General features: G+C 71.1%; 70 protein-coding genes (1 of these 70 cut by a window edge). 61 read left to right on the top strand and 9 right to left on the bottom strand.

Annotated elements, in window-relative coordinates:
- Positions 1 to 1,040, top strand: the 3' portion of a protein-coding gene (locus AB0F17_RS59770; RefSeq protein ID WP_358044321.1) for a ParB/RepB/Spo0J family partition protein. It extends 28 nt beyond the left edge of the window; the window shows 1,040 of its 1,068 coding nt (coding positions 29-1,068); the start codon falls outside the window, past its left edge; its stop codon occupies positions 1,038 to 1,040.
- 196 nt (positions 1,041 to 1,236) lie between these two features.
- On the opposite strand, the gene AB0F17_RS59765 is transcribed toward AB0F17_RS59770, so the two are convergent.
- Entirely contained in the window at positions 1,237 to 1,575 is a 339-nt protein-coding gene (locus AB0F17_RS59765; protein ID WP_358044318.1) for a hypothetical protein, read from the bottom strand.
- A 342-nt stretch (positions 1,576 to 1,917) separates the two neighbouring features.
- Here AB0F17_RS59765 and AB0F17_RS59760 point away from each other — a divergent pair, with 342 nt between their 5' ends.
- Together AB0F17_RS59760 and AB0F17_RS59755 are read left to right on the top strand one after the other, a co-directional pair.
- On the top strand, positions 1,918 to 2,751 hold the full coding sequence (locus AB0F17_RS59760; protein WP_358044316.1) for a hypothetical protein: 834 nt from the start codon (positions 1,918 to 1,920) through the stop codon (positions 2,749 to 2,751).
- Complete coding sequence (locus tag AB0F17_RS59755) at positions 2,748 to 3,185, top strand: NUDIX domain-containing protein (protein ID WP_358044313.1); 438 nt, start codon at positions 2,748 to 2,750, stop codon at positions 3,183 to 3,185. Before AB0F17_RS59760 ends, AB0F17_RS59755 begins: the two co-directional genes overlap by 4 nt.
- Positions 3,186 to 3,227: 42 nt before the next feature.
- On the opposite strand, the gene AB0F17_RS59750 is transcribed toward AB0F17_RS59755, so the two are convergent.
- Positions 3,228 to 3,989, bottom strand: a complete 762-nt coding sequence (locus AB0F17_RS59750) for a GntR family transcriptional regulator (RefSeq protein WP_358044311.1) — start codon at positions 3,987 to 3,989, stop codon at positions 3,228 to 3,230.
- 172 nt (positions 3,990 to 4,161) lie between these two features.
- Entirely contained in the window at positions 4,162 to 4,947 is a 786-nt protein-coding gene (locus AB0F17_RS59745; protein WP_358044308.1) for a GntR family transcriptional regulator, read from the bottom strand.
- A gap of 195 nt (positions 4,948 to 5,142) precedes the next feature.
- On the opposite strand from AB0F17_RS59745, the gene AB0F17_RS59740 reads away from it, so the two are divergent.
- The 38 genes from AB0F17_RS59740 (at position 5,143) to AB0F17_RS59555 (ending at position 33,981) form a co-directional block, all read left to right on the top strand.
- On the top strand, positions 5,143 to 5,361 hold the full coding sequence (locus tag AB0F17_RS59740) for a helix-turn-helix domain-containing protein (protein ID WP_358044306.1): 219 nt from the start codon (positions 5,143 to 5,145) through the stop codon (positions 5,359 to 5,361).
- Positions 5,361 to 5,903: a hypothetical protein gene (locus tag AB0F17_RS59735; RefSeq protein WP_358044304.1), complete on the top strand. Its 543-nt coding sequence runs from the start codon at positions 5,361 to 5,363 to the stop codon at positions 5,901 to 5,903. The genes AB0F17_RS59740 and AB0F17_RS59735 overlap by 1 nt, the downstream gene beginning before the upstream one ends.
- Positions 5,900 to 6,343, top strand: coding sequence for an SsgA family sporulation/cell division regulator (locus AB0F17_RS59730; RefSeq protein ID WP_358044302.1), 444 nt, complete (start codon positions 5,900 to 5,902; stop codon positions 6,341 to 6,343). The genes AB0F17_RS59735 and AB0F17_RS59730 overlap by 4 nt, the downstream gene beginning before the upstream one ends.
- Entirely contained in the window at positions 6,340 to 6,756 is a 417-nt protein-coding gene (locus tag AB0F17_RS59725) for an SsgA family sporulation/cell division regulator (RefSeq protein WP_358044300.1), read from the top strand. The genes AB0F17_RS59730 and AB0F17_RS59725 overlap by 4 nt, the downstream gene beginning before the upstream one ends.
- A complete protein-coding gene (locus tag AB0F17_RS59720) occupies positions 6,753 to 6,968 on the top strand; it encodes a hypothetical protein (RefSeq protein WP_358044298.1) in 216 nt (71 codons plus the stop codon). Before AB0F17_RS59725 ends, AB0F17_RS59720 begins: the two co-directional genes overlap by 4 nt.
- Positions 6,965 to 7,135 (top strand): hypothetical protein, encoded by a 171-nt coding sequence (locus tag AB0F17_RS59715; RefSeq protein WP_358044296.1) that lies wholly within the window; start codon positions 6,965 to 6,967, stop codon positions 7,133 to 7,135. Before AB0F17_RS59720 ends, AB0F17_RS59715 begins: the two co-directional genes overlap by 4 nt.
- Positions 7,136 to 7,570: an ATP-binding protein gene (locus AB0F17_RS59710; RefSeq protein ID WP_358044294.1), complete on the top strand. Its 435-nt coding sequence runs from the start codon at positions 7,136 to 7,138 to the stop codon at positions 7,568 to 7,570.
- Entirely contained in the window at positions 7,567 to 7,707 is a 141-nt protein-coding gene (locus AB0F17_RS59705) for a hypothetical protein (protein WP_358044292.1), read from the top strand. Before AB0F17_RS59710 ends, AB0F17_RS59705 begins: the two co-directional genes overlap by 4 nt.
- Positions 7,700 to 7,930 carry a hypothetical protein gene (locus tag AB0F17_RS59700; protein ID WP_358044289.1) on the top strand — a complete coding sequence of 77 codons (231 nt, stop codon included), beginning with the start codon at positions 7,700 to 7,702 and terminating at the stop codon, positions 7,928 to 7,930. Before AB0F17_RS59705 ends, AB0F17_RS59700 begins: the two co-directional genes overlap by 8 nt.
- The gene (locus AB0F17_RS59695) at positions 7,927 to 8,496 is read left to right on the top strand and encodes a hypothetical protein (protein ID WP_358044286.1); all 570 of its coding nucleotides are present in this window, start codon (positions 7,927 to 7,929) and stop codon (positions 8,494 to 8,496) included. The genes AB0F17_RS59700 and AB0F17_RS59695 overlap by 4 nt, the downstream gene beginning before the upstream one ends.
- 48 nt (positions 8,497 to 8,544) lie before the next feature.
- Positions 8,545 to 8,982 (top strand): hypothetical protein, encoded by a 438-nt coding sequence (locus AB0F17_RS59690; protein WP_358044283.1) that lies wholly within the window; start codon positions 8,545 to 8,547, stop codon positions 8,980 to 8,982.
- 9 nt (positions 8,983 to 8,991) lie between these two features.
- The gene (locus AB0F17_RS59685) at positions 8,992 to 10,428 is read left to right on the top strand and encodes a hypothetical protein (RefSeq protein ID WP_358044280.1); all 1,437 of its coding nucleotides are present in this window, start codon (positions 8,992 to 8,994) and stop codon (positions 10,426 to 10,428) included.
- A 42-nt stretch (positions 10,429 to 10,470) separates the two neighbouring features.
- Complete coding sequence (locus AB0F17_RS59680; RefSeq protein WP_358044277.1) at positions 10,471 to 12,498, top strand: hypothetical protein; 2,028 nt, start codon at positions 10,471 to 10,473, stop codon at positions 12,496 to 12,498.
- Positions 12,499 to 12,685: 187 nt separating this feature from the next.
- Positions 12,686 to 13,849, top strand: a complete 1,164-nt coding sequence (locus AB0F17_RS59675; RefSeq protein WP_358044274.1) for a hypothetical protein — start codon at positions 12,686 to 12,688, stop codon at positions 13,847 to 13,849.
- A 520-nt stretch (positions 13,850 to 14,369) separates the two neighbouring features.
- The gene (locus AB0F17_RS59670; RefSeq protein ID WP_358044271.1) at positions 14,370 to 16,832 is read left to right on the top strand and encodes a DNA translocase FtsK; all 2,463 of its coding nucleotides are present in this window, start codon (positions 14,370 to 14,372) and stop codon (positions 16,830 to 16,832) included.
- A 43-nt stretch (positions 16,833 to 16,875) separates the two neighbouring features.
- The gene (locus AB0F17_RS59665) at positions 16,876 to 17,139 is read left to right on the top strand and encodes a hypothetical protein (RefSeq protein ID WP_358044268.1); all 264 of its coding nucleotides are present in this window, start codon (positions 16,876 to 16,878) and stop codon (positions 17,137 to 17,139) included.
- Between the two features lie 37 nt (positions 17,140 to 17,176).
- The gene (locus AB0F17_RS59660) at positions 17,177 to 17,974 is read left to right on the top strand and encodes an RNase adapter RapZ (protein WP_358044265.1); all 798 of its coding nucleotides are present in this window, start codon (positions 17,177 to 17,179) and stop codon (positions 17,972 to 17,974) included.
- Positions 17,975 to 18,084: 110 nt separating this feature from the next.
- Positions 18,085 to 18,222 carry a hypothetical protein gene (locus AB0F17_RS59655; protein WP_358044262.1) on the top strand — a complete coding sequence of 46 codons (138 nt, stop codon included), beginning with the start codon at positions 18,085 to 18,087 and terminating at the stop codon, positions 18,220 to 18,222.
- 73 nt (positions 18,223 to 18,295) lie between these two features.
- On the top strand, positions 18,296 to 18,781 hold the full coding sequence (locus AB0F17_RS59650) for a hypothetical protein (RefSeq protein WP_358044260.1): 486 nt from the start codon (positions 18,296 to 18,298) through the stop codon (positions 18,779 to 18,781).
- Between the two features lie 7 nt (positions 18,782 to 18,788).
- Positions 18,789 to 19,271 (top strand): hypothetical protein, encoded by a 483-nt coding sequence (locus AB0F17_RS59645; RefSeq protein WP_358044257.1) that lies wholly within the window; start codon positions 18,789 to 18,791, stop codon positions 19,269 to 19,271.
- Entirely contained in the window at positions 19,268 to 19,567 is a 300-nt protein-coding gene (locus AB0F17_RS59640) for a hypothetical protein (protein WP_358044254.1), read from the top strand. Before AB0F17_RS59645 ends, AB0F17_RS59640 begins: the two co-directional genes overlap by 4 nt.
- Before the next feature lie 55 nt (positions 19,568 to 19,622).
- The gene (locus AB0F17_RS59635; RefSeq protein ID WP_358044251.1) at positions 19,623 to 19,814 is read left to right on the top strand and encodes a hypothetical protein; all 192 of its coding nucleotides are present in this window, start codon (positions 19,623 to 19,625) and stop codon (positions 19,812 to 19,814) included.
- Between the two features lie 138 nt (positions 19,815 to 19,952).
- The gene (locus AB0F17_RS59630) at positions 19,953 to 20,522 is read left to right on the top strand and encodes an NUDIX hydrolase (protein ID WP_358044248.1); all 570 of its coding nucleotides are present in this window, start codon (positions 19,953 to 19,955) and stop codon (positions 20,520 to 20,522) included.
- A complete protein-coding gene (locus AB0F17_RS59625) occupies positions 20,519 to 21,049 on the top strand; it encodes a hypothetical protein (RefSeq protein WP_358044245.1) in 531 nt (176 codons plus the stop codon). Before AB0F17_RS59630 ends, AB0F17_RS59625 begins: the two co-directional genes overlap by 4 nt.
- Positions 21,046 to 21,750 (top strand): hypothetical protein, encoded by a 705-nt coding sequence (locus AB0F17_RS59620; protein ID WP_358044241.1) that lies wholly within the window; start codon positions 21,046 to 21,048, stop codon positions 21,748 to 21,750. Before AB0F17_RS59625 ends, AB0F17_RS59620 begins: the two co-directional genes overlap by 4 nt.
- Positions 21,747 to 22,418, top strand: coding sequence for an NUDIX domain-containing protein (locus AB0F17_RS59615; protein ID WP_358044239.1), 672 nt, complete (start codon positions 21,747 to 21,749; stop codon positions 22,416 to 22,418). Before AB0F17_RS59620 ends, AB0F17_RS59615 begins: the two co-directional genes overlap by 4 nt.
- Positions 22,415 to 22,816, top strand: coding sequence for an RRQRL motif-containing zinc-binding protein (locus AB0F17_RS59610; protein ID WP_358044237.1), 402 nt, complete (start codon positions 22,415 to 22,417; stop codon positions 22,814 to 22,816). Before AB0F17_RS59615 ends, AB0F17_RS59610 begins: the two co-directional genes overlap by 4 nt.
- Complete coding sequence (locus AB0F17_RS59605; RefSeq protein ID WP_358044234.1) at positions 22,816 to 23,172, top strand: hypothetical protein; 357 nt, start codon at positions 22,816 to 22,818, stop codon at positions 23,170 to 23,172. The genes AB0F17_RS59610 and AB0F17_RS59605 overlap by 1 nt, the downstream gene beginning before the upstream one ends.
- A complete protein-coding gene (locus tag AB0F17_RS59600; RefSeq protein WP_358044231.1) occupies positions 23,173 to 23,811 on the top strand; it encodes a hypothetical protein in 639 nt (212 codons plus the stop codon).
- Positions 23,808 to 24,455 (top strand): DUF1643 domain-containing protein, encoded by a 648-nt coding sequence (locus AB0F17_RS59595; protein WP_358044229.1) that lies wholly within the window; start codon positions 23,808 to 23,810, stop codon positions 24,453 to 24,455. Before AB0F17_RS59600 ends, AB0F17_RS59595 begins: the two co-directional genes overlap by 4 nt.
- Before the next feature lie 3 nt (positions 24,456 to 24,458).
- The gene (locus AB0F17_RS59590) at positions 24,459 to 26,297 is read left to right on the top strand and encodes a hypothetical protein (RefSeq protein ID WP_358044226.1); all 1,839 of its coding nucleotides are present in this window, start codon (positions 24,459 to 24,461) and stop codon (positions 26,295 to 26,297) included.
- A gap of 71 nt (positions 26,298 to 26,368) precedes the next feature.
- Positions 26,369 to 26,893 carry a hypothetical protein gene (locus AB0F17_RS59585; RefSeq protein ID WP_358044224.1) on the top strand — a complete coding sequence of 175 codons (525 nt, stop codon included), beginning with the start codon at positions 26,369 to 26,371 and terminating at the stop codon, positions 26,891 to 26,893.
- Positions 26,894 to 27,146: 253 nt separating this feature from the next.
- A complete protein-coding gene (locus AB0F17_RS59580) occupies positions 27,147 to 27,500 on the top strand; it encodes a hypothetical protein (RefSeq protein ID WP_358044221.1) in 354 nt (117 codons plus the stop codon).
- Positions 27,497 to 27,991, top strand: a complete 495-nt coding sequence (locus AB0F17_RS59575; RefSeq protein WP_358044218.1) for a hypothetical protein — start codon at positions 27,497 to 27,499, stop codon at positions 27,989 to 27,991. The genes AB0F17_RS59580 and AB0F17_RS59575 overlap by 4 nt, the downstream gene beginning before the upstream one ends.
- Positions 27,992 to 28,028: 37 nt before the next feature.
- On the top strand, positions 28,029 to 28,535 hold the full coding sequence (locus AB0F17_RS59570) for a hypothetical protein (RefSeq protein WP_358044216.1): 507 nt from the start codon (positions 28,029 to 28,031) through the stop codon (positions 28,533 to 28,535).
- Between the two features lie 964 nt (positions 28,536 to 29,499).
- A complete protein-coding gene (locus AB0F17_RS59565) occupies positions 29,500 to 31,404 on the top strand; it encodes a hypothetical protein (RefSeq protein WP_358044214.1) in 1,905 nt (634 codons plus the stop codon).
- A gap of 227 nt (positions 31,405 to 31,631) precedes the next feature.
- Complete coding sequence (locus AB0F17_RS59560; RefSeq protein WP_358044211.1) at positions 31,632 to 33,167, top strand: type II toxin-antitoxin system Phd/YefM family antitoxin; 1,536 nt, start codon at positions 31,632 to 31,634, stop codon at positions 33,165 to 33,167.
- Between the two features lie 193 nt (positions 33,168 to 33,360).
- On the top strand, positions 33,361 to 33,981 hold the full coding sequence (locus AB0F17_RS59555) for a hypothetical protein (protein ID WP_358044208.1): 621 nt from the start codon (positions 33,361 to 33,363) through the stop codon (positions 33,979 to 33,981).
- Between the two features lie 219 nt (positions 33,982 to 34,200).
- Here AB0F17_RS59555 and AB0F17_RS59550 read toward each other — a convergent pair whose 3' ends face one another.
- Positions 34,201 to 35,580, bottom strand: a complete 1,380-nt coding sequence (locus AB0F17_RS59550) for a hypothetical protein (RefSeq protein WP_358044205.1) — start codon at positions 35,578 to 35,580, stop codon at positions 34,201 to 34,203.
- Positions 35,581 to 35,775: 195 nt separating this feature from the next.
- Here AB0F17_RS59550 and AB0F17_RS59545 point away from each other — a divergent pair, with 195 nt between their 5' ends.
- From AB0F17_RS59545 to AB0F17_RS59530, 4 genes are read left to right on the top strand one after another with little or no spacing between them, the layout of a single operon-like run.
- Complete coding sequence (locus tag AB0F17_RS59545; RefSeq protein ID WP_358044202.1) at positions 35,776 to 36,930, top strand: glycosyltransferase family 1 protein; 1,155 nt, start codon at positions 35,776 to 35,778, stop codon at positions 36,928 to 36,930.
- The gene (locus AB0F17_RS59540; protein ID WP_358044199.1) at positions 36,927 to 37,610 is read left to right on the top strand and encodes a hypothetical protein; all 684 of its coding nucleotides are present in this window, start codon (positions 36,927 to 36,929) and stop codon (positions 37,608 to 37,610) included. The genes AB0F17_RS59545 and AB0F17_RS59540 overlap by 4 nt, the downstream gene beginning before the upstream one ends.
- A complete protein-coding gene (locus AB0F17_RS59535) occupies positions 37,607 to 38,890 on the top strand; it encodes a glycosyltransferase family 1 protein (RefSeq protein ID WP_358044196.1) in 1,284 nt (427 codons plus the stop codon). The genes AB0F17_RS59540 and AB0F17_RS59535 overlap by 4 nt, the downstream gene beginning before the upstream one ends.
- Entirely contained in the window at positions 38,887 to 39,747 is an 861-nt protein-coding gene (locus AB0F17_RS59530) for a hypothetical protein (RefSeq protein WP_358044194.1), read from the top strand. The genes AB0F17_RS59535 and AB0F17_RS59530 overlap by 4 nt, the downstream gene beginning before the upstream one ends.
- 23 nt (positions 39,748 to 39,770) lie before the next feature.
- On the opposite strand, the gene AB0F17_RS59525 is transcribed toward AB0F17_RS59530, so the two are convergent.
- Complete coding sequence (locus AB0F17_RS59525; RefSeq protein WP_358044191.1) at positions 39,771 to 40,307, bottom strand: ATP-binding protein; 537 nt, start codon at positions 40,305 to 40,307, stop codon at positions 39,771 to 39,773.
- A 107-nt stretch (positions 40,308 to 40,414) separates the two neighbouring features.
- Here AB0F17_RS59525 and AB0F17_RS59520 point away from each other — a divergent pair, with 107 nt between their 5' ends.
- Both AB0F17_RS59520 and AB0F17_RS59515 read left to right on the top strand, forming a co-directional pair.
- Positions 40,415 to 41,323: an FkbM family methyltransferase gene (locus AB0F17_RS59520; protein WP_358044188.1), complete on the top strand. Its 909-nt coding sequence runs from the start codon at positions 40,415 to 40,417 to the stop codon at positions 41,321 to 41,323.
- A gap of 324 nt (positions 41,324 to 41,647) precedes the next feature.
- Positions 41,648 to 42,565: a hypothetical protein gene (locus AB0F17_RS59515; protein WP_358044185.1), complete on the top strand. Its 918-nt coding sequence runs from the start codon at positions 41,648 to 41,650 to the stop codon at positions 42,563 to 42,565.
- Here the strand turns inward: AB0F17_RS59515 and AB0F17_RS59510 are convergent.
- The gene (locus AB0F17_RS59510; protein WP_358044182.1) at positions 42,553 to 42,936 is read right to left on the bottom strand and encodes a hypothetical protein; all 384 of its coding nucleotides are present in this window, start codon (positions 42,934 to 42,936) and stop codon (positions 42,553 to 42,555) included. The two genes, AB0F17_RS59515 and AB0F17_RS59510, sit on opposite strands and share 13 nt — an antisense overlap.
- A gap of 67 nt (positions 42,937 to 43,003) precedes the next feature.
- Between AB0F17_RS59510 and AB0F17_RS59505 the strand changes: the two genes are divergently transcribed.
- The 5 genes from AB0F17_RS59505 to AB0F17_RS59485 all read left to right on the top strand — a co-directional run bounded on the left by AB0F17_RS59505 (position 43,004) and on the right by AB0F17_RS59485 (position 46,488).
- Positions 43,004 to 43,201, top strand: coding sequence for a hypothetical protein (locus AB0F17_RS59505; protein ID WP_358044179.1), 198 nt, complete (start codon positions 43,004 to 43,006; stop codon positions 43,199 to 43,201).
- 134 nt (positions 43,202 to 43,335) lie between these two features.
- On the top strand, positions 43,336 to 44,241 hold the full coding sequence (locus AB0F17_RS59500) for a hypothetical protein (protein ID WP_358044176.1): 906 nt from the start codon (positions 43,336 to 43,338) through the stop codon (positions 44,239 to 44,241).
- A 286-nt stretch (positions 44,242 to 44,527) separates the two neighbouring features.
- On the top strand, positions 44,528 to 44,689 hold the full coding sequence (locus tag AB0F17_RS59495) for a hypothetical protein (RefSeq protein ID WP_358044174.1): 162 nt from the start codon (positions 44,528 to 44,530) through the stop codon (positions 44,687 to 44,689).
- 256 nt (positions 44,690 to 44,945) lie between these two features.
- Entirely contained in the window at positions 44,946 to 46,124 is a 1,179-nt protein-coding gene (locus AB0F17_RS59490) for a hypothetical protein (RefSeq protein WP_358044171.1), read from the top strand.
- A 67-nt stretch (positions 46,125 to 46,191) separates the two neighbouring features.
- Positions 46,192 to 46,488 (top strand): hypothetical protein, encoded by a 297-nt coding sequence (locus AB0F17_RS59485; protein ID WP_358044168.1) that lies wholly within the window; start codon positions 46,192 to 46,194, stop codon positions 46,486 to 46,488.
- A gap of 83 nt (positions 46,489 to 46,571) precedes the next feature.
- On the opposite strand, the gene AB0F17_RS59480 is transcribed toward AB0F17_RS59485, so the two are convergent.
- A complete protein-coding gene (locus AB0F17_RS59480) occupies positions 46,572 to 46,847 on the bottom strand; it encodes a hypothetical protein (RefSeq protein WP_358044165.1) in 276 nt (91 codons plus the stop codon).
- Positions 46,847 to 46,987: a hypothetical protein gene (locus AB0F17_RS59475; RefSeq protein WP_358044162.1), complete on the bottom strand. Its 141-nt coding sequence runs from the start codon at positions 46,985 to 46,987 to the stop codon at positions 46,847 to 46,849. The genes AB0F17_RS59480 and AB0F17_RS59475 overlap by 1 nt, the downstream gene beginning before the upstream one ends.
- Positions 46,988 to 47,008: 21 nt before the next feature.
- Here AB0F17_RS59475 and AB0F17_RS59470 point away from each other — a divergent pair, with 21 nt between their 5' ends.
- From AB0F17_RS59470 to AB0F17_RS59450, 5 genes are all read left to right on the top strand, one after another.
- Positions 47,009 to 47,287 (top strand): hypothetical protein, encoded by a 279-nt coding sequence (locus AB0F17_RS59470; RefSeq protein ID WP_358044159.1) that lies wholly within the window; start codon positions 47,009 to 47,011, stop codon positions 47,285 to 47,287.
- Between the two features lie 292 nt (positions 47,288 to 47,579).
- Positions 47,580 to 48,332 (top strand): hypothetical protein, encoded by a 753-nt coding sequence (locus AB0F17_RS59465; protein ID WP_358044157.1) that lies wholly within the window; start codon positions 47,580 to 47,582, stop codon positions 48,330 to 48,332.
- A 114-nt stretch (positions 48,333 to 48,446) separates the two neighbouring features.
- The gene (locus AB0F17_RS59460; RefSeq protein WP_358044154.1) at positions 48,447 to 48,995 is read left to right on the top strand and encodes a hypothetical protein; all 549 of its coding nucleotides are present in this window, start codon (positions 48,447 to 48,449) and stop codon (positions 48,993 to 48,995) included.
- 76 nt (positions 48,996 to 49,071) lie between these two features.
- A complete protein-coding gene (locus AB0F17_RS59455; protein WP_358044151.1) occupies positions 49,072 to 49,308 on the top strand; it encodes a hypothetical protein in 237 nt (78 codons plus the stop codon).
- Positions 49,298 to 49,831, top strand: coding sequence for a hypothetical protein (locus AB0F17_RS59450; protein WP_358044149.1), 534 nt, complete (start codon positions 49,298 to 49,300; stop codon positions 49,829 to 49,831). Before AB0F17_RS59455 ends, AB0F17_RS59450 begins: the two co-directional genes overlap by 11 nt.
- Positions 49,832 to 50,111: 280 nt before the next feature.
- Here the strand turns inward: AB0F17_RS59450 and AB0F17_RS59445 are convergent, their stop codons facing one another.
- Positions 50,112 to 50,537: a hypothetical protein gene (locus tag AB0F17_RS59445; protein WP_358044146.1), complete on the bottom strand. Its 426-nt coding sequence runs from the start codon at positions 50,535 to 50,537 to the stop codon at positions 50,112 to 50,114.
- A 271-nt stretch (positions 50,538 to 50,808) separates the two neighbouring features.
- Here AB0F17_RS59445 and AB0F17_RS59440 point away from each other — a divergent pair, with 271 nt between their 5' ends.
- From AB0F17_RS59440 to AB0F17_RS59425, 4 genes are read left to right on the top strand one after another with little or no spacing between them, the layout of a single operon-like run.
- On the top strand, positions 50,809 to 51,486 hold the full coding sequence (locus AB0F17_RS59440) for a hypothetical protein (protein ID WP_358044143.1): 678 nt from the start codon (positions 50,809 to 50,811) through the stop codon (positions 51,484 to 51,486).
- The gene (locus tag AB0F17_RS59435) at positions 51,483 to 51,761 is read left to right on the top strand and encodes a hypothetical protein (protein ID WP_358044140.1); all 279 of its coding nucleotides are present in this window, start codon (positions 51,483 to 51,485) and stop codon (positions 51,759 to 51,761) included. The genes AB0F17_RS59440 and AB0F17_RS59435 overlap by 4 nt, the downstream gene beginning before the upstream one ends.
- Entirely contained in the window at positions 51,761 to 51,973 is a 213-nt protein-coding gene (locus AB0F17_RS59430) for a hypothetical protein (RefSeq protein ID WP_358044137.1), read from the top strand. The genes AB0F17_RS59435 and AB0F17_RS59430 overlap by 1 nt, the downstream gene beginning before the upstream one ends.
- Positions 51,970 to 52,974, top strand: coding sequence for a site-specific integrase (locus AB0F17_RS59425; protein ID WP_358044134.1), 1,005 nt, complete (start codon positions 51,970 to 51,972; stop codon positions 52,972 to 52,974). Before AB0F17_RS59430 ends, AB0F17_RS59425 begins: the two co-directional genes overlap by 4 nt.
- The last annotated feature ends 208 nt before the right edge of the window (positions 52,975 to 53,182 follow it).

Below are 53,182 nucleotides of genomic sequence, written 5' to 3'. Positions count from 1 at the left end.
GCAAGAGCCTCAAAGACTTGAAGGTCGGCAGGAACGCCCAGCCGCAGTGGCCGGACAAGGTCAAGTTCGCCGACATGGCTGACAACCCCGACAACCCCCGAGACGCGCTCCGTGATCTCGAAGGGCTGGCCGCCACCATCAAGGAGAGCGGCATCCTCCAAGACCTGGTCCTTGTTCCGCGCGAAAGCTGGCTCACGGCTCACCCCGGACACGACAAGCCCATCGAGGACGGCGGGATCGGCGACAAGCCGTTCGTCATCCTCATTGGGCACCGGCGCCGCCATGCTGGCGAACTGGCTGGCCTGGACGAAGCGCCCGTCAAAGTACGGGAGGACATGGCTGGCGCGTCGCGGCGGAACGCACTGATCGAGAACGTTCAGCGCGACGATCTGTCGCCGTTGGAGGAGGCGCATGCGATCCGCGACCTCATGGCAGAGGAGAATCTGTCTCAAGGGAAAGCAGCAGCTCTCCTGGGCAAGTCAGGGGCTTGGGTGTCGTTTCGGTTGGCACTGCTTGGCCTGCGGCCGGAGCTTCAGCAGGCGCTGATCAAGGGTGATCTCAAGCTGGAGGATGCGCGCAGGATCGGCAGGCTGCCGCACGGCCAGCAGATCTGGCCAGAGCCAGATCCAGAACCGGACCTAGGCTTGCCGCCCCCGGCTACAGCTCCCAAAACTGAGCCGCTGTCTCAGCCCGAGTCTGAACCGGCACCGGCTCCAGGCTCGCCGACCGCGTACCCCAAGCCCGAGCGGCCGGCTCCCGCATCGTCTGGTGGCGAGGGAGCGACTCCCCCATCGCCCGGGCCGCAGCCCGTGCCCCCAGAGAACGCGGGGTCGCTGACCGCCCTCGGCCGCGGCGAGCCTCCCCAGGAGGAGATCAGCCTGAACGAGGCACTGCGGTTGGAAGGGGCCGCCAACATGGTCAGCGATCAGCGAGCGCTCCGTCAGGTGGCTCACCGTCATCCCAAGAAAGCTCACGCGATCCTGAAGATCCTGGAAGACGCGGTCGCCACCTTGCGGAAGGGCCTGACGGACGATATGTAGGCTGTCTACACGTCTTAACGCCGTTAACGGGCAGCCATCGAAACCCCCGCAGCAATATGTAGACCGTCTACAGGTATTAACGCCGTTAACGAAGGGCGCCCGTTCGGCACGGGCGCCCTTCGTCATCGGTGAGGCAGGGCATCGCACCCCCTTGGGTCTCCCGAGCTCAGGTCCACTCCTTGCGAGTGGGAGCGGTTTAGCGGCCGTAGTCGTCCGTGACGTATTCGAGGAGCTTCTCGGCCGACTCCACCAGTTCCTTGGCGAGAGAGCGGCCGTACCCGCGCTTCCTCGCCTGTTCCAGCCGGGCTGCGTGCTCGTCAGGCTGGCAGTTCAGTGGATGCAAGCCGTAGTTCATGATCTGCAGTTCCAGGCAGCTGACTACGAAAGCGAAGTCTTCTCGCGTGCCGTCCTTGTACCAGCTGAGGAACTCGTAGATCCGCCCTACAGACTCCGAGACTTCTCTTGGGTCCCAGCGGTGTTCGGTCAGGCAGGAGGCCCATCGGTAAGCCTCCAGCATCCGCTCGCGCTCTGTCACCTCGCCTGAACCGTAAGCCCAGGCACTCGCTCCGTATCCCGGCATGCCCATCGTGGCCCCCTGCTCAGGCAGTTCCACGTACTCGCCGTTGAGGTCTTACCCCCATCCGGCCGGATTGTCGCCTCCTTCGCACCGAAGTCTGGGGGCGCCCGCGATTGTTCTCTGCACCAGCGGGGCGGGCGAACGTACTGATCGGGGATGGGGTGCGAGAGGGTGGACCCTTCGTGGATGCCGGGCGGATCGCCCGGCATCGGCCTCCGAGCCCGGCATTTAGCCGCTGAGCTGGTATACAGGTACACCACTGCTCAGATATTGGTACACGTGCCTCACAGCTAAGTCCACATGCCGCATACACATATTGAAGCGATCGTCGCGACCGCAGAGCGGGCCGGTGACGGCGAGTCCGAGGACCGGATATTTCTGCTGCCCCAGGCGGTGATCGTCCTGGACGGCGCCACAAGCGTGGAGCTTGGGCCAGGGAGTGGCGGCTGGTACGCCGACATGCTTGGGCGGCGGTTGGCTCGCCAACTCGCCTCATCTGACGGTCTTGACCTACGCGACGTGCTTGCCGAAGCGATCGCAAGCCTGGCGGTAGCTCACAACCTCCGGCCGGGTCGCGCCCCATCCGCCGCGGTGACAATCCTGCGCTGGACGGCGCAGGTGGTTGAGGGTTTGGTGCTCTGCGACACCAGTCTCGCCCTCCTGAGCCCTGGTAAACAGACCAACGTCCTGCATGATGATCGGCTCCACAAGCTCGACCACCCCCACCGGGCTGCCTATCTTGAAGCCATCAGGACCGGCAGCGCCTTCGACCGCGAGCGGCTCCGGCACATGCAGGCGTTCACCCGCGAGTACCGCAACCGGCCTGGCGGCTACTGGGTGGCCGAAGCTGTACCAGAGGCCGCGAATGAGGCTGTACGAGGTATCTGGCCGCGCGAAGAAGTAGCCGCTGCGCTGCTGGCCACTGACGGTGCCGCCGCCGGTGTCGACACCTATCGAGTACTCGACGACTGGGCCGCTGGATTCGCCATGGCGAAGGACCGTGGAGTGGAAGCGATGCTCGATCTCGTCCATCAGACCGAGCTCGGCGACCCACAAGCACGGCGCTGGCCACGCTTTAAGACCCACGATGACAAGGCGCTCGCCTTCGTTCAGTTCCTGCGGGAGGCGTGGTGACCACGGACGAGCGGCCTCTGCACTCCGTCAGCGTTGGAGCGGCTGTGGTCGGCGAGGGCAGTCGGCTGCTGGCCATCCGCCGGCGTGACACCGGCGCCTGGCAGCTGCCGGGCGGCATTCTGGAGCGGGATGAGGGCCCACTCCAGGCTGTGCGGCGCGAAGTGCTGGAGGAGACTGGAGTGTTGGTCGAGCCCGGGCCGTTGACCGGCGTGTACAAGAACATGAGCCTGGGTGTCGTCTCGCTCGTCTTCCGCTGCCACGTAATCGGGGGCGAGCCACGCCCCACCGAGGAGGCCACCCAGGTGGCTTGGCTCACGCTTGAGGAGATCGCGCACCGGATGGTCGAGGCGTTCGCCATCCGCCTGCAGGACGCTGTGACAGCGGAGCCGACGCCACAGGTACGGCTCCATGACGGCACCAACTTGATCGTCTGAGGCTCAGGGCAGCACCGGCCGGCGCCTCGGCGCCAGCTCCTTCTAGATGGTTTTCCACCCGTAGTCGAGTGTCCAAGCGTGGGTGGGCATCACATGGATGCAGACCTCCACGGCCCGGTCTTCCGCGGTCCAGCCTGTGTGAACGATCTCGAAGACACGCTGATCCTCCGTCATCGCCAAGTAGGAGGCCTCCTCAGCTGTAGGCGGGCGTGCAGTGATGCGCTCGGTGATCCTCACCTGCTTGTACCCGAGTTCGGTGAAGCGCGAGATGATCCCGCCAGGGCCGGTGTCCTCCTGTTCGATCGCCGTACCGGCAGCGATGTCCACCGGGATGTAGGACGTGGCGATCTGCAGCGGAATGTCATCGGCACCCATGTGACGAATCCGTGCAACAGCGCTCGGCTCACCAGCGGGGACATTGAGGATCTCGGCGACTCTGGTCGGCGGGACAACCCGTTCGATGCGGACGTTGACCCGGGGTTCGCGGCCAAGGGCCCTCACCTCGACATCAAAAGCGCCGCGGCCACGCTCGCGCGCATCGGTGCTGTAGCGGGCTTCGGCGTTGCGGACGATCGGTGGAAGCTCACTCACGAACATCCCCTTTCCGCGATGTATGCGCACCAGGCCCTCAGCAACGAGCACCCGGATTGCGTCATTGACGGTGGCCCGGGAGACGCCCAGTTCATCGGCCAGCAGATCCTCCCTTGGCAAAGCGCCACCCCGGGGATAGTCGCCATCGGCGATGGCCTGCCGGATCACGTCCGCCACATGCCGGTACACGCTTCGCTTCGGGATGCCACTCATAAGCCGCAACTCTACCCGGTACGCGGTACCTACTCACAGGAGGTACGTACCGCCTACTTGACAGCTGGTGAGTACCGGGGTCTACTCATGGCCAAGTAGGCGGTACGTACCGCGTATCCCTAGCGCGATTCGTGTCCGATTCGCTGGAGGCTCGATGGCTCCAAACGGTGGATTAATCGGGGATGTCGAAGGTGTACGACCAGGCGAAACGGCTTGCCGCGTGGATGCCGCGCGCGTATTCGACTGGCCGGCCATCGCTTGTCCGCGTGATCCTGTGCAGCTCCACTACCGGCTCGCCAACAGGAAGATCCAGGAGCAAGGCTTCGTCGGCCGTCGGCATTCGTGCCGACAGGTCCTCGGTGATCTTCTGCGGAGGCAAGCCCTGGTCGGTCAGGACTTGGAAGCCGCCCGACCTGCCCGCTATGCCCGGTCTCGAATCGACCAGGGGTGTGCCTTCAACGTCGGCCTGGCGGTAGTACGACGTCATCGTGTGCGTGGGGGAGCCGTCGCGGGTCATCACCCGGGCCCGCTCGTACACCAGATCGCCAGCAGCGATCTCCAGCGCCGCTGCCGTTCGCTCGTCGGCCTCTACCAAGGCCACGTCCTGTGCCTGGCCGCCCTGTTGGACTACGGCAGGGCTGTCGGGTCGATCGTTGGCGTGGGCTTCGACGGTCGTCATCTCCCACCTGTGGCGCGCGTACCTGTCAGGCCCCAGTCGACGCACAGGGTGTGCCTGGCGAACATAGACGCCCGAGCCGTGAATGGAGTCGACCAGGCCTTCGGCCTTCAGCGTGGCGAGGGCCTTGAGCACGGGGTTCTGGGTCACGTCGTACCGCTCGGCGAGGACTCGCACTGCGGGCAACTTGAATCCAGGCGGAAGTTGGCCGGACTTGATCTGCGACCTCAGGTCGTCTGCGATCCGGCGCGATGGCGGCATCTGGTCTTTGGGGTGCTTCATGACTCCACCCTACGTGAATTGCTATACAGCACTTCCTTGACCGCGTCGTGCGCCCCGTCTAACGTAAATGCTGTACAGCACTTGCTGTCCATCACTTCACTCTACGTCGGTAATGCCCGAATCACAAAGATGCGGCCCCGGTGGTGGTGCACCGAGGCCGCGACGAGTCGCGACACCTGAAGGGAACCCCGACTCATGCTCATCATCTCTGATCTGTCCGCGACCGGCGACAGGATGCTGACCTCCAAGGAGGTGGCAGTCCTTTTTCGAGTCGACCCCAAGACGGCCGCAAGGTGGGGCACCACCGGTCGGCTCGCGGCGATCCGCACGCCCGGTGGTCGCACGCTGCGCTTCCCCGAGGCTGAAGTCCACGCTGCCCTGCAGATCTTCTCGGACCTTGAGGGGGTGGCTTGATGACGACTACTCCCCTCGTACAGATCCCCTTCCCCACGTTGGCTGAGCTGGCCGCTGACCGGCCGCTGGCAGACGTGGAGATCGTCGTCACCACGACTAACCCGAGTTACCACGGCCAGACGGAGTTCCGGATCCGGCCGGGCGTGGTCGACGCCGACACGGTCGAGCTGTTCGGGTTCTCCCAGTGCACCGTGCTGGCGCGGGCGATGAACGAGCGCACCGGCTGGGCGTTCGCGCTGGTCGAGCAGTTCATCGACGGCGCCTGGACGTGGGCGCACGTCGGCGTGCTCACCCCGGCTGGTCGGATGCTCGACATCCACGGAGTCCGCGAACTCGGCGAGGTCGAGAGCCAGATGCTCGCCGAGTACGGCCACCCGGCGCGGGTGCGCGTGCTGCCCACCCTGGCCGCGCTGGCCGACGCCATCACCCCCGGCTCTTCGGTCCAGCACTGGACCTCCGACATCACCAACACGATGGGCGTCGAGATCGTCGCCGTACTGGCGGAGCTGCTGACCGTCCAGGCCAGCGAGGGGGGCGCATGAGCACCTCCAAGATCCGGACCACGCTGACGGTGGCGTTCGCCCACCGAGGCAACCAGTCCGTGCGAATCAAGGCCATCTACGAGCCGAACGACCCGTACGCGGTGCACCTGGTCTTCCCGTCCCCGACCGGGCGTCGCGAGCTGATCTGGACATTCGCCCGGTCCCTGCTGGTACACGGCATGCGGCAGCAGCAGACGGAGGCGCCGGTCGGCGAGGGCGACATCACGGTCGGCCCGGCTGAGGCCCGCAACTACGTCGAGATCGTGCTGCACCCGTTCGGCCGGGCGACGACCCGGCTCTACGCGCGCCGGGATGAACTGACCTCGTTCGTGGCGCAGGCGTACGAGAAGGTGCCCGACGAGCAAGAGGACGCCTGGATCGACTGGCGTGAGGCCTGGTCGTGGCTGCACCGCTGCGTGCTGCAGGGAGGTGCCGCATGAGCACCGTCCCCGAGATGGTGGAGGACCTGACGTTGTGGCCCGCCACCGAGCTGGACAGACCGCTGGTGGCGATGCTGTCCTACCGTGCCGACAACCCCCACGTGGTCCGCATGGCGTTCGTGGACGCGTGCGAGCACGAGACGCCGTTCATCTACACCTTCGCCCCCGGGCTGCTGGCCCGGGCGCTCGGCGAGGACCTCACTCAGGACCTCGCCGAGCCCGCAGGCGATGGCGAGGTGCACATCGGCCCGACGGAGGTGTCCGGGCGTCTGGTGCTGTCGCTGATCGCGCCGGACCTCCTGCGTGATTCCGGCGGTCGGTTCGAGCTGCTGGTCGAGCGGGCGCGGCTGCAGGCGGTCGCCGAGCAGATCGCGGCCGTGCGTGACCTGGCCGGACTGGGGGTGGGGTCATGACGCGCGACGACACGCCGGCGATGACCGCCGCCTACGACGAACTGCTGGCGGTGGCGCGGGCCACGGTGGCGGCCGCCGCGCTGGGCGAGCCGGAGCCGCTGGCGATCCTGGCCGGCTACCTGGCCGAACACGCTCAGCTGCCGCCCGTCGGCGCGCGGCCCGCGCAGCTGCTGGCACTGGCCAGCAGCGGGTGGGGCGGTGGCGGCCGGTGAAGCGGAGGAATCCCGTCGTGGCGGTGGCCGGCACTGCCGCCATGACCGTGATCAAGTGCGTGGCGGCCGGGCTGATCCTGGCGTCCGCGACCCCGAACGAGATCTTCCTGCACCTGGAGACCTGCTCTCACTGCGCGACCAGCTCGACCGGCAGGGGGGTGGGTTAGATGGCGATCACCCTGCCCGTGCCCGTCACCGCATGGCAGGCCTTCCCCGGCGAGCCGGGCAAGGTCGCCACGGCCCGTGCGTGGGCGCTGGCGACGGTGCCGCTGCCGCTCGACCACCCGCGGGCGGCCGACCTGGCCACGGTGGTGTCCGAGTTGGCCACCAACGCGCTGCGGCACTCGATGTCGGGCGCGCCCGGCGGCCGCTACTGCCTGCAGGTCGAGCTTGACCCCGACTCCACCGCCGAATCCGGCTCGCTCGCGTTGACCTGCATCGACATGGGACCCGGCGCCGGACTGCCCGACGACCGGGAGGCGGTTGAGAGCGGCCGCGGCTTGGTCGTGATCCGCCGCCTGGTCGACGACTACAGCGCCACCCAGACGCCCACCAGCCGCGAGGTGCGGTGCCGCCTGAGCTGGACCGGAGGCGTGGCGTGAGCACCGAGGACAGCCGGGCCCGCCTCGCCGCTGAGGTGGCCCACCTCAACCGCTGGCAGCTGGCCTTCGCGGAGGCGATGGCCAGCACCACCGACGACGACAGCACCGACCCGGAGGAAGAGGAAGGCCGTGGCTGACGCCCGTACCCGTACCGCCGAGCGGCGCGCCCGCCGGCGCGGTTTCCACCTGAACCGCATCGAGGCCGCACCCAGCCTGACGGAGAAGTTGGAGGCCGCGTTCGGCCTGCTGAGGGCGGATCTGAAGAACACCAGCGATCCCGCCAAAGCAGAGGCGATCGGCCTGCAGGTCCTCCAGCTCTTGATCGATTCCAGCGACCGCATTCCCCGGAGGAACGCGTGAACGACACCCACACGACCCCGAGCATGCCGATCGGCCGCCACGAGGCGCGCACCACGCCGCAGGCACCGATCGGCCACCACCCCTACCCGTCGGCGCCGCAGACCGGTGACTCGTACCCCCCGGTCCCGCCGCACGAGCAGCCCCAGGTGCAGCCCGCCGCGCCGGCGGATCCGCCCGAGCGCGAGCCGGGCCCGCTGGGCCAGGTGTGGCAGGCCTCGCGCACCGATCGCGCCCTGCGCAAGGAGCGCGGCGCCGGCCGGTGGTGGGCGATGCGGTGGATGCACGAGCAGCCCACCAGCGTGGCCGACCACCTGGACTACTACCTCGCCCAGCGGCAGGAACGGCCGGACGGCCGCCGCGGCTGGGGCCTGACGACCGCGATTCCGCTGATCAACGGCCTGCACGCCACCTTCTACATCGTCTTCGGCCTGCTCGTGGGCCTGCCCGTGACGCTGGCCTGCTACGCGCTGGCGTGGCTGTGCCAGCGCCCCGGCCGGGCGTTCCTGCTGGCCATCGCCAGCGTCGTGGTCCTCACCAACCTGGCGACCTGGCTCGCCGGGCCCTAACCCGAACCCACCTCAAAAGAACGATCTATCGCAAAGGAGAGCAGAGTCGTGGGACAGATCTTCGCCGGCCTCGGCTTCACGGCCGTATGTCTGGCCATCGGCGTCCGCCTGATGAAGCACGCCAAGGTCATCGCAGATGCGAAGCGCAAGCCGAAGTGGTACCGGGCGGCCGCCGTCGTCATGGCTCTGGCCGGATGCGGCCTGGTCGGCTCCTGGTTCCAGGGGTTCGCCACCACCATCGCCGCGATCGTGCCGGGCCCGATCGTCGGCTTCGCCGCGGTGTTCTGCGGCCTCGGCGTCTTCCTGGACTGCTGGGGCAAGGACAACCACGCCGGACGCGGCACCGCCATCATCGCGTTCATCGCACCGCTGCTGATCGTCCTGGCGCCGGTCAGCCTGCTCGGCATCAACCCCGACGACCTGGTCAAGGGCGTCAAGGACGTCACGCAGCAGGCGCAGCTGGTCGGCCCCGGCGACCGGGGCTAGGCGGCCGCCATGGAACCCATCAGCATCATCATCTGGCTGTGGCTCAGCTGGGGCGTCACCAGCATGCTGCTGACCAAGGACAGCACCGATGACGCGCCGGCGAGCAAGGCCGCCGAGTCCGACGCAGCCGGCGAGTCCGGCGCGGACAGTTCGGAGGAGTCGGTCCGCCGCAGTCTGCGGGAGCGACTGGACGCCAACGCGGCGGCCGCCCGCAAGACCGACTGGGGCAACCCCGGATGGTGGCTGCGGGCGCTGGCCGGTGCGGCCTGGTCACCGGTGAAGGACCTGACCCGGGCCGGCCGATGGGCCCGCGGGGCTGGTGGGCGGCACGACGACCAGCACGACGACCAGGACGTTCCTGACGTCGACGCGCCGGAGAGCGGCGGCGGCGAGGACCGGCACGACGACCGCGACGAGCGTCATGACGACCGGCGCGAGGACGACCGACGCGAGGACGACCGGCGCGGTGATGAGCGGCGCGATGAGGACGAAAGCGCCGATGAGGAGGCTGACCCCGATCCCGGCGGCAGCGATCCCGACGCTGATGAGCCGGGCGGCGGTGAGGATGAGCGGCCCGACTCCGAGCGCGGCGAACGCCGCGACAGCGACGACGACGACGACGAGGACACGTCGTACTGGCGTCGCTGGCGTCGCGGGCGTCGGCACCACCGCACAGATGACGACGACCCGAACCCGCGACAGGGCGAGGAAGAAGAGGACTACGAGGTCGAGGTCGTCGGCACGCGCCCGACCCACGAACCCGCCGCGCTCAGGCCGCCGATCCCGGCGCTGACCGCACCCGCCGCCACGGAGCCGTCAGCGCCTGCCGAGCCCACCCCCCGGCCTGAGGTGCCCGGTCCACGGACGGAGAACAGCCCCGTCGCGCCGTGGCGGGAGCCGCTCCGCCCGGCAGCGCCACAGGCAGAGCTTCCGCCGCACCCGGCCGGGTCGGCGCTCGACATAGCCAGCCCCGACGCAACCCGCGCCGGCGAACCCCAGATGGAAGGGACCGAAGACGTGGCCAAGTACGTCGCCATCCCGGGGGCCAATGCGCCCAAGACCAGCATGGACGTGGGCGGCAACACCCACGACGACGCCGTCGACCTGAGCAAGAAGATCGTCAAGGCGGTCGACATGACCGCCGACCCGGCCGAACAGGCCGAACTGATGATCAGGGCCTCGCTGAAGGCGTCCTGGAACGCCCTGGACGCGCTGGCGGCCGCCGGGATCGGCGGCCGCGTGCTGAACAACTGGGCGGACGCGATCATCGCGCTGGAGACCGCCTCCCAGACCGCCGCGCAACTGCGCCGCGACGTCGAGGCGGCCAACAACGCGGCCGCGACCGCGATGAACGTCCAGCGCAAGACCGGCGACAACGTCCAGGCCGCCGTCCAGGCCGCGGGCAAGTCCGCCGCCGAGTCGACCCGCTACTACGGCAAGCGCTGACCGCCCGCCCCTGACCCCATTTCCACGAAGGAGGGACACGACATGACCACCCACATCGACCGGCAGGCCCCTTCTTCGCCCCTGCCGCAGGACGACCAGGCGGACCGGCCTGCCCTGCCCGGTCCGGCTGCGCCGGTCACGGTGCCGGTCGGGGAAGAGCTCGGCAGGGCCGCCAAGAGCCTGCTGTGGGCCGCCCGCAAGGGCCTGTACCCGGTCGGCGCGATGAGCGCCGTCTACACCGCCGGGGTGGTGTTGCACGAGGTCGGCGACGTGCACCCGCTGTGGGTGCTGGCCGGCGCCACCACCACCGCGGTGGCCGGGCTGTGCGTGCGCGGCGTGCGCACCTTCCTGGCCAAGGCGCCCTGGCGGCCCCGCTGGGCGGCCGGCTGCCTGGCGGCGGCCACGGCCTGGACCGCGGCCGCGGCCGCCGGCGGGGCCGGTCTGGACACGCTCATGCCCACCACGCTGGTGGTCGGCGGCAGCCTGCTGGCCGCCCCCTGGTGGTGGACCTACCGGCTGCGTGTACGGGAAGACCGCCGGCCCGCCGCCGCGCCGGCGAGCCCGCCGGCGTTGACGGCGGCCGCGCCGCTGCCGGCGATCGAGGCCGCCCACCCGCACCAGGTCGCCTGGGGCGAGCACGCCGGTGCTCCGCGTGGCGCGCTGGAGTTCAGCAGCCTGATCGACCCGGAGCCGATCGCCGATCACCTGGGCGAGCCGAACGGCACGGCCTGGGTCATCGACGGCGGGCCCGCCCGGCACACCTACGGCGACATGCGCAACGCCATGGAGGAGATCAAGGCCACGTTGGACCGGCCGCACGTCGACTCCCTCATCTACCTGGACCAGGACCCGCAGCAGTACAAGACGCGCGGCCGCCTGGTGGTGCTGGAGCGCAACCCGCTGATCCAGGAGATCATGTGGCCCGGCCCCAGCCTCGACCCCGACAGCGGGCTGGTGCCGATCTCGGTCTACCCGGACGGGTCCGGCTGGGCCTTCTACCCGCTGTACGTGCCGGGCTGGGGCGTGCCGCACGACCTGTTCGCCGGCGCGCCCGGCACCGGCAAGTCCAGCCTGATCCACCTGGTGGCCGGCGAGTCGCTGAACGTCGGCAGCGCGGTGCTGCTGTACGACCCGCACGGCGGCGGCAGCTTCGAGCACCTGGTGCCGCGCACTACCCGCTCGTTCCTGGACGCGGGTGAGATCTACGCCGGGATGCGCGGCCTGGAGGCCGCCCACGCCGAACGCGTGACGATCTTGCACGAGGTCGGCGAGAAGCGCATGGGCCCCGAACACGGTCACCCGCTGATCCACGCCATCATCGATGAGGCCTCCCACAAGGCGGTGCTCGGCAACCCGCTGATCAGCGAGATCCTCACCCCGATCGGCCGGGAGGGCCGCAAGCTGTGGCTCAAGCTGACCGTGGCGCTGCAGAACCCCGGCGTGGAGGAGGGCTTCCACGACAACGGCGAACTGCTGGACCTGCTGCTGGCCGGCAACGTGGTGCTGTTCCGGGTCGCCTCCAACCGCATCACCCGCAACATCAAGGTCGGCGACGTCGAGGTCGCCCCGCATCTGCTGCCCCCCTACTTCGACCGTGAGCAGAAGCTGCTGACCACCGGCCTGGGCTACGTGATCACCGGCACGCCTCGCGAGTTGCCCTCGCGCACCGCCAAGGTGCTCGCCCGGACGTTCACCAGCACGGTGCCGATGGGCTCGCCGTTCGACGACCGCACCGGCGAGGCGTTCGAGCGCGGTTACGCGCGCGGCATCGTCGAGCTGGAGCGGCTGGCTGAGCAGTCCGGACGATCAAGCAGCCGGGCCGACGGTGAAGACGGCGGCGGCCGCGCCGCCCTGCACGCGGTCCCCAACTCCACGGCCGACCCCGGCGCCAAGGACCGGCTGGTCGAGCTGTTCCAGCAGCGCGAGCACGTGACCATCGCCGACATCCGCCAGGCCGAGATCTGCTCTCCCTCGCGCGCCTACGACCTGCTGAACGAGCTGATGAACAAGGAGCTCATCGAGCGCGTCGAGGGCGTGCGCGGCCACTACCGGTGGAAGGCGGCCTCATGACCCTCCCCGTGGCTCTCGCTGTGACGGTCCGTACTCCTCCTCCACTCCTCCTCCTGCCCTGCACCCCCAGGAGGGGGCCTGGGTCGGGGAGCGACACCCGCCCGTGCGCATGCGCGCGCGAGAGTACGGCCCTCTCCTCCTCCTGGCAACTACTAACCGTGATTTTTTCTGTGAAGGGACGACGGTCATGACCCGCCCGACGAGTCAGCATCGGCAGGCCACCGCACCGCCGCAGGCGCCGCCCAGCCATGGGCTGGGCCTGTGGTGGACCATCTTGATCACGGGATGCGCCATCTCGGTCTTCCTGAACATGTGGCACGCCCTGACCTTGGACAAGCCGGGCACCGAGATCGCGCTGGGCATCATCTTCGCCCTGGTCCCGGTGCTGTTCGCGGCCATGCTGTCGCATGGCCTGGTCAGCCCCATCATCATGTCGTGGTCCAAGAAGGCGATCTTGTGGACCCGGATGGCGATCTTGAGCCTGTTCGCGGTCGCCATGCTGACCTCGATCGCCTCGCAGGCGGCGGTGATGAAGCCCTACGGCGGCGGCTACGGCGCCGAGTGGTCCATCCCGCTGGTCCTGGACGCTTCGGCGCTGCTGGCCCTGAACTTCATCATCAAGGGCGCGGCCACCGCCCGCGAGGCCGTCCGGCAGGCGGATGTCGAGGCGGAACTGGCCACCCTGCGGGCGGAACTGAGGCCCGGCGTCGCGGCGGAAGTCCGCGCGGAACTGGAGGCCGAACACGCCGCCGCCCAGGCGGAACTGGAGGCGGAACGCGTCGCCGCCCAGGCGGAACTGACGACGGAACTCGCAGGCGCGCGGACGGCACTGAAGACGGAAGCCGACCGGACCCGGGAGGCGGAACTGAAGGCCGCCCGCGACCAGACCCGAGCACAGGAGGAGGAGAAGTTCAGGGCCGTCCGCGCCCGGCTGGAAGAGGAGTACGCGGCTCGGCTGAAGCGCGCCGCGGACCAGATCGCGCAGCGTGCCGAGACCGAGACCGAGACCCGTGTCGAGCAGGCTCGGACCGAGACCGAGGCCCGCGTCCGGCTGGAGATGGCCGGCGAGAACCGGCCCAAGACCCGACCCAAAACCGCTGCCGCGCCTGCCTCGAACACCGCCGCTGACGGTCTGAGCAGGCAAGAGGCGCTGGAGATGCGGCTGAAGCAGGCGCGTGCCCTGCTCGCCGAAAAGCCCGACATCAACGGCGCCGAGCTGGGCCGCGCCCTGGACGTGTCCGACCGGTACGGCCGCAAGCTGCTCGAACAACTGGCCGAAGAAGACGGCGACGGCCAGGAGGAGGAACCCCTCTCGGCGGCCGGTGACGTCCGCTTGCACGCGGTCCCCTAACGCCCCCACCTGCGGCGACACCGGCACATGACCGGATCGCCGCAGTCACCCCCCTGTCGATCCCGCAAGGAACGGAGGACATCCCGTGCGCCCCACAGCCTTCAACCTGATCACGCTCGCGCTGGTGTTCGTCCTGGCCGACGCCGGCCTGATCGCCATCGGGGCAGGCACCACTCAAGCAGTCCAGCCCTGCGCACCATCCCGCCCGGCAACCCGCGAGACCGCGCGCTCCGCACGGTCCGCATGCTCCCGCCGCCGGACGGGATGCGGGCCGGTTCCGTCGCTTGGTTCCGCCCGCAGAGGGTCTTCGGTTCCGGCCTCGGTTCCGCCCGCGGCAACCCTTCGGTTCCGCCTGCGCCGGTCGTCAGTTCCGCCCCTCAGTTCCGCTCTCGGTTCCGCTGGCGGCCGCCGCCAGTTCCGCCCCGTAGTTCCGCTCTCTCGCCCCCCAGTTCCGGCCCGTTAGTTCCGCCTCGTTAGTTCCGCTTCCGGCCACACCAACCGATCACCTAAGGAGCTCGCCATGACCGCCAACCCGTCCCGCCGGATCAAGACCCGCCGCCGCGCCGGCCCGGCCGCGCCGGCACCGGCGCCGGACCTCGGCCCGTCCCGGACCTCGAAGGCGGCGCGCCTGGCGGCCGCCGGCTGGCAAGGCGCCGCGATCCGCGTCGGCCGCACTGTCCGGGCGGCCGGCACCGGCGCCGCCACCTCGCCCGCCTACCCGTGTGACGGCATCGGCCTGGGCCTGGCGCTCAGCGCCCTGCTGCTGGCGGCCGCCGCCTGGAGCACCTTCACCAACCCGGTCACCGACCTCACCCGCGTGGTGGCGCGCCTGCTGATCGGGGATCTGCTCGCGGTGGCGCCGGTGATGGCCATGGTGGCGGCCTGGCAGCTGCTGCGCGGCCTGGCCGGCAAGCGCGAGCTGGTACGGCTGAGCATCGGATGGGGCGTCGTGACGGCCGCCGGCGCCGCCCTGGCGCACCTGACCAGCGGCGCCCCCGGCATGCAGGACATCATGACCGCGGGCGGCCTGATCGGCGCCCTGGTCGGTAGCCCGGCCGCGGCGCTGCCGTACGGATGGGCGATCACCATCCTGATCGTCGCGCTGATCGGCGGGCTGCTCACCGCGATCCGCACCCCGCAGCGGCTCCTCCAGCACCGCCTGGCGCAGCTGCGCGCCCCCCAGGCCGCCGCGCCTGCGGCTCCGGCCTTCCACCCGGGCGCCGCCCACCACCAGGACCAGGAGCACATGCAGGCGGACAGCCAGCCGACCCGCCCGGTCGTGGTGCCGATCCGGCGGCCGGTCAACCCCGACCTGCTCACCGACAACACCCCCTACGACAGCCCCGTCGTGGGCGAACAGGGTCCTGCCACCGTCGGACACCCGAATACCTCGACCGTGCCGGACCGCCACCCGTTCGGCCAGCCCGCCGATCCCGGCACGAGCCCCGACGAAACCGCCACCATCGCCGCCACCATCGCGCCCGCCGGACCTGCCCCGGCCGGTCGGCCGGCGGTCGTGCCGAGCCTGGCGCTGCTGCGCCCCGGCCCGATGCCGCGCACCTCCACCGAGACCAACCAGCGAATGGTCGAAGCCATCGACGGCGTGCTCGCCGAGTTCGCCGTGGCCGCGCAGGTCAAGCGCTACACCCGCGGCCCGACCATCACCCGCTACGAGATCGAGATCGAGCCCGGCGTCAAGGTCGAGAAGGTCACCGCCCTGACCAAGAACATCACCTACGCCGTCGGCTCGGCGGACGTGCGCATCCAGGCGCCGGTGCCGGGCAAGTCGGCGATCGGCGTGGAGATCCCCAACACCGACAAAGACCTGGTCGCGCTCGGCGACATCCTGCGCTCGGCGGTCGCGCAGAACGACCGCCACCCGCTCATCGTCGGCCTGGGCAAGGACGTCGAGGGCCGCACCATCCTGGCCAACCTGGCCAAGATGCCGCACCTGCTCATCGCCGGCGCGACCGGCGCCGGCAAGAGCGTGTCCCTCAACGACCTGATCACCAGCATCCTCATGCGGGCCACCCCGGACGAAGTACAGATGATCCTCATCGACCCCAAGCGGGTCGAACTCGCCGCCTACCAGGGCATCCCCCACCTGATCACGCCGATCATCACCAACGCCAAGAAGGCCGCCGAAGCCCTCGCCTGGGTCGTCGGCGAGATGGACCGCCGCTACGACGACCTGGAGCGGCACGGGTTCAAGCACATCGACGACTTCAACAAAGCCGCCCGCGCGGGCCAGCTGACCAAGGACGACGGCACACCGGTCAAGCCGTATGCGTACCTGCTGACGATCATCGACGAGCTGGCCGACCTGATGATGGTCGCCCCGCGCGATGTCGAGGACTCCATCGTCCGCATCACCCAGCTCGCCCGCGCCGCCGGCATCCACCTGGTGATCGCCACCCAGCGCCCCAGCGTGGACGTGGTCACCGGCCTGATCAAGGCCAACGTGCCCTCCCGCCTGGCCTTCGCCGTGTCGTCCCTCACCGACTCCCGCGTCATCCTCGACCAGCCTGGCGCCGAGAAGCTCATCGGCCAGGGCGACGCGCTGTTCTCCCCGATGGGCGCCAGCACCCCGGTGCGGCTGCAGGCCGCCTTCGTCTCGGAGAAGGAGATCGCGGCCGTGGTCGGCCACTGGCTGGAGCAGTCCGCCGCGGCCTACAGCAGCGACGTCTTCGCCGACACCACCCAGCCCGCCACGGCCGCCGTCGACGGCGACGACATCGGCGACGACCTGGAGCTGCTGATCCAGGCCGCCGAGCTGGTCGTCACCACCCAGTTCGGCTCCACCTCGATGCTGCAGCGCAAGCTCCGTGTCGGCTTCGCCAAGGCCGGCCGCCTCATGGACCTGCTCGAGCAGCGCGGCGTGGTCGGCCCCAGCGAGGGCTCCAAGGCCCGCGAGCTGCTGATCAAGCCCGACCAGCTGCCCCACCTGCTGGAGGACCTGCGGTCCGCCGCAGCTCCCGCCTGACAGCCCAAACCGGCCATCCCTTCTCAAGAAAGGACCACGCGCGATGCGTGCCAAAGAGATCCCCGCCGTCTTGGAGGCGGCCGTGCGCGAGCACTTCCCCGAGGACGTCGCGCAGGCCATCACCGGCGACGCCGACGCCCTGGGTGCCGCCGTCTACCACGCGAGCTACGCCGCCGACACCCCCGACGACCTGGAGGCCCTCATCAAGGCCATCGCCGCCGAGGTCGACGACCACCTGGCGGACTGGCTGGTCAGCGCCGCCGCCGCGCCGGCCGCGTGGCTGGCCAGCCAGATCCGCGACCACTGAACCTCTGTCTCGACCGGTCCAAAGGGAGCACGCGCACATGACGATCACAGCCACCAACGCGAACAGGACGGACACGGCCCGCGCCCTGCTCGCCGCCAACCCTGAGCTCACCGGCGCCGAGCTCGGGCGCGCCCTCAATGTGAGCGACCGATGCGGCCGCCAGCTGCTGCACGAGCTGAACGGCACCGGCGAGGGTAAGCCCGCCCGCACGCTCATGCTGATCTCGTTCGGTTACCTGCACCAGCCCGGCGAGGTGCCGCCGGCGGCCGACCGGGTCGAGGACGTGCGGGAGCGGCTGCGCGACCCGGCGGCCGCCCGCGACATCCTCGACCTGGACGGCCTCCACCCGCACGTGCAGCAGGTCGTGCTCGCCACTCCCGGCGCCGCCGAGCTGATCGACAACCTGATCGAATACGCCGAGCTGCCCGCAGGGCCGCGCAGCATCGCGGTGGGTTGCTCCGGGGGCAAGCACCGAGCCTGCGCCCTCATCCAACTGCTCGGTGAGCGGCTGCGCGGGCGCGGCCACCGCGTCACGATCGAGCACCGCCACGCCCACCTGCCCCGCGTGCTCACGCCCACCGCCGGTGGCAGCGGCACCGCGCCGACGCTCGACGTCGCCCGCGAGCCGGACAGAGACGGCAGTAAGGCCCGCAGGACACCGGCCAGGGCCGTGAGCGGGTTCGGTCTCTTCGGCGTCGTCCTGGTCCTGCTGCTGATCGCCGCCCTCAGCTCCGCTCCCGCGCCGATCACCGTCCCGCTCGCGGTACTGGCCATGGTGGCGCTGATCGCATGGGTTCTCCGGCTGGCCCCGCCCCGGTCCCGGACCGACCGCTGACCCCAATAGCCGCGCCACGGCTGGTACTGGCCGATCGGCTGGCCCGACCAACCCAAGCCCCGACGGGGGCTACGACCACGCAATCCCCGCCACCCAAAAGGGAGATCGACATGTCCGAGACCGTCACCGTGTACTGCGGCACCTGCGGCCAGGCGCTGCGGGTGTCGGCCGCCGCGCTGAACCAGTGCGAGGAGCTGGTCTTCATGGACTGCTCCGGATGCGGCACCAACGTCCAGATCAACGGCTGAACTCACGCCGGACGGGCGCACCCGCACCCCCAACCCATCCCCGACAGCAACCGCTTCAAAGGAGGAAAGCCCGGTGACCAGAAGACGCCAGAACCCCCACGTGTTCGAGGTCCTGCCCTACCGCCACAGCCAGGGCGGGCGCGAGTACCTCGTGCACCAGGACGGCAGCGTGATCAGGGGCCGCTACGCCGGCGGCAACATCGCGGAGGAGAGCGCCCAGGCGCTGGCTGAGGCGTCCGGCTACCGGGTGTGGTTCCGCCGCCTGCACTTCCTCGGCATCGCCGACCGGGCGGCCGACCCGCTGCTCTACCCGTACACGATCGACCTCACGGCCACCCCCGTGCACGACGTCCCGGGACCCGCCATGGTGTGGGCCGACGAGGTCGCGATGTCCGCGATCGGCGATCCGCGCAACCACCCGCGCACCATCGCGCTCTACGACCGGGTGATTGCCCACCTACAGGAATCCCTGACCAGGGGCGCCGACACCATCGTCCCGGCCCCGTTCCCGCTCACCCCCACGGTCGAGCATGCCCGTAACCGATCCCATCAGGAGTAGAACCGCCATGACCCAGACCCTCACCGAGGCGCGGCCCACCGCCGCCAGCGAGGCCCGCCACTTCCTGGATGCGGCCACCCGGCAGGCGGCGCAGCACGGCAGCGCGCTGCTGACCCATGCGGTGGACCGCGCCGTCGTGCACGCGCTACTCGGCGCTGGCACCGTCCTGCTGGGTGACCCGCGCGGCCGCCAGCACCTGGCCACGGCCAGCGACCTGCTGCGTCGGCACAGCCGCAGCGAGCAGGCCGACGGCCGGGAGAGCGCCATCGCCCACACCCTGCTGGCCATCCTGTACGGGCTGGTGCCGGGCCTGCCCGGCCAGAACCAGTACGCCCTCTACCACCTGGAGCAGGCCGGCGAGCTGGCCGAAGCCCACGACGGCGGTGAGGCGCCGACGGCCGGCGACGTGCTGGTCCAGTCCGCGCTGACCGGGCTGGCCTACGCCCAGCTCACCGCCTACGCCCAGCTCGCCGGCCGGGAGGCGCGGTGAGCAGCACCCGACCGGACTCCATCGACCCGATCGAGCGCGCCGACGCCCATGCTGACGCGCTGGGCTGGGCCAGCCGGCTGACCAGCGAGCGGCACAACCCGCTGCTCGTCATCATCAACGCCGAGCCGATCTTCCAGTGGTTGGCGGCCGCCCTGGATGAGCAGGACCTGGCGCTGCGCCTGCGCGCGGGCGACCTGCAGAGCGCCAACGACGACGAATGCGGCCCAGACGACGACGGCGCGGCGTTCGTGCTGCGTGCCGCCCTTCTGTACGACGCCATGACCGGCGCCGCCTGACCCGACCAGCAGCCACCCGACCAACCAGCCCAGCCAACGGAAACCGGAGAGACACATGGCAAGCCAGAACCCTCGCGAACGCGACCAGGTCGACGGCATCTACCAGGGCGATCAGGTGCGCAACACCAGCACCGGTCAGCGCGGCGAGGTCACCTTCGCCGACCCCGCCGAGCACGAGTCCCACGTCCGGCTGGACGACGGCGAGGTGGAGATCTGGCCGCACGCCGATGTCGAGCGCATCACCTGACGGCGCCTCGACGCCCAGACGCTCACCACGAGCAGCAAGACGGGCGCGCATCACCGCGGCAATCCGCCAAGACAGCCCGCGGCAAGCGCGCCCGCACACCCCACTCGATCCAGACAGATCAGAAAGGGCATCTCCATCATGACGCAGACCACCAACGGCGTCGTCGCGGCTACCAAGCGCTGCGACAACACCAGCGTTGGCATCCTCATCCACGACGACCAGGGCCGGCTGCTGGTCTTCAACCGGGCCACCCTGCCGTGGGGCGCGGCGCCGCCCGCCGGCCACATCGACGACCACGGCAGTCCCGAGCAGGCCGCCACGGCCGAAGTGAGCGAAGAGGTCGGCCTGACCGTCGACAGCCTGGAGCTGATCGCCCGCCGCTGGCGCGACAACCGGTGCCGCCGCGCCGACGGCCCGCAGGGCGTCGGCCACGAGTGGTTCATCTACCGGGCCGAGGTGCACGGCGAGCTGGCCCCAAGCCCGCGCGAGACCCGCAACGCCCGCTGGCTGACGGCCGGCGAGCTGCAGGTCCTCAGCCTGCGCACCGCCCTGTACGCCTACGGCGACATCACCGAGGCCGAATGGCAGCACGAGCCCGGCATCGAACCGGTGTGGGTGCTGTTCCTCAGCATGGCCGGGTTGATCACCGCGCACCGCGAGGACCTGGCCGCCATCGAGGACACCGCCGCAGGGCAGGTGCGGGCATGACGACCACGCTCAAGTCCTTCCCCGGCGCTCCCGCGCACTTGCAGCGCGAACTGGACGGGGTGCGCGCCGAGCTTGTCCGCCTGGACGCCAAGTCCACCGGGCTGATCGGCCTGACCGGCACCATGATCGCGATCCTGGTGGCGGGCGCCGGGATCGCCCGGCTGCCGCTGCTCGCCCTGGGGGCGATTATCGCCGCCGCGGTGCTGCTGGCCGCCGCGCTGGCGGTGCTGTTGGCCGGGGTGATCATGCCCGCCCTGGCGCCCCACCGCGACCGCGGCCGCACCGACGTCGAGGCCGGTTACGGGTTCGTTGCCTACGCCGCCGCCGGCAGCGTCGAGGCGCTGATCGACGCCCTGGCCGTCAACCAGAACGGCCTCACCCTCCGGCTGGGCAACGAGCTGTTGCAGCGCTCCCGGCTGACCGACCGCAAGAACCGGCGCCTGCAGCTGGCCGTGCTCCTGCTGCTGGGCGCACTGGTGGCCATGGTGGCCGCGCTGGTGCTGATGCTCGTGGGGAGGGTCGCGTGATGCCCCCGACCGTGGGCGGGGCCGTCACAGCCGACGTCGTGCTCACCCTGACCCCGTACACCTTCTACCACCACACCCGCAGGCGGTACGTCACCACCACCGCCTACACCACCAACGTTCCCGGCCTGCTGATCTGCCGCCCCGCCACCGCCGGCGACGGCCTCGGCGCCGATGAGAGGCCATGGCTGATCGCGCACTGGCAGGGCCAGGCCATCCAGGGCGAACGCGACTACCCCTCACCCTGGCAGGCCCTGGTGGCGGCCGACCAGCTCGGCGCGCTCGACGACGTCGACTGGAGGCGCACCCGCGAGGCACTCAAGGCCGACGGCGTGCCGATCGGGCTGTGGGACGCGCTGCGGCCCGACGCCCTGGCCGACCGCGCCGGCGACCTGCTGATGGCCGTCACCTGCGACGACGATCACGACCGCTGGGACAGCCAGGAGGTTCTGATGGACCTGCTGGCCGTCGGCTGGACGGAGCAGCCGCTCGCCGACGCGCTGGCCGGTCCGTTCAGCGCGGTGCCGCTGGCTGAGCGGGTGCGGCCGCTGATCGCCGCGCTGGCGCCGCTGGACGGGCGGCCGCCGTGGTGCGGCCAGTGCCTGCCGATCGCCCGCCTGGCCGCCGACGAGCGCGGCTGGCTGACCTGCTGCCGCCGCTGCCACCCCCGCGATCACAGCGCGCAGGAGGACTGCCGGTCATGACGACGTACACGCATCCTGATGTGTTCGACCGGGGCGTCCGGGAGGGGTGGGCCGACCCGCAGACCGATCCCACCCAGATCGACTGGGCCGCCCGCCAGGCGTGCGCGGCGATCCCCTTCGCCGTGATTGACGGCCGCCCCGTCAACCCGTGCCAAAGCACGGGCATCCGGTACGGCCGCAACCAGTTGGGCCACTGGGGTGAGCAGCTGGCCGCCGACGCCGTCGTGACCGTCGACACCGACGACGGCCGACGGCTGGCCATGGTCGAGCGGGTCGATGGCCACGGGTGGGCGCTTCCGGGCGGCTACGTGGAACCCGGTGAGGACCCCGCACGGGCGGCCGTCCGCGAGCTCGCTGAAGAGAGCGGCCTGGTCCTGGACGGCGCGCTCTGGCAGGTGCACCCGGCCCGGTATGTGCCCGACCCGCGCGCCAGCGATGAGGCGTGGATGGTGACCGTGCCCGCCGCGGCCCACCTTGGCACCGTCCGGCTCGACAGCCTCCCGGCCTTGGTCGGCTCCGACGATGCCGCGCGGGCCGCGTGGGTGCGCGCCGACAGTTACGCCGTCCTGGTGGCCGACCTGCAGGCCACCTACCAGGGACGGGTGTTCGCCGCGCACCAGGCCCTGCTGCAGGACCTGCTCACGGCGGCCGCGGAGTGGCGGTCGTGAGCAAAGGGCGGGTGCCGTTCTGGGACCCGGACGGGTCCCGGTTCGGCGGCATCCCCACCTACCCGTGGAAGATGGCGCCCGGCCATCTGGCCACCAAGCGCCAGTTGGCCGCCGACGGGCTGCGCCCGGGCGGGCAGCAGGTGTGCGCGCAGATCATGTGGCGCACCCGGCGCACCAGCGGAGCCCGGGGCGTGCCGCGTGGCATCGCGGTCGCCTACCTGTACGACCGGGAGCTGGCCAAGCCCAAACGCGAGCCCACCCAGGCGCAGCTGGAGGCGATCGGCAAGGCGCTGCGCGCCCGCCGCATCTGCCCCGACTGCGGCATCGAGCAGCCCTACTGCCTGCCCAAACGCTACGGCGCCTGCAAGGAGTGCCACGGCTGGGAGGTGCGCGTCTGATGCCGATCCGGCCCGAGAACAAGATCCGCTACCCGGCCGACTGGCCCGAGATCAGCAACCGCATCCGGTTCGAGCGCGCCGGCGGGTTCTGCGAGTGCGTCGGCGAGTGCGGCCGCCACCCCGGCCGGCGCTGCCCCGCCGTTCACGGCGAACCGCACCCGGTCACCCGATCGCGGGTGGTGCTCACCACCGCCCACCTGGACCACACCCCGGAAAACTGCGCCGACGCCAACCTCAAGGCCATGTGCCAACGGTGCCATCTGTCCTATGACCTGGCCTTTCACATCGCCAACGCCGCCCGTACCCGCTTCGCCCGGCTGACCGCCGGCATGGACCCGCTGTTCGAGGTGACCTGAATGACCACCACCCTCACCGAGCCAGATACCAGCACCCCGGCGGCCGACGCCGAGAGTGTCACCGAGGCGGAGGTGCTCGGCGCGATGCTCTCGCGGCTGCGCCAGGCCGACGCCGCCGAGCTGATCGCGCTGGCCCGCACCTGCCCGGCCACCGGCACGCGCACCGCCGCCAACCGGGCCCTGGCCGCCGTGGAGAACCTGCGCCGCCGCCTGGTCGATGTCGTGGCCGCCGAGCACCGCCAGGCCCAAGCCGACCAGCAGGCCGCCACGGCCGAGACCCACTCTGTTCCTCCCGAGCAAGCCGTCGCCAATATCGCTGACACCGCCGTCGACGCCGAGATGACCGATGTCGAGCCGGCACCACTCCGGCCCGCCAGAGCGCCGGCGCGGCCGCAGGCCCGTCGACGTCGGCCCGTCACGCCCAAGCCCGACTCCGCCCCGCCGGTCAAGGCCCGCGAGACCTCCCTCGACATCGAGCACAACGCGCTGATGGTCTGCCTGCCCTTCCCGCCCACCGAACAGGAGGCGGCCGCGGTGCGGCGGCTGTGCCAGCGCTACGCCGCCAGCCCGACCGAATTCGACGACCTCATCCACATGCTCGGCGTCGTGCAAGCGGCTGGTCAGGGTGGTGGCCAGTGAGCGGGCGCGACCGCCTGGCGGCCGTGAACGAAATCGTCGCCGCCGCTGAAGGCCCACCTGCCCTGGGTGCTGACATGAGCGCGTCCGCGCCTGGGGCCGATCGGCGGCCGTGCCAGGCAGACGCCGTGATCAACGGCCCCTACCGCTACAACCTGACCCGGATCTGGGCCAACCCTGATCGGCCCCGGCTGTGCGGCTGGGCGATGCTCAACCCCTCGGTGGCCGACGCCCAGCGCGACGATCAGACCGTACGCCGCTGCCGCGCCTACAGCACCGCCTGGGGCTTCGACGGGCTGATCATCCGGAATCTGTTCGCCTGGCGCGCGACCGACCCCGCCGAGCTCGCCCGGGTCGACGACCCGGTCGGTCCCGACAACGACACCTGGCTGAGCAGCCGCTGGGACGGCGTCGAGCGGCTGATCGTCGCCTGGGGCGGCGGCCGCTACCCCGAGATCGGGCAGCGCTGGCGGCACGTCGCCGACCTCCTGGCGCCGCTGCGGCCGCTGTGCCTGCGCACCACCGCCGCCGGCCAGCCGGTCCACCCGCTGCGACAGCGAGCCGATCTCCTCCCGGCCCCCTGGCCCATCCCGCCCATCCCCGCCGACAGACGGACCGCACCTTCGCAGTCGACACGAAAGGCCTGACCTGTGAACTACACCCTTCTGGCGCGGCACTGCCGCATCCGGGCCGCCGCCCTCCTGCTCGCCGTCACGGCGGCCGGGCTGGCCGGCATGACGGTGGTCGAACTCGCCCACCCGCACACCGTGGGACCGGCCGCCGTGCTGGTCTCCTGGCTGGTCTTCCTCGTACCGGCCGCCCTCACCGCCGTCGCCTGGCGGCGTGACCAGGCTGCGTGGCGCCGCCTCGCCGAGCAGGAGACGCGGCCCGATGAGGACGTGCCGGCCCCGGCCGGTCCCTTCGACCTGACCGGCGCCAACGCACTCGGCGTAGCCGCCGGGATCGCAGAACCGTATGTGATCAACGACGCCTGCCTGGACGTCGACTGGGTTCACCTCATCATCGGCCACCGGCGCGACGGCCAGACCTGGCACCGTCACAGTCTCACCCTCCACCCCCGCCACCGCTCCCACCTGGTCGAGGAGCTGCGTAGCCACCGCGCCGACGCGCCGGCGGAGCCGCTCGTCAACGACCACACCATCGAACGAGAATTCGCCGACTGCCAGAACGAGCCCCAGCAGTGCGAGGACCTCGCCATCGGCGCCGCGCTCATCGCCGCGGTCACGCAAAGCGCTGCCGGCAACAGCGTGCTGCACATCGACACCGTCGCCGCTTCCGGCGGCCACGCCTACGCCGCCGACGTCGTTCTCACCCCGCCCGAACGGGAGCGGCTCATCGCCCTCGTCACCACCGGCGGCGAGGTCCCCCCGGCCCGCAATCCGCTGACCGACCCGCCGGACGGCTTCCCGGCCGCCGGCCTGGAGCTGTACGACAGCGGGGACTACGAGAGCCTGTTCACCTTCGGCCACGTGGATGTCGAGCGCATGGTCGAGGCGGTGGCCGACTACGTCCGGCACACCCAGTTCGCGCCCGACGCGATGGTGAAGGACCCGCTGGCCAGCCTGATCGGCGGCGCCGGCCGGGTGCGCTCGACGATCACCCACGGCTACGCCCTGTGGGATCCCCGCCCGATCGGCTTCTGCGACTTCAGCGCCAAACTGCTGGTCCCTCCGTCGACCCCGCACGCGTGGCCGATCACCTACTGGGACGGCGGCGATGCGCTGCCCGACCTGCCCGACGTCCCCTACGTCCGCGGCTACCTTCGGGGCGGCCAGGACCACGCCGTCGACCGCGCCGAAGCGCTCACCGCCTACCGCGACGGCCGCGAGCGCCAGACGGCGGCCGCGTGCGGCCTGCAGGTCCACCTGAGCCCGCGCCCCTTCGACCGGGCCCACCTCCATCCGCCGACCTGCCCCGTCTGCGCCCGGCTGGGCCGCGACGAGCGGAACTGCCCCCGCCTGCACGTGTGTCCAGAGTGCGCTTGGACGGCCGCCATCGCGAACGGCCCCGAGGCGATCGAAGCCGAGCTCGACGCGCTCACCCCCACCGAGCGGGACCGGGCCATGCTCGCCCAGCTGATCCCGGACCCGCTGATCGCCCGCCACCTCTGCGAGGCGATCATCGCCGCCGCACAGGCCCCCGCCGACGCTCTCACGCTGGACCCCCCGCAAGAGACCGTCCAGCTGCTGGTCGCCGCGACCAGACACGCGCCGACGGCGCTGGTCTGGCAGCCCTGCAGCGAAGGCGGTCACATCGTTGAGCACGCCGCCGACGAACTCTGCCCCGCGGAGGCCGCCTGCCCGGTATGCAGCGTGCGCGCCGGCGACTGGGCCGGGGAGAGCGCGGGCCAGATCATCACCGCATGCTGCGTCCCGGCGCCGTGCTCGGTGCTGGCCACGCTCGCCAACCACTTCCCGCCCAGCCCGACCAGCGACGGCTCGCCCGCCGCCGAGCTCGACATGGCCTGAATGCCGACCTTCACCGCATGTACCCGACCCTCGCCCGACCCTCTGCACTCCTCAAGATCAGGAGACCAGCAATGACTGTCACCACCACCGCGCTCGACCGGCTCGACCTGCCCGCCCCGACCGCGATCAGCATCCTGAGCATCAGCACGGTGCTGGAGCGCTGGGCCGACATCGAGCGCCTCGCCTGTCCCTCCACCATCGTCACGGCCCTGACCTACTCGGCGTCTCGACCCGACATGGTCACCCTCGTGCGCGCCGATGTGCTGGAGGACTGGCAGGACGACCTGTACGGCCACAAGCCCTCCGCCTGGTGGCACACCTTTCCCCGCCGCTACCTGGAAGAGGCGGTAGGCCCGGGAAGTCCCCTGGTCGTCTACAACCCTCAACCTGACAGCAACCACGAGCCGGCTGTCGTGATCGCGTCGCTCGAAGGCGTCGAAGGCTGGATCACGATCACCGAGATCGACTGGCACGCCGACGGCCATCTCGGCCTCAGGCTCGGCGAGGCGTACTCCGACATCTACGTGACCGCCAAGCAGATCAGGCAGTTCCTCGCCGACGCCCAGCCGACGCCGGCCACTGCCCCGCAGGCGTGACAGCCATGTCCTTCGGTGCCCGTGCCGCAGGTGCTCGCCCGGCAGATGCCTCCGCCAGGCGAGTCGCCCAAGCACGCCGCCCCAGCTCAGCACGGGCCGCGCCGTCCGACGCCGGGCGGGCGCAGCACCCCGCCCGCCCGCTGCCGGACGGCGGCCGGCTCTCGCCCGCGCTGCCGTGAAGAACCGCGCTCCGCGCCACCACTCCGTACGGACTGGCCGTACGGGTGCCGCCATCCGAACAAGGGAGATCCACATGCCCGGTCCGATCCCGGCCCGCAAGCCCACCCCGGCGCCGACGCTCGATGCCGCTCTGGCCCTGTGGGACGGCCTGACCGGCGAGGAACGCCGCAACATCTACCGCGAGCTGTGGCTGGCGATCCAGGCCCTGCAGAACAAGGGCGACAGCGCGCCCGTCCTGGAGTTCGCCGAGCGCCTGCAGGTCTCCGTCCGCATCGAGTCCCTGCAGCCCGGCATCCACGCGTTGTTCCGGGAATCCCTGGCTCGCGGCCCCGCCGCCGAACACGAACCGGTCGACGTCGCCGACGTGATCCAGCTCCTGCGTGATCCGGCTCCTGCGCAGCCGAGCACGACGGAGCCCACCTCATGATCACCATCCGTCGCGTCCATCGCCTGGAGTGGCTCAGCTTCGTGGCCGCACGCTACGGGATCCCCATGCTGCTGGTCCGAGCCAATCGGCCGTCACCGGCCCGGGTGCACAGAACCGCCATCACCCTGGCCGCCCTCGATGCCGGCCTGGCGCCGGAGCGGGTGCTGGCCGGCCAGCTCACCGATCCCGAGTGGCAGCGGCTTTCCCACGCGCTGGCGGCGGCCGCCGACGTCCCGCTGTGGATCCACGAGCTGCCCCGGGCGCAACTGAGCCGCCTGCCTCGCGACTTGGCCCGGGCCCACGCCGACCACAGCGTGCGCCTGGTGGTGCTCGACGCAAGCCTGCCCGCCCACGTCGCCCGACGGGTCCGTGCCCTGACCAGGTCGGGGCCGCTCACCGTGCTCTCGCCGGACAGCAACGCGATCGCCTTGCGCCGCCTGCTGGCCGCGCGAGCACGCCGCACCGCCACGCCCAGCTGCAGCCCGTTCTGACCCCCGACCCGAACCCGACACGAAAGGCCAACCCGCCGTGAACTACGACGACCCGGACCGCTTCTCGCTCGCCCACCGGCGCCGCTACCGCGCCGCCGCCGCCGTGCTGCTGCTCATGGCGGCCGTGCTGGCGGGCATGAGCGTGGTCGAGCTCGCTGACCCCAACCCGGCATCCATCCCGCTGGTGCTGTTTTGCTGGCTGGCGTTCCTGGCGATCGCGACCAGCGCCATCATCTCCCGCCGCGCCCACGTCAAGCGGCACGCGGCCTGGCTGGTCGCATCGGCCCGCCGTCGCGATGCCGTCGACCTTGGCGAGGCGTTCGCGGTCGTGTTCTTCAACGCGCTCTGCGCCGACCTGCACGAGCTCGGCGCCGACGATGAGACCCGCGACGTGGTGTTCGACGAGATCGACGAGTTCCTGAACCACCACACGCTGAGCGCGGCCCGCGTCAAGCAGATCGCCCGCGCGGCCGCCGGCACGACGCTCGAGGACGACGTCGAGGCGTTCCTGGCCTCCCTCCACGACGCGGCGGACCGCGCGTGACGACCTGCACGCCCTCGACGGTTCCGCCGTGCGGCGCCCAGCGCATCTGCCAGAGCGCGCTGCGCTGTACGGCGGGCCTGGCTGGTCGACGCCGGTTGCCGCACGGGCAGGAACGCGCGCCGCGTCTTGCCCGCCCGCTGGTCGACGTCGCCGCCCACCGCATGCCCGGACTGATCGCGTTGCCCGCCGGTCGACGTGGTGGGCGACGTACAAACCGGCATCCACAGCCTGTCAAGGTCGCAAAACGGGCCGTCTGGGGGTCTTTTGACAAAAAGATCGCACGGTCTGTCAAGGTATCTGGTAGTGATCAGGTCATGTCGGCGCCGTACGCGGCCGGTCCGTCCCACCCCGGTGGCGTTGGTGCCGACCTGCGCCCCTTCCGTCCGGTTTGCGCTGGCCGTGCGCGACACGCCCGGCGCGGCATTGCCGTCTGCGGCAACGCTAAGCGTCGGAACATGGAAGGATGCGGCACTGAATCGACTTTGATCACGCCGGGAGGCGCCCCAGGCAATAAAAAACGCCCCGCAGATACGGGGCGTTGGACCACAACTTCATCTCGATGTTCACGTTTGAGAACGATCAGCTCGAATGCTTTGGCCGGCGAAGAGCGGATCGACCCTGACGGGACTTTGCACGTCTGGAGACGACCATAGCAGGGCGCCAGGCGGTTAGCCCACCATGCCCGAGTACCGACACGCCGGGTGGGGCGAATTCCGCTTCCGTTTTTCCGTCTGCCGAGCTCGCTGGCGAGCTTGAGCCGGGGATGTCGTACGCCCATGGCGGCGCCGCCGCGTTTCACGCGGCGTTGTACCCCTTGGCGCCGCGTGGTCGTGCGCGTGTTGATGTGCGCACGTCGGCGGGGGGGTGGGCGCATTCGTATGAGCGGACGCGCCGGTTGGGGCCTGTCCCGCCGGATGGGCCGTATGCCTGGTATCTGACCAATCAGGCCGAGGAGTACCTGTTTTTGGGGTTCGACTTGGATCCGGGCGGCTACGGCGTGAGGGCGGTGGAGCGGGACGCTGAGGAGCTGCAGGGCCTGTTGTATGAGGCTGACCTGCGGTACCTGGTGTGTGAGTCCGGTCCGGGCGGGGGCGTGCATGTCTGGGTGCCGATCGAGGCGACGGCGGCCGCCGTGGTGCGGCAGATCGCTTATGCGGCCGGGCGTCGCCTGCCGACCTTGGACAAGAGCCCGCTGACCAACGCGCGCACCGGCTGCCTGCGGCCGCCGGGCGCTCCGCACCGGGACGGCGGCTGGTCGAGGCCGGTGCACGATTGGGTGCCGATCACGGCGCAGGCCGCCGCGGCGGTGCTGAGCGTGCCCAACGACGCCGAAGCGGTGGAGCGGCTGGCCGTCCTGCTGGATGCCGGCGACGTCGAGGCGGCCCAGATCGAGGCCGAGCGGGTGCGCGCCGTCGAACAGACCCCTGAGGGGCCGCGCCTGGCCGGGCAGTGCCGCCCGTGCGATGTGGCCGGCCTGCTGGCCGTCACGCCGCCGGCCGGGCAGGGGCACGCCCAGCTGATGCGCATCCTGGTCCGGCTGGCGCTGGCCCGCTGGTCGCCCCGCCAGGCCGCGGAGCTGATCGAGGCGGAGCTGTCGGAGCCGGGGCTGATCCACCTGCGCCGCCCCGGCGGCGCGGCCGGGAGCCGGGTGCGGGAGGCGGAGGAGCGGGCCCGGCTGCTGGCGCGCCAGTGGGAGCGGGCCGTGGCCTACGCCGCCACGTTGCGCCGCGAGACCACCGATGAGACTGCCGACCAGAGCGCCGACACGACCGCCGGCCACGAGCGCCAGGACGACGCCGAGGCCGGGGCCGGGGACGCTGTCGAGGACGCGTGGGTGCGCCGGGTGGCCGCCGTGGTGGACCTGGTCGAGGGCGTCGAGCGGGCCATCGAGGCCGAGACACCTGCCGGGCGCTGGTCGCGGCAGTCCGGCCCGTCCGACCGCAAGACGCTCGAGTACGTCCTGGAGCTGGCGTTGGACGCGGTGAGCGAGGAGATCGAGATCGACTGCCGGCGGCTGGCCCTGGCGACGGGGATGGGCAAGAGCACCGCCGCCCGGGCGCTGCACCGCATGTGCCTGGATGAGTGGTTGTGCCTGGTCACAGCGGGGGAAGGCCAGCGCGCCCACCGCTACCGGGTGCTGCCCCGCGCGCTGGAGGATGCCGCCGACCAGCCGCCCGCCCGCCCGTCTCAGGCGGGTGCGTCTGCTGTGACTGAGGAGAACTCAGGGGGGGGTGGGACACAAGGGAACCCACCCCCTGCAGCAGACCTCCGACCAGTGCTCGCGCTGCGTGAGCAGCGCCGAGCAGCGCTACGCCGACGCCGACACGTCCTCGCGCACGACCTGTTCACCCACCCCAGCCCAGCCCGGGATCAGGCCGGACTCGGACGGCACGTCGCGGCCACGGCCGCCGCAGCACTCGGCACCGGTATTTACAAAGTAAAGGACCTGGCCGAAGACACCGGATACCGGCCCGCCACCGTCCGCCGGCACCTCGACACCCTGGCCCGCCACCAACTCGCCCCCACCCGCAAGCCCAACACCACCCCACAAGCCCGCCAGAGCCTGCAGAAGCGCCTCGACCGGGCCGCTCGACGGATCGGAGCCGACGGCACCCGCGAGCGCCGCCACCGCGGCTACGCCGTCGAACGGGCCGCCTACGCCTGGTGGCTCGCCGAGCACGACTGGATGCGCACCAAGGGCAAGCCCAGGAAAGGCCAGAAGCAGGTCCCCGGCCAGCGACGCCTCGTCCTGGCCGGCGCACCCAGCCACGCCAACCGCGACCGCTACCCCCGGGACCGGCACGGCCGAGCCGACCACCGAGCGGCCCGCACCCACCTGCGCGTCGTCCGGCCCAAGGCAGCCGCGTAGCCGATCCACCGAGCCGTCGGCGTAGCGGCCGCCCGACCGCGCCAGAGCCGGTGATCGCCGGACGTTAACGCCTAATGATCATGAACGCCGCTCCTTTGTGTACACAAACCGTGGCCGATCCGCGCCGGGCCGCCGGGCGGCTGAGCCGGATCCGGTTGGGGCCCAAGGTCCGGCGATAGCGGCGATTGCCGCCCGGCCGGCTCCAGCTTGTGTACACAATGCGGTTCGTGAAGAAGATCGGGATTCGGGAGGCCCGCGTCCGCCTGGCCGAGCTCATCGAGCGGGCGGGCGGCGGCGAGCCGGTGGCGCTGACCCGGCGCGGGCCGGGCCGCAAGGAGGCCGTGCTGCTGCCGGTCGAGGCGGCCGCGGTGTGGCAGCGCCACCTCGCCGAGCAGGAGGCCGAGCGCGAGCGGCACGAGCGGGAGAAGGCCCTGGGCGAGCGGCTGCCGGTCGGTAGCCGGGTGCCGGTCTGCCCCGGCTGTAAGTCCTCCTTCCTGCTGGTCGCCTACACCGGGCCGGTCATCAACGCGCTGGTCAACACCGCCGACCCCGGCAGCGGCGTGCAGGACGTGGTCGTCGACACCGACGTCGGCCAGCTGGGCGAGGTGGCGTGGGTGCGGTGCGCCTCCTGCTGGGAACCGCTGAGCGACGGGCCGCGCCGGCCCGGCTCCCCTGCCCGCCGCGCTGCGGTCGAGATCGCCCAGAACGCCTCCTGGCAGGACGTGCCCTGGCAGGCGACCGACCCGTGGGTGGTCAAGGAAGAGCAGATGGGCCGCGCCTCCCGGATCGTGCTGCAGCACGACCTGGCCCGCGGCACCGTCCAGCGGGTCAGCAGGTGGGAGTACCTGACCGGGATCACCGACGCCGAACGCGAGCGACTGCGCGCCGAACGCCTGGCCCGTGGCGAACCCTACGACGACGACCTGTGGGACGACGACGCCCCGGCCGCCCGCGACCACGGCCAGGACGCCGAGACCGACGCGACGGACGTGGACGCCGACGTGGCCGTGTGCCAGACGCAGGACGTCGACGTCGCCGCGACCGAGGTCCCCATCCCGGCGGAGGCCCTCGCCCCGGCGCCGCGCGATACGGACGCCAGAGTGCTCCGCGTCGTCGAACACCGCGATGATGAGCCGGATCCCGACGGTGGCGCCGACCTGGCGCCGGCGGCCGCTGTCCCCACCACCGTGGCCAGCACCGTGCACCAGCTCAAGGTGGCCTTGCGGGAGGTCCGGCCGCTGGTCTGGCGGCGCATCCAGGTGCCGTCGGCCGCCAGCCTGTTCGACCTGCACAATGTGATCCAGGCCGCGATGGGCTGGCAGAACTACCACCTGCACCTGTTTGCCAAGGACTGGGTCGAGTACGGCGACAACGCCACCAGCGAGTACGACGTGACCCTGGCCCGCTTGCTGCCCGAAGCGGGCGAGCATCTGGCCTACCGCTACGACTTCGGCGACATGTGGGACCACGACCTGGTGGTGGAGAAGATCCACCAGCCCGCTCCGAAGGCGATCTACCCGCGCTGCAGCGCCGGCGGCCGCGCCTGCCCGCCGGAAGACAGCGGCGGCCCCGAGGGGTTCGCCGAGCTGCTGCGCGTCCTGCGGCACAAGAAGGGCTGGAAGTACCGCCAGGCGCGGGAGCTGCTGGGCGCCAGCCGCTGGGACGGCGCGGCCTGGGACCGCCAGGAGGTCAACGACCACCTCGCCGAGCTCGGCAAGCAGTGGGCATGGTGGCCGCCCAGCGCGGGCGCGGCGACTCCCTGACACAGCTGCCTCTCCCAGGGCTGGCCGGGTTCGGACGGACATGACCACCCACCTGGTCGCGGCGATCCGACAACCGAGCTTGGAGCCGTGGGCGCCCGGCCAACGCCGATGGCGGTGCTCGCCGGGCGAGGGGTCGTGGCGGTCGACGGGAAAACGGGGACGCTCGGCCGGAGGGGCGCGTACCGTCACGATCGTGACGGATCAGGACGCGCTGGCGGGCCCGGTCGATGACGACCGCGACGACGATCGTGACGATGGCGCCGCGGTGACGGCGCTGGTCGACGCCTGCCGACTTTTCGCCGCGCACGTGGGACTGCTGGCCGACCACCTGCGCGCGGTGCGGCTGAGCACCGGCGACGTCCAACGGATCAGAGAGGCCCTGCACCGCGTCCACACCGCGGCCGGGCTTGCGGCCGTGCTGACCATCGGCGTACGGCACCGCGCCCGAGAAGGACAGTGTCCGCACTACAACGCGCTCACCGACGCCGAATGGGCCCCGCTGGCCGAGGGCGTTATCGCCGACGATCGCAGCGCCGTCTACGGATGCGGGCTGCAGAAGGGCCACACCGGCGCCCACGTCACGCACGCCCAATCGGTGGCTGACCCCGACCGGGAGGCCTGGCTCCACGTCTGGCTCCGCTGGGACGACCACACCCGGGAACTGGTCGTACTGCCGCCCTGCCCTGTCGTGGACCACAGTGCCGATCCAGAGGACGAGGATGAGCCGTGCCTGCTCTTCGAGGGGCACGTCGGGGGCGCACGACTTCGACTTCTGACCGCGCCTGCCGGGACTGATCGCCGGTGCGCCTCGTGACGGTCGGCGCGGGGAGTTTCGGGACTTTCGGGACGCCCCTACGCGCGCGTGCGCGCGACCGGGCGCACAAGCAATCTCGGACCTGCAACGCAGCTTGACCGGGAGCCTGCAACACTATTTGGCCGCATGTCGCCCGTAGTGACGGGCCCCCTGTTCGTCTCGAATCCATGCTTTCGAGACGAGGCCCCTGGCATCGTGTGGCGACCGTGCAGGGCATGGTCAGGCAGCGACCCTTGAGGTGATCGGTGCGCGGGCCGCGACGTCCGCAGCCCGGGAATGCAGTTCAGCGATCTCGGGGGTTCGGTGACGATTTGCTGCGGACAGCAGGGTGTTGAGCCGGGACGCTACGAGAGCCGACTGCATGCCGGCGCTCTGCATGGCCTGGTGGCCGGCAGCGGCGGCCTGTTCAAGTTCGCCCTCGTCGAGCAGGGCGGCAGCCAGCCCGATCCGGTCCATCGTCCGTACCCGGTCGAACCCTGGCCTGCGCAGTCGCAGCGCGGCTTCGAAGTGAGGGCTGGCGGGGTGGCCACCGCGGCCGAGGTGGGTCAGGTCGCGGGCGCTGACGGCCCTGGCACCAGCATGCTCGGCGGCGTCGAAGTAGGCGACCCAGGCGGGGCTGTCCGCGGCCTGGGCGAGGAGTTCGTCGGCGTGATCGAGGTGACGGGCGGCTTCGTCGACCTGGCCCAGGCCCGCATGGACGCGACCGGTCTGGGAGTGCACGAGCGCCTGTACCGCGATCTGGTTGTCGCGTCGGGCCCGGGTTGCTGCGAGGTCGAGCAGGGCGAGCGCGTCGTGGAGATGACCGAGGTAGATCATCTGGTGCGACATGCGAGTGACGATCTCCGCGCCGCGACCGGGGCTGCCCGCTTCGCCTGCGGCGTAGATGGCGTAGGACCAGTACCGCTGCGCGGCGGCGTAGCGGCCGGCATCGTGGCTGGTCCATCCGGCAAGCGCGGCGAGGTCGGCGGTGGCGGTGAAGACGCGGACGCGGAGACTGGCCGGAACGCCGTCTTGGATACGGCGGAGGACCTCGGCGAACTGGCCGATGATCGAGGTGCGGAACAAGGCGCCGCCGTGCACGGATTCCAGGCGCGCGAAAGCGGCGGTGATCTCTTCGAGGGCGGCAACGGCGGCGGTGTCGAAACCGTCCTGGCGCAAGCTCAGCGGGCGGGCGGTGGCGTCGAGCAGGTGCGAAGCGGCGGCGATCAGCGGGGTTCCGGCGACGAGTTGGAGGACTTCACGGCGATCGAGCATCAGCAGGTCCATCCGGGTCCATCCGGCCAGGGTCTCCGCCGCCGGTTCCCGCAGCAGCGGTAGTTCGATCCTATCCAGCGGCAGGGCGGCGGTCTGCAGGCCAAGATCACGGGGTGCCAGTGGCTGGCGTAGCGCGTCGGAGAGCACCTGGGCGAGCAGTTCGGGCACAGGCGGGCGGGGCTGCTCCCCGTTCATCCACCGCCGCACCCGCGTGGTGTCGGGGTTGATCTGCGTGTATTCGCGGCTCTTGGCCAATGCGCTGACCCTGCGGCCAATCTCGCCCAGAGACAGACCGCTGGCGTGGACCCACGCCTGTAATTGAGGGTTCACGGTGCTCTTGGCCATCAAATATCCCCTCAGCCGCCGGTGACTCAGAGTGATTTTTTCGCCAGCTTTCGCGACTCTCACGGTACTGGTTCGGGCCCCGCCTCACCGCCGATTCTCGTTGCATGGCCAAGCTGCTGGGCGCCCGGAAGGTCTCCTCCGCCCGGCTCTTAGTCGGTGCCGCGCGGTCGGCGCGGCCTGGGCGAAAGGACGCTCGTGGTGGGACCGAAGGTGCTGTACCTGCTGAACATCTCCAACCCCGACCGGTTGTCGGCCGACTCCGGCTGGGTGGTGGCCGACATCCTGCTCCCCGCCCTGACCGACGCGGGCGCCGACGTGACGCTGGCGTCCCCGGCACCGGTGCGCGACGCACGGGTGGGGTTCTGGCCGATGCCGGTCCCGGCGACCAAGTACCGGGCCCGGTTCGACGGAGACACCGCGGCCCTGGCCGGCCTGGTACGGCGGAGCTCGCCGGAGGTGGTGGTGGCCAACCAGATCGAGGCGGCGCCCCTGGTGCGCTCGGCGATGCTGGAGGCCCGCTGCGACGCGGTCCTGGCCGGCTACTGCCACTACCTGCCGTTCTCCTTCGATGAGGGCCGGCTGCTGGTGGATCCGCTGATGGATGACGCGGGCCTGGGCCGGCCGGTGCTGATGACGTTCCTGGCGGGCGTGGCCGCGCTGGATCGCATCCTGGTGCACTCGCCGACCGCCGCCGCGCTGCTGTCGTCCGCCGCCTGCCGCGCCGGGATGGATCTGGGTGACCGGCTGCACGTGGTGCCGCCGCCACGGGATCCGGCCCTGGTCAGCGAACGCGCCACCCCGCCCGCGGGTGAGGCGGCGGTAGCGGTCTACAACCACCGCTTGTACGCGCACTACGGCACCGAGGACTTCCTGCGCCTGGCCGCCGAGCTCGCCTCGCCGGCGCTGCAGGTGACGGTGATGGACCTGTTCGGCAACCGCGGCCCGGCCCGCATGGCCCTGGACCCCAGCCCCGAGCGGTTCCGCGACGCGCTGGCGGCACTGCCCGGCGTCCAGGTCGTCTCCGACGGCGGCGACCGGAACGTCTACCGCCAGGTACTGGCCGGCGCGCATCTGGGCATCGCCCCCTACCGCGCCGCGTGCCCCTGGTCGATGTCGGTGATCGACTGCCAGGCCATGGGCCTGCCGGTAATCTCCCCGCGTCTGGGCTGGATGGCCGAGCACATCCATCCGGAACTGATCTTCGACAGCCCGGCCGAAGCCGTGAAGATCACGAACCGGCTCGTTGCGGACCCGGTCTTCTACACCCGCCACAGCGAGTACGCCCGCGCCTGCACCGAGGTGCTGGCCCCCGCCCTGATCGCCGCCCGCTATCTGCAGGCCCTGGTATGAGGGACGCGGTGCTGCTGTCCTTCGACGAGCCGCTGGCCGCCGCGCTGCACGAGCGCGCCGAACGGGTGCTGGGCCGGCCGGTCAAGCGCCTGCACGGAGTGCGGGGAATGCGCCGCGCCTACCGGTTGTGCGCCCACCTCGTCGACACTGAGCAGTTCTTCCTGCTGGATGGCGACTTCGAGATCGATGAGCGGTTCGACGCTGAGGCTGCGGCTCCGCTGGGTGCCGGGGTGGCGATGCGCGTCTGGCAAGCGGTCAACCCGGTCAACGGCCTGACCTACGGCTACGGCGGCCTGAAGCTGATCCGCGCCACAGCTCTGCGGGAGATGGGGGAGGCCGTGGACGTGCTGGCGGCCCTGCCTGGCCGGGCGGAGTTCAGCCCCGTCGTCGCCGGGGTCACCCGCTTCGATCAGAGCCCGTTCCATGCGTGGAAGGCCGGGTTTCGGGAGTGCGCCATGCTGGCGCGCGGCTGCGAGTACGGTTCCTCCCCGCAGGGAACCAGGACGCGGCTGACGGGGTGGACCAGCGGCGGCGGAAGCGGCGCGTTCGCGATCTGGGCCCGGCGCGGCGCGGCCGACGGCATCGCGTTCGCGGCGCAGGCCGGCAGCGATCCCGCGCATTTCGCCGGACTCCTCGATCCGCTCTGGCTACGCCACCGGTTCGAGGCGGTGTCGCTGTGACCGTCGCTGTGACCGTCGCAGTGACCGCGGCGGTGCCGGTGCTGCTGGTGGAACGCAACGCCCACCGCGTCGCCGGCCACCACCACGCGGCGCTGATCGCCTTGGCCCGGCAGGCGCGAGCCGAGGGACGCGACGTGGTGGTGGCCGCGCCCGACGGCATCACTGCCGATACCGCGAAGGCGCTGCACACCTGCGGTGCCGTGGTGGTCACCGGCGCCGGGGGCGACCCAGTCGGCGCGGTGCTGCTGCGTGCCGGGCTGCTGCTGTCGGCGCTCTCGCATGTCGCGGTGCGCCTGACGGCATCACGGCGATGGCCGCGGCCGGTCCGCCGCTTTCCGCACCAGCTCATGCTGGGATCGCGGTGCCTCACCGAGGCTGCGGCATTGCGCGCCGGAGCCGGCGCATGCGCGGGCGCCCGGCCGTTGGCGGTGGTGCTGACCGCGGCCGAAGGGCTGCACGCCCTGGTCGCCGTCCTGTCGGGGGTCGGCCACCTGCGGTTCGTCCACGAGGTCGACACGACCGAGGACGGCCTGCTGCGTCTGCTGGGTGCCGCCGTTCGCCGTCGCAGCGCCGCCGTGGTGGCGCTGTGCCCGACCCGGTCCGTGCAGGCCGAGGTCAAGGCGCGGTTCCCGTACCTGGACACCCGTATCGCCGGCTTCGCGCTGGCCGACCCCGATGCCTACATCCCCGACGCCGAACGCGTCGCCGCCCGGGCGCGGCTCGGGGTCCGGGACGGCGAGCGGGTGCTGTGCCTGGTCGGCGGCTGGTGGGCGCACAAGGACATCGCCACCGTCGAACGCGCCCTGGCCCTTGCGACACGGCCGCTGCACCTGCTCGCCGCCGGATCACCCATGGACGCCCACGTGTTGCAGCGCATCGACGCTCTGCCCCACGTCGTGCTGCACACCCGGCACCGGGAACTGCCGGCGGCGCACCTGCGGGAGGTCTACGCGGCCGCCGACGCCGCGATCGTCGCCCGCACCCCCACCGCCGGCAAGGAAAGCGGCCTGGTCGCCGATGCCGCCAACCACGGCGTCGCCCTCCTGGTCTCCACCCCCGACGCGGACCTGGCCGCCCGCCTGCGCGGCCGGCCATGGGCGCGGGTCCTGCGGGTCGGCGACGCGGCCGAGCTGGCCGCCGCGCTCGACGGCCCCCTCCCTGCCCGGCCACACCCCGGGGCGGCGGCCGAGCTCGGATTGATGAGCCCCGCCGCAGCCCTGGCCCACCTCACCGCCACCGCCATTGCCGTCGCCGACGACATCACCGCGAGGATCCGATGACCGCTGCCATGCCCCCGCTCGTCGCCGTGATCGGCCCGGTCGAACCCGCGCTGCTGGCCGCCTTCACCGTCCACTACCAACGCCTGGGCGTCACCACCTTCCACCTGGCCTTCCACTTCCCCGAGCACGTGCCGCAGCCGGTCAAAACCCCACTGCTGGCCGCAGCCGCCGCGCTGGACGGCCCGCCGCCGATCCTCAGCGAGGGCCCCTGGCATGAGCACTTGCACGCCCGGCTCCGCGACCAGCTGCGCACCGCCGCCGGCCCCGGCTGGCATCTGATCGCCGACTCCGATGAGTTCCACGCCTACCCGGCCCCGATCCCCGACATGATCGCCGCCGCCCAGGACGCGGGCAGCCTCACCATCGGCGGCGTGCTGCTCGACCGCGTCACCGCGAACGGGTCGCTGGCCGCGTGGGACCCAACGGTCGGCCTGGACGCCACCTTTCCGCTCGGCGGGTTCCTCACCGGCCTGCTGCTGGGCGGCGACCCGCGCAAGATCGTCCTGGCAGACTCGCGCGTCGGACTCGCGCTCGGATCGCACCGCAGCCCCGGCCGCAGACCGGCCAACACCCCGCCTGTCCCGGTCCACCACTTCAAATGGCGCCGCGGCATCGAGCAAGACCTGCAGCGGCGCATCACCCAGCACACCGCCGGGACCTGGCACGAGATCAGCCCGGCGATCCGCACCGAAGCCGCCCGCCTCCTGGAACACCTTGCGGCCCACGGCGAGCGCATCCACACCGCCGGGCCGGTCGCCTTCCGCCCGGTCGACCTCGCCTCGACGCCGCCGTGGTGGCCGAACGCCTGCGCCGACCTGCTGGATCGGTGGCGCCCGCCCGGGTCAGGCCCGTGCTGAGCCGCAGACGCGTGCGCCCGTGCTCACCATCCGGGCGGAGCTTCGGCGCCCTCGTCCTCGCCGGGGGGCTCGAACCGGGCGTAGAAGTCATTCAGCGCCTCGGGCGTCACCGTCAGGGCGTCGGCGTCATCGCGCAGATTGCGTTCGGCCAGCCGCCGCAGCAGCTCGTGGCGGGGCAGGTCGAAGTACAAAAGCCGCCACCGGCCCCCCGCCTGCTCGACGAGCTTCTTCCACTCCTGGCGGTCGCGCCGCAGCCACAGCCCATGGTCGACGACGACGTCCTGCCCGGCTTTCACCAGCTGGGCCAGGCGCTCACGGACCTCAGCGAGCACCGGCGCCTCCCGGGCGAAGTATTCCGGCTCGGGGTAGTCCACGCCATAGCGGCCGTGACGCTGGTAGACGAGCTCGTCCACCGACAGCCGCAGCGCCCCGGCCGGCTCCAGAACCTGCCGGGCGTAGGTGGTCTTGCCCGAACCGGTCAGCCCGACCAGCAAGTACACCACCGGCCCGGTGTCACCGCCGCCGACCCCTGGCCCGCGCATCTTCGTGCCACCTGCCATCCCGTCGAATCCCCTGGCCCGACGCTGCTGTCCCTTGCGCCCCAGCTTGCCACGATCCCCAGCCCGGTGCCGCACGGAACGCATCCCCACCCGAACGGAGCCCCGCCGTGATCTCAACTCCAGCGCTCAGCGCTCTGCGCGCCTACATCCGGCACGCCCCCGGCCGCCTGGGCAAAGCGGCACTGGTCGAGCGGACGCTGAATCAGCGCCTTGAGCAGCGCCCCGTCACCACCACTGCCCGGACCCGGTTCGGCGCCGTCTTCCCCGTCACCACCAGCGACCTCATCCAGCGCTACCTGTACCTGTTCGGCATCTGGGAACCCCACCTCACCGCATGGCTACGCCGCCGGCTGCACCCCGGCGACACCTTCATCGACGTCGGCGCGAACATCGGCTACTTCACCGTGCTCGCCTCCCGCCTGGTCGGCCCCTCCGGGCACGTCGTCGCCATCGAGGCCTGCCCGCAGTTCCACCAGGCGCTGACCCAGAACCTGCGAGCCAACAGGTGCGGCAACGTCCGCAGCCTCAACACCGCCGTCTACGACACCGCCACGTGCCTGACCTTCTACCTTGAGCACGCGACCAACCTCGGGGCCACCACCATCATCCGGCCCCGCACCGCGCAATCATCGTTCGCGATCCAGGCTCAGACACTGCCGCAGATCCTCACCGACACCGAACTCACCCAGGCCCGCCTGATCAAAATCGATGTGGAGGGAGCCGAAGGCGCAGCCGTACGCGGACTGACCCCACTCCTCGACCGGCTCCGGCCCGACGCCGAATTCATCATCGAGGTCACTCCCCGACGGCTGGCCAAGCTCGGACACAGCATCGACGACATCCTTCAACCCCTGCGCGCACACGGCTTCCACCCTTACCGCCTGGCCAACGACTACACCGCATCCAGCTACTCCGCCGCCCTGCGCAGACCGGCCCTGCCCACACGCTGGCACCAGCCGATCACCGAGATGAGCGACCTGGTCTTCTCCCGCATCGACGCCGACACACTGACCTGAGGTGCCGTATCCAGGGTTGAGCGCACAGGAACAGCGGCTGGACCGCGGTGACTCCTCGAAACTCAACGTGGCCAGCGGCGCCGATCGCGCGTTCACCGCTGCCGGTGCACGTGGCAGACCTGAGGTTCCACAGCCATACTCCCGCGACGCCGACCAGCGGCAGCGCGTCCGGTGGGGCGGCGAGCATCAGCTGGGAGACTGTCTCCACGTTGATCCGCGCCTGGTTGCCAGCGGAGGGGTGATGGGTGGGCGACGACGTCGGGCGGACTTATCCTTCTTCGGGTTCCGACGGTGAGCCACGCCTTCGACGATAGGTTCGCCGATATGACCGACGATGGGCTCGACTCGGCGCGGCAGCGCACGGTGGAGCTGGTGGCCGCGCTGGAGCGGCATGACATCGAGGGGCCGTACGGCGCCCGCGCCATGCTGACCCACCTGGGCCAGGCCGGCGAGCTCAGCGTCATGCTGATGACATGGGCGAAGGTGCTGGCCATGTTCGGCCCCAGCGCCGACCACGTCTTCGCCGGCCACGCCGCAGCGAACCAGCCGTGGTTCCCGCACGCCATCGCCCTGGTGGAGGCGGCCATCACCGCTGAGCGCGAGGGCCGCGACAGCCTGCCCGCGATCGCCGCCCCGCTGAAGTGGGCCCTGGCCGACCTGGACGACGAGCAGATCTGGCAGCTGACCTGGGCGATGCTCATCGAGGTCCACGCCCTCACCTCCACGACCGGCGGCCTGCCGGTGCTGCAGCAGGTGCGATCGATCCACCAGGAGGCGTGCGAGCCCGGCGAGGAATGGCTGGCCGGGCGCTGCTCCGTCATCGTCGCCACGGCGATGCACGGCCGCCTGCCCCAGGCGCACGAGGCCCTGACCGCCTTACTGGCCACCTCGCGCACCACCGTCACCGAGGTGGTCTCGCTGTGGCTGTTCCTGGCCGCCACGCTGATGACCAAGCCCGGTGAAGTCCTGCTGCAGTTGGACGCCACCGGCACCCCGCACAGCATGATCGACCCCGCGCTGGCACTGGACGCCGGCGTTGATGAGCAGACCCGCAGCACCGCCTCCGTCATGGCGGCGGCCACGCGGGCGATCACCGGGATCCAGGCCGGCGATCTCGGCCCGATGGAGGACCTGGCCCGCCTGAGCGAGGCGGAGCGGATGATCCTGGCCTGGAACCTGGCGGGCAGCCTGGCCCTGCAGCTGCGCCGCCAGCAGCCCTCATCAGGCCATCAGGAGGTGTAGTCCTCGCGGATCATCGCGGCCAGGATCTGGCTGTACACCATCAGAACGCGGCGCCGCTCGGTGATAGGGGCCACGGTCGCCCGCGCGTCCGCCCACTCGGCCAACGCCTCGGTCATGTCGGGCAACGGGCCGGCCGCCTCCTGCCGTACGACGTCGCGTAACGGCTCGGCGATCGGGATCGCGCCATAGTCGGTCTCGCCACGCTGGCGCTGATCCCATTCCAGTCGCACGGCCACACCGACGGCGTCGTGCAGGCGAACGGCCAGCGCGCGTTCCACCTCGCTCGGGCGCCAGCCCTCGCGCGTGAGCATCCGCTCGACCCGGCCGAAGACGGCAAAGGCCGCGCTCATCTCGGCGGCATCTTCCGTCATGGCGGCAGTCTCCCGCACCCGCTGACGCTGCGCACCACGGTGGGCCTGACCTGGGGATCAGGGTCCGGTGACTGGACTATCACCGTGGCGTGAGTCCGGCATCGGCGGCCCCGAGGACACCGAGCAGCTCAAGGCCCGGATCACGACTCTCGAACAGCAGGTGATCGACTTGGAGCTGAAACTCCAGGAGCGTGACGACGACCTTGCCGCCGCCCGCGCCGCGAACCGCGAGCTGATGGCCCAGCTCAATCGCCACGCCGATTGATCAAGAAGCCCGTGATCAGCTGAAACACGCGGGCTCCCGAGGCGGGGACGGTGGCACCGCCTCGGGGGTTCACTGGAGGTATGGCGAGTTATGACGCTAGCTCCGTAAAACGGCCTCGCCGCACAAAGACGCAGGTGGAGGCCCTGCGAGCGGCGATCTGCGAGCTGGCGGAGGCAGCACAGCCATGCAGCGTCCGCCACGTCTACTACCTCGGCATCGGGCTTCTGTGGGCCAAGGACACCGGCCACTCCCGCCGGAACTACTCGGTCGTCGTCCGCGAAGTCGGCCACCTGCGGGAGACCGGACGGCTGCCCTGGGAGTGGATCACCGACGGAACCCGCATGATCCGGCAAGAGACCCAGTACGACTCCCTCGACGACGCCATGCAGCGCAACACGGAGACCTACCGGCGCAACCTGTGGGCCTCGCAGTCCCGCCGCGTCGAGGTCTGGTGCGAGAGCGACTCGGTCGGTGGCGTGCTCCTGCCGGTCACCTCGGCCTGGGGCGTGGGCCTGTATTCCTGCCGCGGCCAGTCCTCCAAGACCTTCGTCTACGAGGCAGTGCAGCAGTACGCCCACCAGGGCAAAGGAGTGACGGTGATCTTCTGCGGTGACTGGGACCCTACCGGCAGATGTGTCCCTCGCTCGGTGGTCGAGCGCATGGAGCGCTACGGCAATGGCGAACTCGACCTGGATTTCCGGCAGATCGCCATCACCGCCGACGACGTCCGCTCCGGCCAGCTCACCACCCACGACGTCAACGTCCGCGACGTCAACTTCGCCCGCTACCGCGAGGAGTGCCTGCGCGAAGGCATCGATCCGCACACCGCCGTCGAAGTCGAGGCGCTCCGCCCCGGGCTGCTGCGGCAGCGGCTCGACGAAACGATCGAAGGCCTAGTCGACGACGTTCGGCAGTGGAACATCGAGGCCCGCACGGAAGAGGCCGAGCGGGAGCTGCTGCGGTCCTTGCAGGGGACGGTGAAGAAGATCTTCCGCCGCGCCGCAGACGAGCCAACCACCGAAGAGGACGAGGACCAATAGACCCCGTGCACCACACGTGTTGCATCCGCTACAGTGTTCGCGACCGCTCCTGAGCTGCGAAAACTCCAGCAGCACACTCGCGGGCCCCAGAGAAGCATCGGCGACTACGACCCCTCTGGGCTGTCGATCCTGGACGCGGCCGCCGAAGACGTCGCGGCCTTCGTCGCCCAGCTCGACGGCCACCCGCCGACCATTACACGGCTGGCCGTGACGCCCACGCAGATCCGCCGTCACCAGCTGCCGACCGAATGCGCCGCAGAAACGCACCGACCGGCGCGGCGCCCACATGCCCGCCACCGTCCAGGCCGAAGCCCTGGCCCCCGACCAGCTCACCGCCATCGTGACCCGCGCGCTGGACGACCTGGTCGACCTGCAGGCGCTGGACGCGGTCCGGGCGCAGTCGGCGCTCGAACGCCGCGCCCTGCTGGCCTGGATCGAACGCGCCTGATCCCCGCGCTCTTGGGGTGCTGCGTGCGGGAGTTTCGGGAGGCCTCATGCGCATGCGCGAGGGCCGTCCCGCGCGACCGACTGGCCGGCAGGGCTTTCCAGTTTTGTGAGGCATCTAAACGCGCGCGTGCGAGGCGGGCGGGCAGCGGTACTCGGCGCGTTCGTACGACAGTCGGGCGCGGCCGGTCATCGTCACCGACATGTAGGGGCGGGATGCGCCATGCTGTCACGAAACCCGTACGGAAAGGCGGTGTCTGGTGGGTGTCGTCGACCGACTGCGCAGCAAGGCCGGGCAGCTGCCCGCTCAGGGCGATCCGGTGGTGGTGACGGCCCGCCGGCGAGCGCTGGCCGCGGTCGATGTCGTCGCCCAGGCGCTGGCCGTCGACCCGACGCTCGCCGAACCCGACCGGCAGGCACGACAGTTCGACATGATCACTGAGTTGTTGCGTCAACTGGTTCCGCTGGCCCGCCAGGCCGCTCTGCTGATCGAGTCCCAGCGCCTGCAGCAGCTCGGCGGCCCAGAAGCCGAGCTGCTGCAGGCGCGCCTGGGGCTCGTCAACCCGGTGGCGGTCCAGGAGTTGGAGGCGCTCGTGGACCGTCTCACCTACTTCGCCGAGACGCTGAGCGCGGCGGCCTGGCCCAACTGGGACAGCCCCGAGCGCAGAATGCACCGGGCGATCGGCCTGATGCCCGACCCTGAAGACGTGGCCGACCTCGCCGACCAGCTGCGCACCCTGCTGGCCCCGTCGCTGGCCCTGGCCCCCGTCCCGCAGGCGCTCCGGCTGCAGGCGTTGGCCGATCAGATCAGCGCCCGGCCTGGTCTGTGCGCGGCACCGGGGTGCCAGGCCCAGCTGGCCACCGCGGCCATCGGCCGGCCTCGCCGGTTCTGCAACGCGGCCTGCCGCCAACGCGCCCGCCGCGCGCGGAACGTCCCTGCCGGCGTTCCGGATGGCGGCCACGGGGGCGACGTCGACCAGACCCCCGTCGGCCCCGTCGACCCTAGTGACCAGGACGTCGCCGGTGCGGCTCGGCTCGCCGAGCTGTTGCAGGCGTTGCCGGCTGACATCCGGCCGCTGCCGTCGGTCGCTCCCTACGATCAACTCCTTGCCCGCCACCCGTCCCCGGGCAAGGGCGGCCGGGCGGGAGAGGTCATCCCGCCGCCGTTCGGCCACGACTGGGGCGACACTTGCGTCACGCTGCTGCGTGAGGACGGCTGGTGGTCCCTGCACAGCCCGCACGCCTCGCTCGGCGTGCCCGGCTTCGGGCCGCACGGCACGATCACCGCGCGCGGGGTCACTGCCGCCCAGCGCGCGGCTGCGGCCGCCGTCACCAGGCTGACCGGCCGCCAGGTGCTCGGCTGGACCCGCCAGCAACACGGCCAGACCCTGCTGGACACCTCTTCCTGGTCCGCCCGGCTGGGCGCCCCGCCCTCCTGAGGGAGCGCGAAAGAGATCTTGACGTTTCGCCATGCACCGCCCGCCTGGAATCTCTACCCTGCCGAGGGTGACGAAGAAGCCGGTGGGCGACGGGCAGGACCGGGGCGATCACGAGGAATCACCGAGCGACGCGTCCATGGACGTCTTCAACGCCGTGGCCGCCATCCGCATGGCCTCCTCCAGAGCGCTGGCGCTGCTGCAAAAGCAGCAGATCGACTTCACCGCCGATCGCGCCCAGGCCGTCGCCGAACTCTGCGACGGCACCGAAGCGGCTATCGCCGCCATCCGGGACATCGCGACCGCCTCCGCCCTTGACGACGCCGCGCTGGCCGCCTTCCTGGACGAGAACGGCACGCCGCTCTAGACGCCGGATCCGGGCGGCCAAACAACGCCGCGAGCAGGAGGCCGCCCGCCAGGCCCGCCGAGAGTGCCCCAGGGTGCTGCCGGTTACGGACGGGTAGCGCGGTGATGCTCGGCAACCAGGCGGTCCCCGTGCCAGATTTGCGCGGCCGAGTAGATGTTGCTCTCGCGCGTGAGGAAGCTCTCGGCGATGAAGTCGGCGTCTGGCCGGCTCTTGGTCCATCCCACGGTGCCCCACTCTGCGGGCTGCCCCTCGCCGAATGCCTCGAGCAGGAGGACGACCTCGAAGAGGGTGAGCTTCCCGGTCGGCTGGGACGGAACGTGCTGCGGTGCGGTCTGGCGGGCGCGGGCGATCGGACTCATCAAGGCCCGTCCGTGATCATGCTGAGGGTGCCCTCGTTCTCCACACCGGCGGCCGCGAGAGCCATGCCGCCGATCGCCCCGGTGACGTGCTCCAGGTCGTCGGCGGTGTACTTGTCGGTGCGCCAGCCGAGGGCGCGCATGCGCGCGACGAGCGCCCGAAGGTGGCTGGCCGTGGTGAACGCGAGGTTGGCGAGGTCGTCCTGTGCCTGTGGCGTGAGGACGGCGAGTGGAGCCTGCAGGGCCCCGGCGGTGTGATCGAGGTGTACGGGTTCGGCTTCCTCGGCACGATCACCGCCCGGAACGTGCGCGGCGCCCAGGCCGCCGCGGCCGCCGCCATCGAGGAGTTGACCGGCCGCACGGTGATCGGGTGGGAGCCGGACGTCTCCAGCCGCTCCATCCACGGCGAGTCGTCCTGGTACCCGCACACAGAAACCCCGTGACGGGTGTCAATAAGCATCACCCCAGTTCAACGCCAGCACCACGGCGCCGAACTCGGCGCCGTCGAGGCCTCCGCGGCCGCCGCGGTGTAGCGCATCACCCCTGGTCAGACCCACCCAGATTACGACGCCGGAGCACGCGCCGTTATTGACACCGCCTACCGCTACTCCCCCGCGCGTCAAGCCGCCCCTCCATCCCCGGGCCGCCGTCGCCGAGACCCGGATCCCGCCCTGCAGGTGACAACTGCCTGCCCGCTCGGCATTCGCGCGAGGCGAGCCGGGAACACCCAGCGTCGTGGAGATCGCCTTACGGGCGCAGCGAGCGGGCGCGTCTTTGACGCGCTGGCTGGCTCCTTGGACGTTCGTCGACTGGTCGGCGGCGCGGGTCACCTCCGAACTCACCCGCGCCGTGGTCGCCTGGGGAGTGGCTCACCGGTGGCGGGTGCGGCGGGAAGTGCCCAGCCTCGCCGGACTGCCCGGTGATCACCCAGACCGGCCGGGGTACCTCGACGTGGTGTGCGAACGGCTGGACGGCCCGCCGATCGCCATCGAGATCGACCGGACCGACAAGCAGTGGTCGGCCCGCAAACTGCTGATCGAGGCCGACGCCGGTGTGGTGCCGGTCTGGGTGCGCTGGGGCGAGGCCGGCACGTGGATCGTGCCGCCGCCGGTGGCCCTGGTCGTTGTCGAGACCACCTGCCGCAGGGACGGCTCCAGAGCGCGGCTGTACTCACGAACCGTCGCCGTCGGCCACCAGCCTGCGCCCAGCATGCAGCCGGCGCCATCTCCGGGTGGGCCCCAGGATGCGCAGCCCACCCTTTCACCGGTGGCACCGGTTCCGCCGGCCTGCTGCGCGGCGACCACCAAGAAGGGACTGCCCTGCCCCATTGACCCGCGCCCCTCCGGGTTGTGTCACGTTCACGACCCGGCCGTGCAGTGCGGCGCCCTGACCAAGAAGGGCAAGGTGTGCACCGTGGCCACCGGAGGCGGCAGGTGCAAGTACCACCTGAACCAGGCGGAGGCCCCGCCACTTCCCCACTCGCCATAGCGCTGGCCACGCCCCCAAGGGTCTGACACACCGGCTTTCGCTGGGCACGCCTCCAGGTCTCAACCCGGGCAAACCCGCAACCAGAGGGTGGGCGGGCCCGCTACGGTTCGCCCCATGAATGGCGAGGTTCCCGTCCTGAACAACAGCGACCTGCGGGCGACGCTGAAGAAGTTCGGCATCTCTGGCGATCATCTGGACAAGGATGCCAAGGCGCTGGTGCGGCTGCGGATGTGTCACGCCCTGCTCGGCGCCGCCGAAGCGCAGGCGTTGCAGGCCGAAAGCGAGGCGCTGGAAGCCGGGATCGATCCCGAGCAGGTGCGCGCCGCGCACGCCACCGCCTTTGTCGGCGCCAGCGCGCATGAGGGCGCCGGCCCGCTGATGCTGCTGCAGGCGCGCGCGATGAGCCTGGTCGCGATGATCCTGCAGCTCGAACCCGACCCCCGCGCCGTCGTCTCCGACGCGGTCCTGGCCGCCTCGGTCAAGGCGGCCGCCGGCCTGGCCGGACTGCTGCACTTCCGGCACGAGGCCGCCACCGGCGGCGATGAGGCGGCCGCGGAGAAGATGCTGGCCGAAGCCGCCGCCAACCTCCAGACCGCCGCCGAGGAGATCAACGCGCTGTTCGAGATGGCCGCCCGGCTACGCCGCGGCGGCAGCCCGAACTGACCGCGTGGCAGGAGTTTCGGGAGTCGTCCGCGCGTACGCGCGCGGGCCCCGGCCTGCGCGGCGTACCGTCACGGTCGTGACGAGCCCGCCCACTCCCCCGCCCGATCCGGTCGACATCACCGTCGACGCCTGCACTCGCTTCGCCACGCACCTGGAGTTGCTGGCCCACCAGCTCGGCGAGGCCGCCCTGGAGGCGGGCGAGCGCGAGCGCCTGGCCGCCGGGCTGGCGGCGGTCGAGCGGTCGCTCGCCACGGCGGCCGCCAGCGCCGGGCTGGTGCCACACATCGACGGTGAGGATGGCCATGACCGCTGACGCAACGGCATTGCAGCACATCTGGATCTGCACGCAGAACGTCGGCCTGATCCGGGCCGACCAGATCGTCACGCTGTCCGTCGACGATGGCCGGCAGCGCGGCCGCGACGCTGAGAAGGTCGACGAGTTCGGTGACGACACGCTGACGGCCGCGCTGCGCAACGGCAGAACGGTGCTGCTGGCGTTCTGCGGCACGGCGGTGGGCTGGCAGGCCATGGCAGAGCTGGCCGCGACCATCGCCGCCGCCGCCCGGGAGGCGGCCAGTGCCGACGCCCCGGCCGGGTTCGTCTACCCCCAGACCACCGCCGACGGCCGCCTGACGTGGACCCACAGCATCGGCGCGATCGGCACGCACACCTGGCCGCTCGGCCCCACCCCCACGCCGCGGCCGCCGTACGAGCCGCCTGCCGAATGGCCGTTGCTGTCGCTGGGCACCCTGTCCCCCAGCGCCGAGCCCGCGCCAGGCCCGCGCACATCCCCCACCTCTCGCCCCGACCCTCCTCCTACACGCGCACGCGCGTAGGAGGAGGGTGCCGATGTTCACGGTGAACATCCGCGCGGACATCCCGTGAACATCCACGGGACCACGGGCCGTCCGTGGTCCCGTGTCCTCTTTTCTGCCGAACCGGCGGCATGCTCTGCGTCATGGCAGAAGGCCAGAGCGGTGTCAATAAGCGATACCGCAGGTCAACCGCATGATGCCGGTGCCGAGTTCGGCGCCGACGAGGCCTTCGCGGCCGCCGCGGTGTTGGCCGCCGCCGCAGGTCAGCGCTGTGGCGGAGCCGAGCGTTTGTGCGGTTCCGCTATTGACGCTCCATCAGTTCGTTGGCCAGGTCGATCAGCTTTTGCTGGTTGGCCTCGGACGGGATGCGTCCGGTGGTGGTGTTCGGCATCTGCCAGCTGTGGGCGCCGAAGTGATCGGCGGGCAGCTGGCAGAGCCAGCACTCGTCACGGTTTTGGGAATCGACCGCCGGGCCGCTCGCCTCGCAGTAGCCGGTCTCTTCGTCCACCGCGATCAGGGCGCGGTCGGTGGCCGACCAGCGCAGCCACCAGGCCGTGTCGGCGCCGCTCACCTGGGCCATCGCCATGTGCGGACCAGGATGACCGGCCTGCAGTTCGCACGGCAGGGCATCCACGGGCTCGTGCGCCGGATCGGGCACCTGAGCGAGGCGTTCGGACTCGTCTTCGTTCAGCACGACCGTGGTCGCGCACTCGTGAGGAGAATTCATGGTCGGCACCCTACGAACGGCGAGTGACAAGTTTGCTACTCATCGTGACATCGCTGACCTGTTCGTGAAGGAAGCGGACTCGGCTAGAGGTCCGATCGCCCCCGTCCGCCGTACGTTAATCAGTGCCCGCTTACTGACGTACACGCAGGACACGTACGCGGCGGATTGCTCCTGATGACGTTCCTCGCCTGACTTACGAGAATGGATATTCCCGGAAGCTGATCAAGGTTAGAGTGGAGCGCAGAGCATCCCCCAGCCCCTGAGGAGGGCCATGGCCAGGTACGCGCACGAGCGCTACGACATCCCCGCCGACACCCACGTCCCGGCGGACGCCGGCCGCGAGGCGGGCGGCCCCGCGGTCACGTTCCCGTTCGACACCGCCGCCGAGTACGCCGCCGCGCGAAGCCTCGCCGCCGCGCGCCAGCAGATCGCCCACGAGGCGAACTATTCGCCGACGTGGAAGGAGCTGACGGAGAAGGACCAGGAGTTGGCGGCGGTGGACGCGCTGCACTGGCTCCGCGCCGGCCGCCGCATCGGCATCTTCGTGGAGCGGCGGACCATCGACGAGTACGTGGGGGCGTACGCCCGGCAGATCACCGACGCGCTCGACGCTGAGGGCATCATCGCGGATCAGCACGAGTGGAGCGGGGAGGACTCCGACGATGGCCCCGGCATCTACTGGATGTTCACCCCGCAGACCCCGCCCACCGCCGAGTCCTGGCCCGAGGGCGTGACGGTGATCTGGCACTGGTCGGCCGGGTGGATCGACAACAACCGCCTCCCGCTGCCGCTGACCAGCCTCGCCGCCGTCGTGGACGTGGTGGCGGCGATCAGGGCGCACGTCGCCGCGCTGCCCACGGTGACCAAGACGGACGGCCCGCAGTGGCACCACGCGGCCCCGCTGGAGGGCCTGCTCACCGAGTACGCGAAGGAGATCGACGCATCATGACCGACAGCGCCGAGTCGCGCACGTACGCGACCGAGGACATCGAGAGGTTCGTGACCGCGCTCGCGGCCGTGGCTACGCCGGTGTCCCCCCTCGGTGCTTCCGAAAGGGAGCTGTATGACCGCCTGGCGACTATCAGGGTGGTTGCCGAGGATCTGCTGAAGCAGATCACCAGTGACGATCTTCCCGGCACTGGCGTCAACTGGGTGCAGTACTACACCGGGACCCTGGAGCGCATGGGCGCGGACAGCGCCCAGCACTACAGCGAGGGCCAGTGATGGCTGTCACCTACGAGGCGCAGGGCGCGGGCCATGTCGGCACGATGACCTGTGACCGCGAGTGCGGCGGCGCCTTCTACGACGGCGAGACGGACACCACGGCCTCAGCATTCCGCAGGCGAGCCCGCGAGGCCGGATGGGGTTCCGAGCGTCCGAACGCCTACCAGCAATGGGACGTCTGCCCGGCCTGCCGCGTAAAGGGCAAGACATGACCGAGCTTGACCGTGTCGGCGACGGCCAGGGGCACGCGCTCCCGGCCGTCGCCGGCGTGCGCCCGGCCGACCGCAACCCCTACCTCGTGTACGTCGGCGGGCTCGACAGCGCCGAGTCGCGCCGCACGATGGCCGGCTGCCTGGCCGAGGTCGCACGGATGCTCGGGGCTGACGACCCCGCCGCCGTGCCCTGGGAAGCGCTGCGGTTCGCCCACGTCGCCCGGCTGCGCGCGCTCATGAGCGAGCGCACCACCGCACGGGACGGGGAGCCGGTGCCGTGGGCGCCGTCGACCATCAACAAGCACCTGTCCGCCGTCCGGGGCGTGACCAAGACCGCATGGCGGCTCGGACTCATGACCGCCGACGACCTCCAGCGCGTCCAGGACATCAAGGGCGTCAAAGGCTCGCGCGTCCCGGCCGGGCGCAACGTCGCCGCCGCCGAGCTGGCCGCGATGCTCAAGGCATGCCTGGCCGGCGGCACGCTGATCGGCATCAGGAACGCGGCCGTCATCGCCGTCCTCGCCTCGACCGGCGCCCGCCGCGCCGAGCTGGCCGGCGCCAGGCGCGAGCACTACAACCCCGGCGAGCGGTCGCTGCGCATCGTCGGCAAGGGCAACAAGGAACGCGAGGCCTACCTCACCGAGGAGAGCGCGGTCTACGTGGGCGCGTGGCTGGCCCGAACGGCCTGGCGGACCGGGCCGCTGTTCCTGCCGATCGACCGGTGGGGCAACGTGGCGCGGCGGCACCTGACGACCAAGGCCGTCGCCGACGCGGTCAACACCGCGCGGGACGCCGCCGGGCTGCCCCGGCTGACCGCGCACGACTTCCGCCGCACGTTCATCGGCGAACTGCTCGACTCCGGCGCCGACCTGGCCACCGCCCAGGCCCTGGTGGGCCACGCGAACCCGACGACGACCGCCCGCTACGATCGCCGCCCGGCCGCCACCAGGCGGGCCGCCGTGGCGCGGCTCCGCATCCCCAGACCTGAGGACCTGGCGTAACGGGTGACGGAGGAAACGCCTCCGTCACGCCCTCCCCCGCGGCGCGGCCACGTCGAGGACGCCGACCGCTGGAGCGACAACCCCGTGACCGGCTCCTGAGAACTCTGGCCAAGGTGTACGAACTCCCGTACATTTTCGTATGACAGTCCGTACACCATCACTGGAGGCGATCATGCCCATGGCCACCGTCGAGCACCACGAGCCGATC

Source organism: Nonomuraea sp. NPDC026600 (assembly GCF_040638335.1).
Lineage (GTDB): Bacteria > Actinomycetota > Actinomycetes > Streptosporangiales > Streptosporangiaceae > Nonomuraea.
Note: the sequence above shows the minus strand (reverse complement) of the source record. Positions and strands in the feature narration are given on the sequence as shown.

Bases quoted from the DNA above. Each gene is read 5' to 3' on its own strand.
- AB0F17_RS59760 (WP_358044316.1), top strand. From the start codon at position 1,918: ATGCCGCATACACATATTGAAGCGATCGTCGCGACCGCAGAGCGGGCC.
- AB0F17_RS59750 (WP_358044311.1), bottom strand. From the start codon at position 3,989: ATGAGTGGCATCCCGAAGCGAAGCGTGTACCGGCATGTGGCGGACGTG.
- AB0F17_RS59745 (WP_358044308.1), bottom strand. From the start codon at position 4,947: ATGAAGCACCCCAAAGACCAGATGCCGCCATCGCGCCGGATCGCAGAC.
- AB0F17_RS59740 (WP_358044306.1), top strand. From the start codon at position 5,143: ATGCTCATCATCTCTGATCTGTCCGCGACCGGCGACAGGATGCTGACC.
- AB0F17_RS59735 (WP_358044304.1), top strand. From the start codon at position 5,361: ATGACGACTACTCCCCTCGTACAGATCCCCTTCCCCACGTTGGCTGAG.
- AB0F17_RS59730 (WP_358044302.1), top strand. From the start codon at position 5,900: ATGAGCACCTCCAAGATCCGGACCACGCTGACGGTGGCGTTCGCCCAC.
- AB0F17_RS59725 (WP_358044300.1), top strand. From the start codon at position 6,340: ATGAGCACCGTCCCCGAGATGGTGGAGGACCTGACGTTGTGGCCCGCC.
- AB0F17_RS59720 (WP_358044298.1), top strand. From the start codon at position 6,753: ATGACGCGCGACGACACGCCGGCGATGACCGCCGCCTACGACGAACTG.
- AB0F17_RS59710 (WP_358044294.1), top strand. From the start codon at position 7,136: ATGGCGATCACCCTGCCCGTGCCCGTCACCGCATGGCAGGCCTTCCCC.
- AB0F17_RS59685 (WP_358044280.1), top strand. From the start codon at position 8,992: ATGGAACCCATCAGCATCATCATCTGGCTGTGGCTCAGCTGGGGCGTC.
- AB0F17_RS59680 (WP_358044277.1), top strand. From the start codon at position 10,471: ATGACCACCCACATCGACCGGCAGGCCCCTTCTTCGCCCCTGCCGCAG.
- AB0F17_RS59675 (WP_358044274.1), top strand. From the start codon at position 12,686: ATGACCCGCCCGACGAGTCAGCATCGGCAGGCCACCGCACCGCCGCAG.
- AB0F17_RS59670 (WP_358044271.1), top strand. From the start codon at position 14,370: ATGACCGCCAACCCGTCCCGCCGGATCAAGACCCGCCGCCGCGCCGGC.
- AB0F17_RS59665 (WP_358044268.1), top strand. From the start codon at position 16,876: ATGCGTGCCAAAGAGATCCCCGCCGTCTTGGAGGCGGCCGTGCGCGAG.
- AB0F17_RS59660 (WP_358044265.1), top strand. From the start codon at position 17,177: ATGACGATCACAGCCACCAACGCGAACAGGACGGACACGGCCCGCGCC.
- AB0F17_RS59655 (WP_358044262.1), top strand. From the start codon at position 18,085: ATGTCCGAGACCGTCACCGTGTACTGCGGCACCTGCGGCCAGGCGCTG.
- AB0F17_RS59645 (WP_358044257.1), top strand. From the start codon at position 18,789: ATGACCCAGACCCTCACCGAGGCGCGGCCCACCGCCGCCAGCGAGGCC.
- AB0F17_RS59635 (WP_358044251.1), top strand. From the start codon at position 19,623: ATGGCAAGCCAGAACCCTCGCGAACGCGACCAGGTCGACGGCATCTAC.
- AB0F17_RS59630 (WP_358044248.1), top strand. From the start codon at position 19,953: ATGACGCAGACCACCAACGGCGTCGTCGCGGCTACCAAGCGCTGCGAC.
- AB0F17_RS59625 (WP_358044245.1), top strand. From the start codon at position 20,519: ATGACGACCACGCTCAAGTCCTTCCCCGGCGCTCCCGCGCACTTGCAG.
- AB0F17_RS59615 (WP_358044239.1), top strand. From the start codon at position 21,747: ATGACGACGTACACGCATCCTGATGTGTTCGACCGGGGCGTCCGGGAG.
- AB0F17_RS59605 (WP_358044234.1), top strand. From the start codon at position 22,816: ATGCCGATCCGGCCCGAGAACAAGATCCGCTACCCGGCCGACTGGCCC.
- AB0F17_RS59600 (WP_358044231.1), top strand. From the start codon at position 23,173: ATGACCACCACCCTCACCGAGCCAGATACCAGCACCCCGGCGGCCGAC.
- AB0F17_RS59585 (WP_358044224.1), top strand. From the start codon at position 26,369: ATGACTGTCACCACCACCGCGCTCGACCGGCTCGACCTGCCCGCCCCG.
- AB0F17_RS59580 (WP_358044221.1), top strand. From the start codon at position 27,147: ATGCCCGGTCCGATCCCGGCCCGCAAGCCCACCCCGGCGCCGACGCTC.
- AB0F17_RS59575 (WP_358044218.1), top strand. From the start codon at position 27,497: ATGATCACCATCCGTCGCGTCCATCGCCTGGAGTGGCTCAGCTTCGTG.
- AB0F17_RS59550 (WP_358044205.1), bottom strand. From the start codon at position 35,580: ATGGCCAAGAGCACCGTGAACCCTCAATTACAGGCGTGGGTCCACGCC.
- AB0F17_RS59540 (WP_358044199.1), top strand. From the start codon at position 36,927: ATGAGGGACGCGGTGCTGCTGTCCTTCGACGAGCCGCTGGCCGCCGCG.
- AB0F17_RS59530 (WP_358044194.1), top strand. From the start codon at position 38,887: ATGACCGCTGCCATGCCCCCGCTCGTCGCCGTGATCGGCCCGGTCGAA.
- AB0F17_RS59525 (WP_358044191.1), bottom strand. From the start codon at position 40,307: ATGGCAGGTGGCACGAAGATGCGCGGGCCAGGGGTCGGCGGCGGTGAC.
- AB0F17_RS59515 (WP_358044185.1), top strand. From the start codon at position 41,648: ATGACCGACGATGGGCTCGACTCGGCGCGGCAGCGCACGGTGGAGCTG.
- AB0F17_RS59510 (WP_358044182.1), bottom strand. From the start codon at position 42,936: ATGACGGAAGATGCCGCCGAGATGAGCGCGGCCTTTGCCGTCTTCGGC.
- AB0F17_RS59495 (WP_358044174.1), top strand. From the start codon at position 44,528: ATGCCCGCCACCGTCCAGGCCGAAGCCCTGGCCCCCGACCAGCTCACC.
- AB0F17_RS59480 (WP_358044165.1), bottom strand. From the start codon at position 46,847: ATGAGTCCGATCGCCCGCGCCCGCCAGACCGCACCGCAGCACGTTCCG.
- AB0F17_RS59475 (WP_358044162.1), bottom strand. From the start codon at position 46,987: ATGCGCGCCCTCGGCTGGCGCACCGACAAGTACACCGCCGACGACCTG.
- AB0F17_RS59460 (WP_358044154.1), top strand. From the start codon at position 48,447: ATGAATGGCGAGGTTCCCGTCCTGAACAACAGCGACCTGCGGGCGACG.
- AB0F17_RS59450 (WP_358044149.1), top strand. From the start codon at position 49,298: ATGACCGCTGACGCAACGGCATTGCAGCACATCTGGATCTGCACGCAG.
- AB0F17_RS59445 (WP_358044146.1), bottom strand. From the start codon at position 50,537: ATGAATTCTCCTCACGAGTGCGCGACCACGGTCGTGCTGAACGAAGAC.
- AB0F17_RS59440 (WP_358044143.1), top strand. From the start codon at position 50,809: ATGGCCAGGTACGCGCACGAGCGCTACGACATCCCCGCCGACACCCAC.
- AB0F17_RS59435 (WP_358044140.1), top strand. From the start codon at position 51,483: ATGACCGACAGCGCCGAGTCGCGCACGTACGCGACCGAGGACATCGAG.
- AB0F17_RS59430 (WP_358044137.1), top strand. From the start codon at position 51,761: ATGGCTGTCACCTACGAGGCGCAGGGCGCGGGCCATGTCGGCACGATG.
- AB0F17_RS59425 (WP_358044134.1), top strand. From the start codon at position 51,970: ATGACCGAGCTTGACCGTGTCGGCGACGGCCAGGGGCACGCGCTCCCG.